64 protein-coding genes and 1 other RNA gene (1 of these 65 only partly in view) are annotated in these 53,793 nt (G+C 61.5%); 35 read left to right on the forward strand and 30 right to left on the reverse strand.

Annotated features, from left to right (window positions below):
- Positions 1-148: 148 nt before the first annotated feature.
- Positions 149-781: a Vat family streptogramin A O-acetyltransferase gene (locus PG883_RS02120; RefSeq protein ID WP_103858775.1), complete on the reverse strand. Its 633-nt coding sequence runs from the start codon at positions 779-781 to the stop codon at positions 149-151.
- Between the two features lie 223 nt (positions 782-1,004).
- On the opposite strand from PG883_RS02120, the gene PG883_RS02125 reads away from it, so the two are divergent.
- Together PG883_RS02125 and PG883_RS02130 are read left to right on the forward strand one after the other, a co-directional pair.
- A complete protein-coding gene (locus PG883_RS02125; protein WP_103858778.1) occupies positions 1,005-1,589 on the forward strand; it encodes a penicillin-binding protein activator LpoB in 585 nt (194 codons plus the stop codon).
- 326 nt (positions 1,590-1,915) lie between these two features.
- Positions 1,916-2,806: a sensor domain-containing diguanylate cyclase gene (locus PG883_RS02130; protein ID WP_103858774.1), complete on the forward strand. Its 891-nt coding sequence runs from the start codon at positions 1,916-1,918 to the stop codon at positions 2,804-2,806.
- A gap of 63 nt (positions 2,807-2,869) precedes the next feature.
- Here PG883_RS02130 and PG883_RS02135 read toward each other — a convergent pair whose 3' ends face one another.
- Positions 2,870-3,508 (reverse strand): exopolysaccharide biosynthesis protein, encoded by a 639-nt coding sequence (locus PG883_RS02135; RefSeq protein ID WP_010672675.1) that lies wholly within the window; start codon positions 3,506-3,508, stop codon positions 2,870-2,872.
- A 201-nt stretch (positions 3,509-3,709) separates the two neighbouring features.
- Here PG883_RS02135 and PG883_RS02140 point away from each other — a divergent pair, with 201 nt between their 5' ends.
- Complete coding sequence (locus tag PG883_RS02140; RefSeq protein ID WP_270806917.1) at positions 3,710-4,324, forward strand: outer membrane beta-barrel protein; 615 nt, start codon at positions 3,710-3,712, stop codon at positions 4,322-4,324.
- Between the two features lie 45 nt (positions 4,325-4,369).
- Positions 4,370-4,900, forward strand: a complete 531-nt coding sequence (locus tag PG883_RS02145) for a GNAT family N-acetyltransferase (RefSeq protein WP_139736943.1) — start codon at positions 4,370-4,372, stop codon at positions 4,898-4,900.
- On the opposite strand, the gene PG883_RS02150 is transcribed toward PG883_RS02145, so the two are convergent.
- The gene (locus PG883_RS02150) at positions 4,881-5,186 is read right to left on the reverse strand and encodes a monooxygenase (RefSeq protein ID WP_039040460.1); all 306 of its coding nucleotides are present in this window, start codon (positions 5,184-5,186) and stop codon (positions 4,881-4,883) included. The genes PG883_RS02145 and PG883_RS02150 overlap by 20 nt on opposite strands.
- Positions 5,187-5,307: 121 nt before the next feature.
- Here PG883_RS02150 and PG883_RS02155 point away from each other — a divergent pair, with 121 nt between their 5' ends.
- Positions 5,308-5,664, forward strand: coding sequence for a winged helix-turn-helix transcriptional regulator (locus PG883_RS02155; protein WP_270806918.1), 357 nt, complete (start codon positions 5,308-5,310; stop codon positions 5,662-5,664).
- Here PG883_RS02155 and PG883_RS02160 read toward each other — a convergent pair.
- The 3 genes from PG883_RS02160 to PG883_RS02170 form a co-directional block, all read right to left on the reverse strand.
- Positions 5,636-6,673, reverse strand: coding sequence for an acyltransferase (locus PG883_RS02160; protein WP_270806919.1), 1,038 nt, complete (start codon positions 6,671-6,673; stop codon positions 5,636-5,638). The two genes, PG883_RS02155 and PG883_RS02160, sit on opposite strands and share 29 nt — an antisense overlap.
- A 176-nt stretch (positions 6,674-6,849) precedes the next feature.
- A complete protein-coding gene (locus tag PG883_RS02165) occupies positions 6,850-7,467 on the reverse strand; it encodes a PepSY-associated TM helix domain-containing protein (protein WP_270806920.1) in 618 nt (205 codons plus the stop codon).
- Positions 7,468-7,532: 65 nt separating this feature from the next.
- Positions 7,533-9,575, reverse strand: coding sequence for a TonB-dependent receptor (locus PG883_RS02170; RefSeq protein WP_270806921.1), 2,043 nt, complete (start codon positions 9,573-9,575; stop codon positions 7,533-7,535).
- A 271-nt stretch (positions 9,576-9,846) separates the two neighbouring features.
- Here PG883_RS02170 and PG883_RS02175 point away from each other — a divergent pair, with 271 nt between their 5' ends.
- Positions 9,847-10,329 carry a GNAT family N-acetyltransferase gene (locus PG883_RS02175; protein ID WP_128273501.1) on the forward strand — a complete coding sequence of 161 codons (483 nt, stop codon included), beginning with the start codon at positions 9,847-9,849 and terminating at the stop codon, positions 10,327-10,329.
- A 470-nt stretch (positions 10,330-10,799) separates the two neighbouring features.
- The gene (locus PG883_RS02180) at positions 10,800-11,531 is read left to right on the forward strand and encodes a class I SAM-dependent methyltransferase (RefSeq protein ID WP_270806922.1); all 732 of its coding nucleotides are present in this window, start codon (positions 10,800-10,802) and stop codon (positions 11,529-11,531) included.
- A 51-nt stretch (positions 11,532-11,582) separates the two neighbouring features.
- Here PG883_RS02180 and PG883_RS02185 read toward each other — a convergent pair whose 3' ends face one another.
- Complete coding sequence (locus PG883_RS02185; RefSeq protein WP_029313567.1) at positions 11,583-12,641, reverse strand: porin; 1,059 nt, start codon at positions 12,639-12,641, stop codon at positions 11,583-11,585.
- Positions 12,642-12,859: 218 nt separating this feature from the next.
- Here PG883_RS02185 and glpX point away from each other — a divergent pair, with 218 nt between their 5' ends.
- Positions 12,860-13,870, forward strand: a complete 1,011-nt coding sequence (gene glpX / locus PG883_RS02190) for a class II fructose-bisphosphatase (RefSeq protein ID WP_039040467.1) — start codon at positions 12,860-12,862, stop codon at positions 13,868-13,870.
- Positions 13,871-14,011: 141 nt separating this feature from the next.
- Positions 14,012-14,263, forward strand: a complete 252-nt coding sequence (locus PG883_RS02195) for a YkgJ family cysteine cluster protein (RefSeq protein ID WP_010675884.1) — start codon at positions 14,012-14,014, stop codon at positions 14,261-14,263.
- Between the two features lie 162 nt (positions 14,264-14,425).
- Here the strand turns inward: PG883_RS02195 and murA are convergent, their stop codons facing one another.
- Genes murA through mlaF form a run of 7 tightly spaced genes read right to left on the reverse strand, consistent with a single transcriptional unit; the run spans position 14,426 to position 18,947 of the window.
- On the reverse strand, positions 14,426-15,682 hold the full coding sequence (gene murA / locus PG883_RS02200; RefSeq protein ID WP_039040468.1) for a UDP-N-acetylglucosamine 1-carboxyvinyltransferase: 1,257 nt from the start codon (positions 15,680-15,682) through the stop codon (positions 14,426-14,428).
- 19 nt (positions 15,683-15,701) lie between these two features.
- Entirely contained in the window at positions 15,702-15,959 is a 258-nt protein-coding gene (gene ibaG, locus PG883_RS02205) for a BolA family iron metabolism protein IbaG (RefSeq protein WP_010675882.1), read from the reverse strand.
- Entirely contained in the window at positions 15,959-16,231 is a 273-nt protein-coding gene (locus PG883_RS02210; RefSeq protein ID WP_010675881.1) for an STAS domain-containing protein, read from the reverse strand. The genes ibaG and PG883_RS02210 overlap by 1 nt, the downstream gene beginning before the upstream one ends.
- Positions 16,228-16,860, reverse strand: a complete 633-nt coding sequence (gene mlaC, locus PG883_RS02215; protein ID WP_039040470.1) for a phospholipid-binding protein MlaC — start codon at positions 16,858-16,860, stop codon at positions 16,228-16,230. The genes PG883_RS02210 and mlaC overlap by 4 nt, the downstream gene beginning before the upstream one ends.
- Before the next feature lie 2 nt (positions 16,861-16,862).
- Complete coding sequence (mlaD, locus tag PG883_RS02220) at positions 16,863-17,360, reverse strand: outer membrane lipid asymmetry maintenance protein MlaD (protein WP_010675879.1); 498 nt, start codon at positions 17,358-17,360, stop codon at positions 16,863-16,865.
- A gap of 7 nt (positions 17,361-17,367) precedes the next feature.
- Complete coding sequence (gene mlaE / locus PG883_RS02225; protein ID WP_010675878.1) at positions 17,368-18,147, reverse strand: lipid asymmetry maintenance ABC transporter permease subunit MlaE; 780 nt, start codon at positions 18,145-18,147, stop codon at positions 17,368-17,370.
- The gene (gene mlaF / locus PG883_RS02230) at positions 18,147-18,947 is read right to left on the reverse strand and encodes a phospholipid ABC transporter ATP-binding protein MlaF (RefSeq protein WP_069785529.1); all 801 of its coding nucleotides are present in this window, start codon (positions 18,945-18,947) and stop codon (positions 18,147-18,149) included. Before mlaF ends, mlaE begins: the two co-directional genes overlap by 1 nt.
- Before the next feature lie 206 nt (positions 18,948-19,153).
- Here mlaF and PG883_RS02235 point away from each other — a divergent pair, with 206 nt between their 5' ends.
- From PG883_RS02235 to npr, 10 genes are all read left to right on the forward strand, one after another.
- Positions 19,154-20,149 carry a KpsF/GutQ family sugar-phosphate isomerase gene (locus tag PG883_RS02235; protein ID WP_029314845.1) on the forward strand — a complete coding sequence of 332 codons (996 nt, stop codon included), beginning with the start codon at positions 19,154-19,156 and terminating at the stop codon, positions 20,147-20,149.
- Positions 20,149-20,703 (forward strand): 3-deoxy-manno-octulosonate-8-phosphatase KdsC, encoded by a 555-nt coding sequence (gene kdsC / locus PG883_RS02240; protein ID WP_103858764.1) that lies wholly within the window; start codon positions 20,149-20,151, stop codon positions 20,701-20,703. The genes PG883_RS02235 and kdsC overlap by 1 nt, the downstream gene beginning before the upstream one ends.
- Positions 20,700-21,260, forward strand: coding sequence for an LPS export ABC transporter periplasmic protein LptC (lptC, locus tag PG883_RS02245; RefSeq protein WP_039040473.1), 561 nt, complete (start codon positions 20,700-20,702; stop codon positions 21,258-21,260). Before kdsC ends, lptC begins: the two co-directional genes overlap by 4 nt.
- On the forward strand, positions 21,247-21,765 hold the full coding sequence (lptA, locus tag PG883_RS02250; protein ID WP_010675873.1) for a lipopolysaccharide transport periplasmic protein LptA: 519 nt from the start codon (positions 21,247-21,249) through the stop codon (positions 21,763-21,765). The genes lptC and lptA overlap by 14 nt, the downstream gene beginning before the upstream one ends.
- Before the next feature lie 12 nt (positions 21,766-21,777).
- Complete coding sequence (gene lptB, locus PG883_RS02255) at positions 21,778-22,503, forward strand: LPS export ABC transporter ATP-binding protein (RefSeq protein ID WP_010675872.1); 726 nt, start codon at positions 21,778-21,780, stop codon at positions 22,501-22,503.
- A gap of 66 nt (positions 22,504-22,569) precedes the next feature.
- A complete protein-coding gene (locus PG883_RS02260) occupies positions 22,570-24,009 on the forward strand; it encodes an RNA polymerase factor sigma-54 (RefSeq protein WP_039040474.1) in 1,440 nt (479 codons plus the stop codon).
- A gap of 20 nt (positions 24,010-24,029) precedes the next feature.
- Positions 24,030-24,317, forward strand: coding sequence for a ribosome hibernation promoting factor (gene hpf / locus PG883_RS02265; protein ID WP_005305957.1), 288 nt, complete (start codon positions 24,030-24,032; stop codon positions 24,315-24,317).
- A gap of 2 nt (positions 24,318-24,319) precedes the next feature.
- A complete protein-coding gene (gene ptsN, locus PG883_RS02270) occupies positions 24,320-24,766 on the forward strand; it encodes a PTS IIA-like nitrogen regulatory protein PtsN (protein WP_103858763.1) in 447 nt (148 codons plus the stop codon).
- A 40-nt stretch (positions 24,767-24,806) separates the two neighbouring features.
- Complete coding sequence (gene rapZ, locus PG883_RS02275) at positions 24,807-25,673, forward strand: RNase adapter RapZ (protein WP_010675869.1); 867 nt, start codon at positions 24,807-24,809, stop codon at positions 25,671-25,673.
- A gap of 20 nt (positions 25,674-25,693) precedes the next feature.
- Positions 25,694-25,966: a PTS phosphocarrier protein NPr gene (gene npr / locus PG883_RS02280; RefSeq protein WP_010675868.1), complete on the forward strand. Its 273-nt coding sequence runs from the start codon at positions 25,694-25,696 to the stop codon at positions 25,964-25,966.
- Between the two features lie 15 nt (positions 25,967-25,981).
- On the opposite strand, the gene PG883_RS02285 is transcribed toward npr, so the two are convergent.
- From PG883_RS02285 to PG883_RS02340, 12 genes are all read right to left on the reverse strand, one after another.
- A complete protein-coding gene (locus tag PG883_RS02285) occupies positions 25,982-27,886 on the reverse strand; it encodes a BglG family transcription antiterminator (protein WP_103858762.1) in 1,905 nt (634 codons plus the stop codon).
- Between the two features lie 103 nt (positions 27,887-27,989).
- Entirely contained in the window at positions 27,990-28,730 is a 741-nt protein-coding gene (dagF, locus tag PG883_RS02290; RefSeq protein ID WP_041211846.1) for a 2-dehydro-3-deoxy-phosphogluconate aldolase, read from the reverse strand.
- Positions 28,730-29,845: a DgaE family pyridoxal phosphate-dependent ammonia lyase gene (locus tag PG883_RS02295; protein WP_103858761.1), complete on the reverse strand. Its 1,116-nt coding sequence runs from the start codon at positions 29,843-29,845 to the stop codon at positions 28,730-28,732. Before PG883_RS02295 ends, dagF begins: the two co-directional genes overlap by 1 nt.
- A complete protein-coding gene (locus PG883_RS02300; RefSeq protein ID WP_270806923.1) occupies positions 29,829-30,968 on the reverse strand; it encodes an amidohydrolase/deacetylase family metallohydrolase in 1,140 nt (379 codons plus the stop codon). The genes PG883_RS02295 and PG883_RS02300 overlap by 17 nt, the downstream gene beginning before the upstream one ends.
- A gap of 142 nt (positions 30,969-31,110) precedes the next feature.
- Positions 31,111-31,761 carry a DUF4310 family protein gene (locus PG883_RS02305; protein ID WP_039040480.1) on the reverse strand — a complete coding sequence of 217 codons (651 nt, stop codon included), beginning with the start codon at positions 31,759-31,761 and terminating at the stop codon, positions 31,111-31,113.
- An 11-nt stretch (positions 31,762-31,772) separates the two neighbouring features.
- Complete coding sequence (locus PG883_RS02310) at positions 31,773-32,549, reverse strand: DUF4311 domain-containing protein (RefSeq protein WP_270806924.1); 777 nt, start codon at positions 32,547-32,549, stop codon at positions 31,773-31,775.
- A gap of 25 nt (positions 32,550-32,574) precedes the next feature.
- Positions 32,575-32,871 carry a DUF4312 family protein gene (locus PG883_RS02315; protein ID WP_041211841.1) on the reverse strand — a complete coding sequence of 99 codons (297 nt, stop codon included), beginning with the start codon at positions 32,869-32,871 and terminating at the stop codon, positions 32,575-32,577.
- Positions 32,871-33,236, reverse strand: coding sequence for an SFCGS family glycine-rich protein (locus PG883_RS02320; protein WP_010675860.1), 366 nt, complete (start codon positions 33,234-33,236; stop codon positions 32,871-32,873). The genes PG883_RS02315 and PG883_RS02320 overlap by 1 nt, the downstream gene beginning before the upstream one ends.
- On the reverse strand, positions 33,237-33,599 hold the full coding sequence (locus PG883_RS02325; protein ID WP_182935715.1) for a transcriptional regulator: 363 nt from the start codon (positions 33,597-33,599) through the stop codon (positions 33,237-33,239).
- 308 nt (positions 33,600-33,907) lie between these two features.
- The gene (degS, locus tag PG883_RS02330; protein ID WP_010675858.1) at positions 33,908-35,035 is read right to left on the reverse strand and encodes an outer membrane-stress sensor serine endopeptidase DegS; all 1,128 of its coding nucleotides are present in this window, start codon (positions 35,033-35,035) and stop codon (positions 33,908-33,910) included.
- An 89-nt stretch (positions 35,036-35,124) separates the two neighbouring features.
- Positions 35,125-36,483, reverse strand: a complete 1,359-nt coding sequence (locus PG883_RS02335; protein ID WP_029314844.1) for a Do family serine endopeptidase — start codon at positions 36,481-36,483, stop codon at positions 35,125-35,127.
- A gap of 81 nt (positions 36,484-36,564) precedes the next feature.
- Positions 36,565-36,945, reverse strand: a complete 381-nt coding sequence (locus tag PG883_RS02340) for a YhcB family protein (protein ID WP_103858101.1) — start codon at positions 36,943-36,945, stop codon at positions 36,565-36,567.
- Positions 36,946-37,084: 139 nt separating this feature from the next.
- Between PG883_RS02340 and zapE the strand changes: the two genes are divergently transcribed.
- The 8 genes from zapE (at position 37,085) to PG883_RS02380 (ending at position 43,267) form a co-directional block, all read left to right on the forward strand.
- Entirely contained in the window at positions 37,085-38,179 is a 1,095-nt protein-coding gene (gene zapE, locus PG883_RS02345; protein ID WP_103858100.1) for a cell division protein ZapE, read from the forward strand.
- Positions 38,180-38,445: 266 nt separating this feature from the next.
- Positions 38,446-38,874 carry a 50S ribosomal protein L13 gene (gene rplM, locus PG883_RS02350; protein WP_005336289.1) on the forward strand — a complete coding sequence of 143 codons (429 nt, stop codon included), beginning with the start codon at positions 38,446-38,448 and terminating at the stop codon, positions 38,872-38,874.
- A 14-nt stretch (positions 38,875-38,888) separates the two neighbouring features.
- Positions 38,889-39,281, forward strand: a complete 393-nt coding sequence (rpsI, locus tag PG883_RS02355) for a 30S ribosomal protein S9 (protein WP_005336286.1) — start codon at positions 38,889-38,891, stop codon at positions 39,279-39,281.
- A 299-nt stretch (positions 39,282-39,580) separates the two neighbouring features.
- Positions 39,581-40,171 (forward strand): ubiquinol-cytochrome c reductase iron-sulfur subunit, encoded by a 591-nt coding sequence (gene petA / locus PG883_RS02360; RefSeq protein ID WP_010675854.1) that lies wholly within the window; start codon positions 39,581-39,583, stop codon positions 40,169-40,171.
- Between the two features lie 2 nt (positions 40,172-40,173).
- The gene (locus PG883_RS02365) at positions 40,174-41,391 is read left to right on the forward strand and encodes a cytochrome b (protein ID WP_010675853.1); all 1,218 of its coding nucleotides are present in this window, start codon (positions 40,174-40,176) and stop codon (positions 41,389-41,391) included.
- Positions 41,388-42,122 (forward strand): cytochrome c1, encoded by a 735-nt coding sequence (locus PG883_RS02370; RefSeq protein WP_039040484.1) that lies wholly within the window; start codon positions 41,388-41,390, stop codon positions 42,120-42,122. The genes PG883_RS02365 and PG883_RS02370 overlap by 4 nt, the downstream gene beginning before the upstream one ends.
- 87 nt (positions 42,123-42,209) lie before the next feature.
- Positions 42,210-42,839, forward strand: coding sequence for a stringent starvation protein SspA (gene sspA / locus PG883_RS02375; RefSeq protein WP_039040485.1), 630 nt, complete (start codon positions 42,210-42,212; stop codon positions 42,837-42,839).
- A complete protein-coding gene (locus PG883_RS02380) occupies positions 42,836-43,267 on the forward strand; it encodes a ClpXP protease specificity-enhancing factor (RefSeq protein WP_162540629.1) in 432 nt (143 codons plus the stop codon). The genes sspA and PG883_RS02380 overlap by 4 nt, the downstream gene beginning before the upstream one ends.
- A gap of 43 nt (positions 43,268-43,310) precedes the next feature.
- Here PG883_RS02380 and dolP read toward each other — a convergent pair whose 3' ends face one another.
- From dolP to PG883_RS02400, 4 genes are read right to left on the reverse strand one after another with little or no spacing between them, the layout of a single operon-like run.
- Positions 43,311-43,889 (reverse strand): division/outer membrane stress-associated lipid-binding lipoprotein, encoded by a 579-nt coding sequence (gene dolP / locus PG883_RS02385; protein ID WP_103858098.1) that lies wholly within the window; start codon positions 43,887-43,889, stop codon positions 43,311-43,313.
- 4 nt (positions 43,890-43,893) lie between these two features.
- On the reverse strand, positions 43,894-44,484 hold the full coding sequence (locus PG883_RS02390) for a D-sedoheptulose-7-phosphate isomerase (RefSeq protein WP_010675848.1): 591 nt from the start codon (positions 44,482-44,484) through the stop codon (positions 43,894-43,896).
- A 9-nt stretch (positions 44,485-44,493) separates the two neighbouring features.
- Entirely contained in the window at positions 44,494-44,889 is a 396-nt protein-coding gene (locus PG883_RS02395; RefSeq protein WP_080770042.1) for a YraN family protein, read from the reverse strand.
- Positions 44,807-46,597: a penicillin-binding protein activator gene (locus PG883_RS02400; RefSeq protein ID WP_270806925.1), complete on the reverse strand. Its 1,791-nt coding sequence runs from the start codon at positions 46,595-46,597 to the stop codon at positions 44,807-44,809. Before PG883_RS02400 ends, PG883_RS02395 begins: the two co-directional genes overlap by 83 nt.
- A 199-nt stretch (positions 46,598-46,796) precedes the next feature.
- Between PG883_RS02400 and rsmI the strand changes: the two genes are divergently transcribed.
- From rsmI to murF, 8 genes are all read left to right on the forward strand, one after another.
- A complete protein-coding gene (gene rsmI, locus PG883_RS02405) occupies positions 46,797-47,630 on the forward strand; it encodes a 16S rRNA (cytidine(1402)-2'-O)-methyltransferase (protein ID WP_042880180.1) in 834 nt (277 codons plus the stop codon).
- 62 nt (positions 47,631-47,692) lie between these two features.
- An RNA gene (gene rnpB / locus PG883_RS02410) (RNase P RNA component class A) lies at positions 47,693-48,079 on the forward strand.
- A gap of 447 nt (positions 48,080-48,526) precedes the next feature.
- Positions 48,527-48,985, forward strand: coding sequence for a division/cell wall cluster transcriptional repressor MraZ (mraZ, locus tag PG883_RS02415; RefSeq protein WP_039040489.1), 459 nt, complete (start codon positions 48,527-48,529; stop codon positions 48,983-48,985).
- A complete protein-coding gene (gene rsmH / locus PG883_RS02420) occupies positions 48,986-49,924 on the forward strand; it encodes a 16S rRNA (cytosine(1402)-N(4))-methyltransferase RsmH (RefSeq protein WP_042015088.1) in 939 nt (312 codons plus the stop codon).
- A 3-nt stretch (positions 49,925-49,927) separates the two neighbouring features.
- Complete coding sequence (gene ftsL, locus PG883_RS02425; protein ID WP_010675842.1) at positions 49,928-50,242, forward strand: cell division protein FtsL; 315 nt, start codon at positions 49,928-49,930, stop codon at positions 50,240-50,242.
- Positions 50,239-52,005 (forward strand): peptidoglycan glycosyltransferase FtsI, encoded by a 1,767-nt coding sequence (locus tag PG883_RS02430; RefSeq protein WP_010675841.1) that lies wholly within the window; start codon positions 50,239-50,241, stop codon positions 52,003-52,005. The genes ftsL and PG883_RS02430 overlap by 4 nt, the downstream gene beginning before the upstream one ends.
- A gap of 95 nt (positions 52,006-52,100) precedes the next feature.
- Positions 52,101-53,585 carry a UDP-N-acetylmuramoyl-L-alanyl-D-glutamate--2,6-diaminopimelate ligase gene (gene murE / locus PG883_RS02435; RefSeq protein ID WP_103858096.1) on the forward strand — a complete coding sequence of 495 codons (1,485 nt, stop codon included), beginning with the start codon at positions 52,101-52,103 and terminating at the stop codon, positions 53,583-53,585.
- On the forward strand, positions 53,582-53,793 hold the start of the coding sequence (murF, locus tag PG883_RS02440; protein WP_103858095.1) for a UDP-N-acetylmuramoyl-tripeptide--D-alanyl-D-alanine ligase. Its footprint extends 1,144 nt past the window's final position; only the first 212 of its 1,356 coding nucleotides appear in the window; the start codon lies at positions 53,582-53,584; its stop codon lies off the right edge, out of view. Before murE ends, murF begins: the two co-directional genes overlap by 4 nt.

The raw sequence follows: 53,793 nt of genomic DNA on the forward strand, positions 1-53,793 counted from the left end.
GAAGGTGCGAATAAGTCATATGGCACGAGAGCATTTACTGGTAACCAATTGATATTAAATGACTAAAATTTTCATTTTTTGTTCGTGGGATACTTGTTCGCACTTTCCCTAATTAGGAGACCATTTCCAGCTCGACTTTAAATATCTATCAACCAGCCCTCTCCAACTGACCAATTTCCCCGCCGCTTATCAGCGGCAGATGGCGGCTAATTTGCTCCACCGGCCAGTTCCACCAAGCGAGGGTGTTGAGGCGGGCTATGGTGTCGTCGTCAAAGCGATAGCGGATCAGCTTGGCTGGGTTGCCGCCGACCACGGCGTAGTCGGGCACGTCCGTGGTGACCACTGAGCGGGCGGCGATGATGGCGCCGTTGCCGACCTTGACGCCCGGCATGATCAGGGCGTCATAGCCTATCCAGACGTCATTGCCGATGAGGGTGTCTCCCTTGTAGGGAAGGGTGCCAGGTTTGGGGGCGGCGCTCTCCCAGCCGTTGCCGAAGATAAAGAAGGGGTAGGTGGAGAGGCCGGAGGTCTGGTGGTTGGCGCCGTTCATGATGAACTTGACCCCGCGGGCGATGGCGCAGAACTTGCCGATGATGAGCTTGTCGCCGATGAAGGGGAAGTGGTAGAGGACGTTGCGCTCGAAGCCCGCCGCATCCTCCGGATCGTCGTAATAGGTGTAATCACCCACCTCGATATTGGGCCCCTTGATGGTGTTCTTGATAAAGCACAGCTGGGGGAAGCCGTTCATGGGGTGGGGATTGGCGGGATCGGGTCCGTGCATGAGGCGCTCCTCTGTGATCTGGGTTCAGGCTACCCTAACGGAACCGGACGGCCCCTTGCCACCCTTTTGTGTCCTCCGCTTCGCCAGCCTTTGTCGCCCCCGGCCCATGTGCGCATCGACCCCGGGCCGGTTTGTCTCTAGCATGGAGGGGAGGCGGAGCCGGGCTCCGTCAAAATGGATGATGGATGAAGTGCGCCTTGCGGACTTCTGGCGGAGAGAAAAGATGAAGCTGCGTTCCTTGTTGATGGTGGGTGCCCTAGTGCTGGGCGGTTGTGCGGTCAATCCCTATGGCGAGCCCCAGCCGCCGGTCGGCGAGCCGGACAAGCCGGTGACCAAACCAGAGAAACCCGTGGCCGAGCCTGACAAGGCCGAGCCGGTGCCTGCTCCCAAACCCGTGGCACCGACGGGGCTGGCGGTCGCCCTGGCCGATGACTTCCTGAAGGCCGCCGATGTGCAGGCACTGGCGGGCAGCAGCCCGGTACTGCTGCTGATGGCGCCCCAGAACGGTACAGGTGAGCCCTTCAGCACCCAGCCCCTGGCGGTGGCCATGATCCAGCGCATTCAGGCCAATAGCGGCTTTCGTTTCGCAGACCCGGGCCAGGTGGCGGCCATCACGGGTCAGCTTGAATACCAGCAGGGGGGCATGAACCCCGCCTCCCTGGTGCGTCTGGGTCGCCAGACCGGGGCGGGTTACATGCTCTACGGGGATCTCCTCTCTGAAGGGGGCCGCTACCGGCTCGCCATGAGCCTGATGGATCTCAAGAGCGGCGAACTGCTCTGGAACGCCAGTCGATCCGCTGCCCGCTGATGTCGGCTCGCCGGATCCCTCTTGACCGGGATCCGGCCTTGTCCCCTTCTCCGGGGGCGGGAATACCCCTGTGGCGTCCCTGACGTCACTGGGTTGGCATGTCGCACTGCCTGAGGGCAAAAAAACCTTCCTGACTGTCTGACAATTCTGGTTCTGACAGCATCCCCAATTGCTACCATTCACTTTGCCGGAGGCTTGTCCGGTGAACACGTCACCGACCGCATCCTTCCCGCCCGGCAGGCAGCTTTCTGCCCCTGTGCGATACTCCATGAGTCTTGTATAACAGGAGTACAGGGACCCACTCCCACGGATAGCAAGGAGCTCGGATGGCGCTCTCAGTGGCACAACTCTACGAAGTGATGGCCCAGTTGCCGGATCCCGTTTTCATCCTCAGCGAAGATGGCTACTACATCGAGTACATCGGCGGGATGGAGCAGCAGTCCTACCAGAACGGCAACCCGCTGATCGGCAGACAACTGCTGGACGTGCTGCCCGAGGACAAGGCGCAGTGGGTGATGGCGCAGGTGGCTCAGGCCCTCGCCAGCGGCCAAGTGCAGGTGGTGGAGTATGACCTCTCCCCCGCCGAGGTGGACGGCATCGACGCCGACGCCGGGCCCCAGGGAATGCAGCGTTTCGAGGGCAAGATAGCGCCCTTGCCCTCTTTATATGAGGGGAAGCGGGCGGTGACCTGGATGACCCGCAGCATCACCCGCCAGCACGAGCTGCAACAGCGGCTCAAGCGGCTCGGGGAGACGGATCAGCTCACCGGCCTCTACAACCGCCACTTCTTCTTCGACCAGTATCACCACAGGGTGCAGGGGCAGCATCTCACCGGCCTCATCATGCTGGATCTCGATCACTTCAAGCAGATCAACGATCGCTTCGGCCACCAGACCGGTGACAAGGTCTTGTGCCGGGTCTGCGACTGCGTGGCCGCCCAGTTGCGGGGGGAGGATCTCTTCGTGCGCAGCGGTGGCGAGGAGTTTCTGATCCTGCTGCCGCAGATAGACGAGGGGATATTGCTGAAGGTGGCGGAGCGGATCCGCGCCGCAGTGGCGGCCATGGCGCCGGATCCCGCCCCGGTGACCGTGAGCCTGGGCACCACCCTGATCCGGCCGGGAGAGGATCTTGGCACCGTGCTGGCCCGGGCGGACGAGTGGCTCTATCGGGCCAAGCGGGGCGGGCGCAACCGGGTGGCCCACGATGGGGCGCCCTGAGGGGCGCAGTGAACAGGAAAGAGGGCGACCCGGGGTCGCCCTCTTTCATTTGGCCGGGCCAGATCAGCCGAACAGGGTCGAGATATTCTGCCCCGCCATCAGCAGGCCGATGGCCAGGGCGCTGAACCAGACCAGGGTAGCGGCGACCAGGGCATAGCCGAGGGCGACGAAGAGCCCGTCCCGCTGCAACATGCCGATGGCCAGCAGCAGGATGGCCCAGGCGGGCATGGCGTTGGTGAAAGGAATGGCGCCCAGTGGCAGCATCAGCAGCAGGGCGGCCAGCATGATGAGCAGGCCGTTGCAGCGGTTGATGGTCACGCTGCCGGTCAGGATGAGCAGGCGCGGGCGGATGAAGCGGTCGATGCGTGCCAGCAGATCCGCCCCCTTGTGCAGGGTCGGCTTGAGGTGCTCGGCGGCGAAGCGGCGCTCCATCAGGAAGGCGGGCAGCCAGGGCACCCGGTTGAGGGTAATGCCGATGCCGATGAAGAGGATCAGCAGGCCAAAGGGGGTGCTGACGCCGGGAATGGAAACCGGCAGCAGGAAGGGAACGGTGAGCAGCACGCAAAACAGCAGCATGCCCTGTTCGCCCACCAGGGCCAGCATCTGGCGCAGGCTGATGTGGCTCTCCTCGATGGCGTGGGCGGTGGCCCTCAGGGTATCGGAGAGCGTGCTTTGGGGGTCGTTGAGTTGCGCGGCAACCATTCCTGAGATCCTCGTTTGTTGATGCCACCGCTGTGGCGCCGCCAGCTTACGGGGGCGAGGTTAATCCCGGATGAATAACCCCGGGGAGCACAGATTTTTCCATCGGAAGCGGGGCAATGGGGCTGGTACAGCCCCCGTCCAGTGTGGGAGACGGGCGCTCTGATATGCTTTGCGCAGGTCTTTTCACCAAAGGATGAGCACATGAGAGGCGCGATGGGGATGGTGCCTGGGCTGCTGCTGCCCCTGGCGGGCTGGGCAGCCGAGCCCCCGGCGACGGGCTGGCAGCTGACTCCCTTTGCGGGATACAGCTCGGCCATCGACTTTCGGGCCATGGACGAGCCGGCGCCCACGCCGCACGGGAGCGACATCGACACCCTGCAAGGGGAGTGCTCCGGCAGCTGGGGGCTCTTCATCAGCAGGGAGGTGGATGACCCCGGCATGGTGGAGCTGCTCTACAGCCACCAGTCGACCCGGGTGTCCCCCGAACTGCCCGACAGGCTGACGGTGGACACCCTGCAGTTTGCCGGGGCCCTGACCCTCTCTGACCACCTGATGGCCCCCTATATCGGTGCCGGGATCGGGGTCACCCGCTTCGATGCCTACGACAGCGAGACGGCCCCTTCCATGTCCCTGGCCCTCGGGGTGCAGCCGCGCCTGACCGAACATCTGGCCGTGCGGGCCGAGGTGCGCGGTTATGGTGCCCTGGTCAACGACGACAGCCAGTTTCTCTGCAACCCCGAGATCTGCGCCTTTCGGGTGAGGGGGGAGCTGATCACCCAGTGGCAGGCCAATATCGGCTTGACCCTGAGGTTCTGAGCCTCATGATGGGACTCCTTTGACCAGACAAGGCGATACAACTCCGTGCCATCCCTGCCCCGTGAACTGCCCGTACTGCTGACCCCAAGGGGGCGACTGCGCCCCTTCGATGGGCGGGATGCTGCCGATCTCTTCGCCATCTACGGGGATCCCCTGGTGATGCGCTTCGTCGGGGAGCCGCCGTTTCCCTCCCTTGCCACCGTGTCGCAGATGCTGGCTAGCGTCGAGCGGTTGCTGGCTGGCGGCGAGTCGCTGGAGTGGGGGCTGGTGTTACGCGGCAGCGGCCGCCTGGTGGGCACCTGCGGCTTGCACAGCTTTGCGGCCGGCGCCAGCCTGCGCCAGGCGGAGGTGGGCTGCATGCTGGCCCGCAGCCACTGGGGACAAGGTCTGATGGGGGAGGCGCTGAGCGCCCTGATCGCCTATGCCCGCCAGCTTGGCATCATCACCCTGCTTGCGGATATCGAACCGGACAATCTGCCCAGCCAGCGGCTATTTGAGCGGCTGGGCTTCATCTGGCAGCAGGATACAAGCTACCGGTTACTGCTGGGCGAGGGGATCACACCAGACCGCGCGTGACGCGACTCAGGGGCTCGTTGACGTCGAACACCTTGTACTGCACCGCGCTGGCGCCCATGGCGAGCACCCGCTGCTCATGCATGGTGGCGTAGGCGAGGGCGCTCCCCTCATCCTCGAACAGATAGATGCCGCCCGCCTCGCCGGTGCGCGGGTTTTCGGTCCAGATCTTGGAGATGAAGCCCGGCTCCCGGGTGATGGAGTCGGCCAGCGGCATGGCCGCAGCAGTGAGGGCTGGTCCCATCATTTCGGCGGGGAAGTTGAAATGGATCTGCAGCAGGCTGGGCATCATAAACCTCTCGTGGGCGTTGATTGACGGAATCCGCATCATAGGAAGCCGGCATCTTAGCTGCAAGAAGGCACATTTTCGTGGCATAGTTACCGCAAAGTAACCACTCGCGAGCCATACCGTGCCCTCACTGCCCTGTCCCGCCTATCAGGTATTGCGCCTGCTGACCGGCAAATGGAAGCCGGCCATTCTGTTTCATCTGCGCGAACAGACCCTGCGCTTTGGCGACTTGCGCCGCTGCCTGCCCGAGGTGAGCCAGAAGGTGCTCACCGCCCAGCTCAAGGAGCTGGAGAGCGACGGTGTCATCATTCGCACCCTCTACCTCGACGTACCGCCCAGGGTGGAGTACTGTCTGAGCCCCCTTGGCGTCGCCCTGATCCCCCTGCTCCAGCAGATGCACGATTTTGCGCTGAACCACGTTGATCTGCTGGCTGGTCAGGGTCCTGTTTCTAGCGAGCCCGCAGCAACCAGCGGCTGAGGGCGGTGGCCGCCAGCAGTCGGTAGCCGAGCAGAGTGAGCGCCAGCAGCGCGGGTACCTTGAGGAGTTCCCACCACACCTGCTTGCCCTGGGGGCCGAAGATCATCAGCCACACCACCAGCATCATGTGCAGACAGTAGAGGCCGAGCACCTTGGGCGCCTGGCGCTCCAGCCAGCTGCCTTTGCCCCATGCCGGGTTGGCCAGCAGCAGGCCGAACAGCCCCAGCGCCCAGGGGAGCGAACCCAGCAGGAAATCGTGACGAGCGAGGGGGACGGCGGCAACGCGCAGCAGCCCTGCGGCCTCCAGGGCGTAGAGCCCCATCCCCGCCATCATCATCAGGGCGCAGCGCCTGGCGTCCGGCTGCCAGGCACGCAGGCGCAGCTCGGCGCCGAGAGCCACGAACAGCAAGGAGAAGAAAGGGCCGTTGCGGGTCAGCAGGGCCCACTCGCCCCCCGGCAGCAGCGGGCCATAGGAGCCGCCGATCAGGGCCAGGGCGTAGAGCAGGGCCCCCAGCAGCAGGGCCAGCCTCGGCAGGCGGACCTGCTGGCAGAGCCCCAGGATCAGCACCGCCACCATCAGGGCGGGCAGGAACCAGAGGTGGATCATGCCGCCCACCCACCAGACGTTGAGCGGATCCCCGAGCTGCATCTGCCACTGGCCCGCCATGGCGGGCAGGTAGCCCTCGCTCACCGCCGCGAGCGGGTTGAAGGGTATCAGCACGTAGAGCAGGCTCCACGCCAGCCAGAGCCCCAGCAGGGGTCGGCAGTAGCGCAGTGCGACCGTCAGCGGGTGGCCCGCGGCGAGGGCGGGTTGCAAGAAGTAACCGGCGCACAGGAAGAAGAGCGGCACCGCGAAGCGGCAGAGCTGGTTGATGACGGCCCCGACCAGAGGGTAGGGCGTGCTGTCCCACAGGGCGGGGTCGAAGGGGTTGCTGAAAGGGGAGAGATGGATGGTCATCACGGCCAGGATGGCCACCACTCGCCCGCATTCGATGCTGGAGATGCGCATGATTCCTCGCGGCGTTCGGGAGTTGGGCGCACCCTATCAGCCGCAGGCGTTCCCTATCCAGCCGCCTGGTCGCCAACTGTGACCCCCATCGGCGGCCGGTTACCCTTTGTTACCCGAGGTGCGGGCAAGGTTACCGCCGCCGGGAGCGGGATCCCGTTTTGGTGTCGGTAAAAGGGCTAGAGCAGGGCCACCAGCACGGTGACCAGGGCGCCCAGCAGCAGCAGGGTGATGCCGCGACCGGCGGGGCCGTGCAGCTTGTTCCACATCAGCAGGCTGGTGAGGGCCAGCAGCATGGCCAGGGCCGCCAGATCTCCCACCAGTTGCCAGGGCAGGCCGGTGCCCATGCCACGGTGCAGCCGGTTGAGGCTGGCAGCGAAGTTGGCTTGCTGCAGCTCGGTGCGCACCAGCAGAGTGCCTTCCACATAGCTGGCGGCCACGCTTTCGCTCAGGGTGACACCGCGCAGCTCCCAGCGGGCCGGCAGGGTGAGAGAGCCGGATGGTGTGGGCAGGGTCTGGGGCGGGGTGATCTGGGGTCGCCCCTCCTCGAACATGTCTGCATAACGCTGTTGCAGCAGGGCTTTCAGTTCATCCGGGCTGGCCAGCGGCGTGCTCAGTACTATCTCTTCGCTCGATTTGGCGGTGTGGGGACCGGGCAGGGGCAGCACGGCCCTGTGTTGCAGCCAGAGGCCGGTGAGGCCGTAGAGCAGCATCAGGGTGAGGGTGGCAAAGCCTGCCCAGGCGTGGATGCGGCGCACCCACTTGTTGTTGTGCAGGGGGAGTTTTCTGCGTGTCATCGTTCGGTGCTTCATAACAATCTGGCCAGCGAACGCTGGCCAGAGGGGACGGTAAACAGGGAGGATCAGAAGCGGTAGGCGGCGGTCAGGCGCAGCTGACGGGGCGTGCCCGGCATGATCTGGGCCGCGCTGGTGGCGCTGACGAAGTAGTCGTGATCGGTCAGGTTCTCCACGCTCAGCTGGGCTTCCCACTGGGGCCAGCGATAGCCGGCACGGGCGTCGAAGCGGGCGTAACCGGGCAAGGTGGTGGTGTTGGCGTTGTCGGCGAAGCGATCCCCCACCGCCGTCATCCCGGTCTCGCCGAACCAGCCCTGCTTGCCGCTCTGGTAGCCGGCGAACAGCTGGCCGTTCTGACGGGAGACGTTCATCGGCCGCTTGCCTTGCAGGTCCGCATCTGCCTTGACCTGCTCGGCATCCTGGATGGCGACGCCGCCGTGCAGATAGATCTCGTCGGTCAGCTGGGCACGGGCGCTCAGCTCGATGCCGTCGGTGCGCTGCAGACCGGTGAGGATCACCCGGGTGGGATCCAGCGGATCCTTGCTGCGCTTGTTGTACATCTCCAGCCGGTAGAGGGAGAGGGTGGTGGCGAGGCGGCCGTTCAGCCAGTCGCTCTTCACGCCCCCTTCATAGAGCCGGGTGTGCTGGGGATCCAGGTTGTTGTTCTTGTCCCCCGGGGTGATGCCGATAAGCTCACCGCCCACCGGGGTGAAGGTCTTGCTGTAGGAGGTGTAGAAGGCATGCTCCTCGATGGGGTTCCACACCAGGCCCAGGCGCGGACTCAGGCTGGTGACCGAGAGGGTCTCTTCCTTGTCGAGGTCGTTGCGGCGGCTGGTGACGGTGAAGTCGTCGCGGCGCAGGCCTGCCAGCAGGTGCCAGTCGCCCAGGCTGAGCTGATCCTGCACATAGAGGCCGACACCGCGCACCCTGTGATGGGCGTCGCTGGAGAGTTTCATGGCGCCGTCGTAGGTGGGCAGGGAGCCCGGATCATAGAGGTTGCCTGCCGGGATCGGGTTGGCGTTCTGGTAGAGCTTGGGGGTGCGATCCTGCCAGCCCTGCTCCAGACCCACCAGCAGACGATGGGCGATGGGGCCGGTTTGCAGCTGGCCTTCCGCCTCGGTGTTGCTGGTGAGGCTGCTGGCCTTGAGATCCTGCTGCCAGCGGGCGCGGGTCACCTTGTCACCCTTGACGCTGGTGACATAGGTATTGTCGAACTGGCTGTCGAGGGTGGTGTAGCCGAGCTGCTGGCGCAGTTGCCACTGATCGTTGATGTCCCAGGTGAAGCGGGAGCGGGTGGACTGGGCCACATCGTCGATGAAGTCGCGGCGGGTGTCGCTGTAGACGCTCTCGATGGGGACATCCGCCGGGCGACCATCGACGCCGGGAATGCCGCGATCCGGGGTGCGATCGTGCTCGTTGCGCTCGTATTGCACCAGCCAGTTCAGGTTGTCGGTGATCTCCCAGTTGACGGAGGGGGCCAGCAGGGTGCGCTTGCTGGTCACGTCGTCGCGAAAGCTGTCTTTGTCTTCCTGGGCCAGGTTCAGGCGCACCTGTACCCGCTCTCCTGCCTCGCCGTTGAGATCGGCGGCGAAGCGTCGGCTGTCGAAGCTGCCGACCTGGGCGCTGACGCTGGAGGCCTGCCCCTTCTGGGGAACCTTGCTGACCCGGTTGACGATGCCGCCCGTGCTGCCACGGCCGTAGAGCACGGCGGCGGGGCCCTTGAGCACTTCGACCCGCTCGATGTTGCCAAGGTCGCGGGTGTATTGCATGTCGTCGCGCAGGCCGTCGAGGTAGAAGTCGTTGCTGGCGCTGAAACCGCGGATGGTGACGCCGTCAAAGCGGGTGTCGCCGCTGGCGTTGACGCCGGGGATGCCGGTCAGGGCTTCACTCAGGGTGGGCTGGCCGAAGGCGGTCAGCTCGCTTGCCTTGACGCTCTCGATGCTCTGGGGCACCAGCTTGGCCGGTGTGGCGGTGCGGGTCGCGGTGGCGACCTCTTCATGTTGGCTGCGTTTGCCGACCACGGTCAGGGTTTCGTCTTCGGCACGGGGGCTGGTGCAAACCGCCAGCAAGGCGACGCCCAGCAAGGCGCGCGGGGAGTTGGAATGGTTCATCTGGGTGTGACTCTTTGTCGACCAATCGGCCTGAACTTGTTGATTTAATTGTAATTATTGATTTCTCTCATCGCGAGAGGTTGCTAATGATATTGATTTTCATTTGCCTTGCAAGGAGAAGATGCAAGAAAAAGAGATCATTGGCGGCAGGCACTGAGGGGGCTGGAACCTCGGGGAAAAGGCCGGGGGAACCTTGGTTCGGTTCGGAGGGGACGCTACCATGGTGGCCTCGCGCCTTGGCGCACCATCCGGCACACACAGGGAGAGAAACATGGTCGAGATCATCAGGGCGGATCTGCACAACCCTCGCCACGGCGAGGCGCTGATCGCGATGCTGGACGAATACGCCAGGGACGAGATGGGGGGCGGCAATGCACTGGCGGACGAGGTGAAGGCGAATCTGGCCGAAGCCCTGGCCGCGCGACCCGGTGCCCATGTGCTGCTGGCCTGGGTCGATGGGGAGCCCGCTGGCGTTGCCACCTGCTTCGAGGGCTTCTCGACCTTCGCCTGTCAGCCGCTGCTCAATATCCACGACATGGCGGTGCACCCTGCCCATCGCGGCCAGGGCATCGGCAAGCGGCTGTTGGCGGAGGCGGAGCGGCTCGCCCGGGAACTCGGTTGCTGCAAGCTGACCCTGGAGGTGCTGGAGGGGAACAAGGTGGCGCAGGCTGCCTATCGCGCCAGCGGCTTTGCGGGTTATGAGCTCGATCCCGAGGTGGGCCGTGCCCTGTTCTGGCAGAAGAAGCTGGGGTGAGAGGGTCGGCAAACATGATCTGCCGGGCTTGCCTCTGAGACTCCTGTCCCCTAGAGTGGCGCCAGATTTTTCAATGTGTTGATGGAACCGGCCCGGCCGGGTGAGTGACATGACCCTTTATGCTTCGGATCAGCGAGTGACCCGAATGAACTCCGTACAGATGCGCACGATGAAGCATTGTCCGGAGCCGGTGGAGGCCCAGACCTCCCATCCATTCATCGTGCAGTGACGACCGGATCTCGCTACCTCGCGGGAGCCGTGACCTTGCCGCACGACTGAACCAAGGCCATAGACGTTGCCTCGTCTATGGCCTTTTTTGTTGTCCCGCAGCCAGGCTGCGGGTGCGAGACAGAGCAGAGGCCCGCCCGGGTCTCTGCTTTTTTTATGGTCTGTCATGACCGACGGGTATGCTTGGCAAGGGCCGGGTCGTCGGCCAGAGAGGCTGACCATCTTCAAGAGGAAACAGTGCAATGTCACAAAATATCTATGACGAACCAGGGTTTTTTGAGGGCTATGCCCAACTGCCACGCTCCCTCCACGGGCTGGCGGGGGCGCCGGAGTGGCCGGCGCTGCACGCCATGCTGCCGGATCTTGCCGGCAAGCGGGTGCTGGATCTGGGCTGCGGTTATGGCTGGTTCTGCCGGGCAGCCAGAGATCTCGGGGCTGCCGATGTGGTCGGTATCGATCTCTCCGCGAAGATGCTGGCCCGTGCCGCCGAGCTGACCCGGGATGAGGCCATCCGCTATCGGCAGGGGGATCTGGACGGTCTTGCGCTGTCCGATGAGCCTTTCGATCTCATTTACAGCTCCTTGGCGCTGCACTACCTGCCCGAGGTGGCGCCGCTGTTTGCGGAGATTCACCGTGCGCTGGTGGCTGGCGGCAGCCTGGTGTTCTCGGTGGAGCACCCCATCTTCACCTGCCCGCAGCCGCAGGGCTGGCTGGTGGATGCAGAGGGACGCCGCTGGCTATCAGGCGGAGGGCAAGCGGGTCAGCAACTGGCTGGCGGAGGGGGTGATCAAGTATCACCGCACCCTGGGCACCTACCTCAATGCCCTTGTCGCCGCCGGGTTCCAGATCCGCCGCGTGGAGGAGTGGGGGCCGACGGCGGCGCAGATTGCGGCCAACCCGGCCCTGGCGGAGGAGGCGGAGCGCCCCATGCTGTTGCTGGTGTCGGCGTACAAACCCCTGGCCTGACGCAATAAAAAACGGCGCGCAGAGTGCTCTGCGCGCCGTGTCGTCAGGTGGTTGCCGACTTAGAAGTCGTAGCGGGCCGCCAGCTGGAAGTCATCCTTGGTGTTGAGCTTGCCGCTGTCATGGCTGTCGAGGTTGTTGATGCGGTACTCGCCGATGACGCGCAGGTTCTTGTTGAACTTGTACTGGGCACCCAGGGTGTAGTAGTCGATGGAGTCGTAGTCAGACTTGCCAGCCTGCTCCACCTTCTGCTTGTTCCACAGGGCCATCAGGCCGAAGCCGCTCTCGAAGTTGTAACCCAGCGCCCCTTCCCAGCCGGTGTGATCCTTGCCGGTGGCCAGGAAGTCGCTGCCGTCGGCATAGCTCAGGGCGGCGTAGAGGGCCTTGTTGTCGTACTTGGCGGAGAGCAGCCACAGCTTGGCATCCTCTTCACCGCTCTTGTCGCGGATGCCCACGTTGTAGGCGGTCCCCAGGGAGAGGTTGAACGGGAAGGTGTAGGCCACGGCGGCACCGTAGGCGGCATCGCTGTCCTTGCTGGAGGTCTCTTCGGTGTCACCGCCATCGAACTTGTAGCTGGTATCTACCTGGAAACCGTTGAACAGGCCGGAGTACTTCAGCACGGAGCCGGCGCGGTTGGTGGCGAAGGTGTCGGTCTTGGCGCCCAGTGCCTCGTTGCCGTAACCATCGGAGAGGGAGACATCAGTCCAGTCCGCCAGGAAGCCAGGAGCCCCCTTCTGGCGACCGAAGGTGACGGTTCCCCAGTTGGCGCCGACACCGGCGAACGCCAGACGGGTACGCAGGTTGTCGGAGTTCTCGCTGACGGTCTTCTCGCTGTCGTTGATGTACATCTGCAGTTCGTACTGGGCCAGCGCCTTGAGACCCGGGTTGATCTCGCTCTCTACCTTGGCGCCCAGACGGACAAACTGGTTGGCCCCCTGCTTGTCGCTGTATTCGTTTTTGATGTCACCGTTGGCGTCCAGCTCTTTCTTCTCGCCGAAGAACTGGCCGGCGTAGATGCGGCCGTAGAGGTCGAGCAGGGTGCTCTCGTTTTTGTACACTTCAACGGCTTGAGCCTGGAAGGCGGCGGTAAGAGCCAATGCTACTACTGTCAGCTTTTTCATCATGATCCCTTGTGTTGCAAGCTTTTGTTTTAAAAGACGGGGCCATGCTAGAAGTGACAGATGACAGTCGGGTGACCGTGCAATGAACAAACCGTGTCGGTTCCATGTCAGCGGGATGAAAACCGGGATTTATGTGGCTGGTCGCCACTTTTACGCGCAAAGGTTTGCCCTTGTGGTAGAATGCCGCCCGTTTTCGAGCTCCTAAGGTTGGATATGCGATGAGACGTGAACTGGCAATCGAATTTTCCCGAGTGACGGAAGCGGCTGCACTGGCTGGCTACAAGTGGCTCGGACGTGGTGACAAGAATATCGCCGATGGCGCGGCCGTGGCGGCCATGCGTCACATCCTCAATCAGATCCAGATCGATGGCGAGATTGTGATCGGCGAAGGGGAGATCGACGAAGCCCCCATGCTCTACATCGGCGAGAAGGTGGGCACGGGTCAGGGTGACGCCGTGGACATCGCGGTCGACCCCATCGAGGGGACCCGCATGACTGCCATGGGTCAGGCCAATGCTCTGGCCGTGCTGGCGGTGGGCGACAAGGGATCCTTCCTCAAGGCCCCCGACATGTACATGGAAAAGCTGATCGTGGGCCCCAAGGCGAGAGGCGCCATCGATCTCGATCAGGCCCTGGAGCTGAACCTCAAGGCCGTGGCCAAGGCGCTCGGCAAGCCCCTCTCCCGTCTGACCGTCATCACCCTGGCCAAGCCGCGTCATGACAAGGCGATCAAGGAGATGCAGGGTCTGGGAGTGCGGGTGTTCGCCATTCCCGACGGCGACGTGGCCGCTTCCATCCTCACCTGTCTGCCGGACAGCGAAGTGGACATGCTCTACGGCATCGGTGGCGCGCCGGAAGGGGTGATCTCCGCCGCGGTGATCCGCGCCCTGGACGGCGACATGCAGGCTCGCCTGATCCCCCGCCACCAGGTCAAGGGTGACAGCCCCGAGGTTCGCGCCCTGGGTGAACAGGAGATCGCGCGCTGCGAGGAGCTGGGCATCGACGTGAGCAAGGTGCTCAAGCTCGAAGATCTGGCCAAGAATGACAACGTCATCTTCTCGGCCACCGGCATTACCAAGGGTGATCTGCTGGAAGGGATCACCAGCGACGGCGTCATGGCGACCACCGAGACCCTGCTGATCCGCGGCAAATCGCGCACCATTCGCCGCATCAAGTCGATCCACTTCCTGGATCGCAAGGACAGCGTGGTACGCGACATCATCCTGTGATGTGCTGACTCCCGCAGCAAAAAGCCCGGCACTGCCGGGCTTTTTGCGCTCTGCAGGGCGCCAGGGTGCCCGGGCAGGGATAAGGCTTAGGAGAAACCGGACTCCTTGCTACACTGCGGTGCCCCACAGAGGAAAAATCAGATGGAATGTCGTCAGGGATGCGGTGCCTGCTGCATCGCCCCCAGCATCAGCAGTGCCATTCCCGGCATGCCGGACGGCAAGCCCGCCGGTGTGCCCTGTGTGCAGCTTGATGCGCACCTGGGGTGCAAGATCTTCGGCCAGCCGGAGCGCCCGGCGGTGTGCGGCGGCTTTCGCCCCATGGCGGACGTGTGCGGCTCCCATCGCCAGGAGGCCATCTGGCTTATCGGCGAGCTGGAGCGGCTGACCGCCTGAGCCCTTGACCCTCTCCCTCGGGGAAAGGGTGTCTGCTTGTCCTCCTCATCCCCGCCCCTTCTCCCGCAAGAGGAGAAGGGGGTGCCGCCATTCGGAGTCATGAAAAAGGCCCCCTCGCTTTGCGAGGGGGCCTTTTTATCGTCGGCTCATGGTGAAGCCAGCTTATTCCTTGATGCGCTCGATGCGACCACCCAGGCCTTGCAGCTTGTGCTCGATGTCTTCGTAGCCACGGTCGATGTGATAGATGCGATCGACGATGGTGGCCCCTTCGGCCACGAAGCCGGCCAGCACCAGGCTGGCGGAGGCGCGCAGATCGGTCGCCATCACCTGGGCACCCTTGAGCTGCTGGGTGTCGCGGCAGATGGCCACATTGCCCTGCAGTTCGATGTCGGCACCCATCCGTACCAGCTCGGGCACGTGCATGAAGCGGTTCTCGAAGATGGTCTCGGTGACCATGCCGGTGCCCTGGGCGACCGCGTTCAGCACGGTGAACTGTGCCTGCATGTCGGTCGGGAACGCCGGGTAGGGGGCGGTCTTGATGGTGACAGGTTTCAGGGTACGACCTGTCATGTCGAGGGTGATCCAGTCGTCACCCTTTTCAATCAGGGCGCCAGCCTCTTCCAGTTTGACCAGTACGGCTTCCAGCAGGCTGGGGTCGGTGTTGCGGCAGGTGATCTTGCCACCGGTCACGGCGGCGCCCACCAGGAAGGTGCCGGTCTCGATGCGATCGGGCTGCACGCTGTAGCTGCCACCGTGCAGACGTTCTACGCCGTCGATGGTCAGGGTATCGGTACCCGCGCCCTGGATCTTGGCGCCCAGCGCGTTGAGGAAGTTGGCCAGATCGACCACCTCGGGCTCACGGGCGGCGTTTTCGATCACGGTGCGACCGTCAGCCAGGGTGGCGGCCATCATCAGGTTCTCGGTACCGGTCACGGAAACCATGTCCATCAGGATGTGGGCACCTTTCAGGCGGCCGTCGACGCGGGCTTTGATGTAGCCCTCTTCGATGACGATCTTCGCGCCCATCAGCTCCAGGCCGTGGACATGCAGGTTGACCGGGCGGGCACCGATGGCACAGCCGCCGGGGAGGGAGACGTCTGCTGCACCGAAGCGGGCTGCCAGCGGGCCCAGGGCCAGGATGGAGGCACGCATGGTCTTCACCAGCTCGTAGGGGGCGACATGATTGTTTACCGCACCGGTCAGCACGGTCACGTTGCCGTTGACCTTGGTGGTGGCGCCCAGCATCTCCAGCAGCTTGAGGGTGGTACCCACGTCTTTCAGGCGCGGTACGTTGGAGAGTTGAACCTCTTCGTCACACAGCAGGGTGGCAAACAGGATGGGCAGGGCGGCATTCTTGGCGCCGGAGATGGTCACTTCACCGGAGAGGGTGCAGGGGCCGGTGATCTTGAATTTGTCCATGGTTTACTTCTTTACCAAATCAGGAGGGCAGCTGGAATTTACGCTCGCGTTTCCACTCGGCGTCGGTATAGGCCTTGATGGAGAGAGCGTGGATCTCGTTGGTGGCGATCTTGTCCATCAGCGGGGCATAGATGGCCTGTTGTTTCTTGACCCGGCTCATGCCGTCAAACATGTCGCCGACGGCGATCACCTGGTAGTGACTGCCGTCCCCTTTGACATGGACTTCGGACAATGGCAAAGCCTCGAGGAGTATCGCTTCAATTTCAGAGACTTGCATTATGAGTCCTCAGTTGTGAGCGGGGTTGAATGAAAGAGGCTGGCCACCCCGTAGAGGTTGGCCAGCGTATGGAAATCGTTGGAGGCACCCACCAGTGTCGGAGTGGCACCCCGTGCCAGTGCCGCCTTGGCCCACTTGACCAGCAGGGCAAGGCCGGCGGAATCCAGGGTAGTGACGGCACCGAGTTCGAGCCGGTCGTCCTGCCACCAGTCGGCGCGGCGTTGCCACAGATCGTTGACCTGCGGGGCCTGCAAGTCACCGCTCAGGATCATGACTTGATCACCAGCGGCTTGGCATTGTGTTCACGCAGCTGGGCGATCACCGCATCGATGCCGTTCTGGCGAATGAGGCCACCCAGTTCGTTCTGCTTGGCGGAGAGCAGGCTGATCCCTTCGGCAACCATGTCGAAGGCTTTCCACTCGCCGGTCTTGTTGTTCTTGCGCAGCTTGAATTCGAGGAAGATGTCCGGCTTGCCGGCCTCTTTCACGCTGACGTTGACGGCGGTGATGTTGCTCTCGGCGGCTTTGCCGGGCTGGACCTTGACGGTCTGCTTGTCAAAGTGTGCCAGGGCGTCGGCGTAGGAGCTCACCATGTACTCGGTGAAGACGTCCACAAAGGCGTCACGCTGGGCAGGGGTCGTCTGTTTGATCTGGTTGCCGAGCACCTTGTAGGCGGCGAAGCGGTTGTCCACGTAGGGCAGCAGCTCCTCGCGGATGATGACGCGCAGGTGATCGGGGTTGCTCTTCACCTGGGCCTGATCGGCTTTCAGGCGGGCAAAGGTCTGCTGGGCGGCCTGATCCACGAGGGCATAGGGGTCCGAAGTGTTGACATCCGCACGGGCGACGAGGGAGAACAGCATGCTGGTCATCAGACCCAGCATCAGGGCGATCTTCTTGAACATGGTTACTCCTTGGTTGCGGGTGTGTTGGCCGGGGAGGACTGGCTGTAGAGGAACTTGCCAATCAGATCTTCCAGCACGATGGCGGACTTGGTGTCTTCGATCATGTCGCCATCCTTGAGCATGCTGGTGCCCATCTCCTCATCGCTGAACCCCGGTGCCAGACCGATGTACTGCTCACCGAGCAGGCCAGAGGTCAGGATGGAGAGGGTGCTGGTCTCGGAGAACTCGCCGGCACTCTTCTGCATCTGCAGGGAAACGATGGGGACCTGGCTCTTGGGATCCAGGGTGATGTCGCTGACACGACCGACGACGACGCCGCCGACCTTGACCGGCGAGCGTACTTTCAGGCCGCCGATATTATCGAAATGGGCGCGCAGGGTATAGGTTTCTCCTTCCGGTTTGAAACTCAATCCCGCCACTTGCAGTGCCAATGCCAGAATGGCCGCGATGCCAGCCAGCATGAAGGCGCCAACCAGAAATTCTACTTTGCTGAACTTCATCTTTCCCTTATCCAAACATGACTGCGGTGAGTATAAAATCCAGACCGAGCACGGCCAGGGATGAGTGAACCACGGTACGGGTGGTCGCCTGACTGATCCCGGCCGAGGTCGGTTTGGCATCATAGCCGTTGAAGAGCGCTATCCAGGTCACCACCAGGGCGAAGATCAGGCTCTTGATGGCGCCCTGCATGATGTCGTCCTGCCAGTCGACGGAGGCCTGCATGGCGGACCAGAAACTGCCTTCGTCCACCCCCAGCCAGTCGACACCAACCAGCTTGCCGCCAAAGATGCCGATCAGACTGAACATGAAGGCCAGCAGCGGCATGCTGATGACCCCGGCCCAGAAGCGGGGCGCCACGACCCGACGCAGCGGATCGACCGCCATCATCTCCAGGCTGGAGAGCTGCTCGGTGGCCTTCATCAGACCGATCTCGGCGGTGAGGGCGGAGCCCGCACGACCGGCGAACAGCAGGGCGGTGACCACAGGGCCCAGCTCACGGAGCAGGGAGAGGGAAACCAGAGGCCCCAGGCTCTGCTCTGCGCCGAAATCCTTCAATACGTTGTAACCCTGCAGGGAGAGCACCATGCCGATGAAGAGGCCGGACACCAGTATGATGGCGACGGATTGCACTCCCACCACATACAGTTGCTGCACCAGCAGCGGGAAGTGCTTGCGTGGCTGGGGTCGTCCTGCCAGTGCATGAAACAGCATGATGGTTGCCCGCCCGACGGCGTTGATGAAACGCACACCGCTGCGGCCCAGCTTGCTTATCTGACTTGTCAACATCACAGATCCTGTAGCAGGTCACCTGCCGGAAAATGAAACGGAACAGGACCGTCGGGCAATCCCTTGAGGAACTGCTCGACTTCGGGATTGTGCTCCTCGCGCAGCTGCTCCGGTGTGCCGTGTGCCACTACCTTGCGGTTGGCGATGATGTAGGCGTAGTCGGCGATGCTCAGCACCTCCTTCACGTCGTGGGTGACGATGACGGAGGTGATGCCGAGGGCATCGTTGAGCTCCTTGATGAGCTTCACCAGCACCGCCATGGTGATGGGGTCCTGCCCCACGAAGGGCTCGTCATACATGATGAGATCCGGATCCAGCGCGATGGATCTCGCCAGGGCCGCGCGACGCGCCATGCCACCGGAGAGCTCGGACGGCATCAGCTTGGCCGCCCCGCGCAGACCGACAGCCTGCAGTTTCATCATGACGATGGTGCGGATCAGCTCTTCCGGCAGGCCGGAGTGCTCCCGCAGCGGGAAGGCCACGTTGTCGAAGACGGTCATGCCGGTGAACAATGCGCCACTCTGGAACAGCATGCTCATCCGTTTACGCACTTCATACAGGCGTGAACGGGAGAGCGTGGGAACGTCTTCCCCGTCAAACAGGATCTGACCGGACTCAGGCTTGAGCTGGCCCCCGATCAGGCGCAGCAAGGTGGTCTTGCCGATCCCGCTCGGACCCATGACGGCGGTGACCTTGCCACGGGGAATGGTCAGGTTGATCCTGTCGTACAGCAGCCGATCCCCGTGACTGAAGGTCAGGTCGGAGATGGTGATCAGGTCATCGTTCAAACAATTGTCCATCCGGTATAAATGAAGAGCGAATTTTATGGGCTAGTCTAGGTCTAAGCAACAGCGAGGAACAACTATTGAGCGGGTTTCCCCCCCAAGTACGCGACAGTTTTATGTAACAACCTGCGTCAATGACCGCCCATTCCGCATCCGATTCGCTTATCTCGGCAGACTTTTTTATAATCCCGCAGCAAATTTCGGCCCGGAGCTGTGCCTTTATGTCTGTAAAGCCTGAAAAAGTGTCTGAATTGTTCGATTTCCGTCGCAGCGCCCGAGCGGTGCTGGACATAGAAAAACAAGCCATTGATGGACTCTACCAGTACCTTGACGAGGCGTTCGAGCGCGCCTGCGAGATGGTGCTGCGCTGTGGCGGCAAGATAGTGGTGACCGGCATGGGCAAGTCGGGTCATATCGGCAACAAGATTGCCGCGACCCTGGCCAGCACGGGAACGCCCGCCTTCTTCCTGCACCCGGGCGAGGCCAGCCACGGGGATCTCGGCATGATCTCAGCCGGGGATCTCATCATCGCCATTTCCAACTCCGGCGAGAGCGACGAGATCCTGGCTCTGCTGCCGGTGCTCAAGCGCCGCGGCATTCCACTCATCTGCATGACAGGCAATCCTGCTTCCACCATGGCGAAAGAGGCCAACGTGCACCTGTGCATCAAGGTGGAGAAAGAGGCCTGCCCCCTCGGTCTGGCCCCGACATCCAGCACTACCGCCACCCTGGTGATGGGGGACGCGCTGGCCGTGGCCCTGCTGGAGGCCCGTGGCTTCACCGCCGATGACTTTGCGCTGTCGCACCCGGGCGGGTCCCTCGGCAAGCGGTTGCTGTTGCGAGTGGGCGATCTGATGCACAGCGGCGAGCTGTTGCCCAAGGTGGGGATAGATGCCACCATCAGCCAGGCGCTGCTGGAAGTGAGCCGCAAGGGGCTCGGCATGACGGCGGTGGTGGACGATCAAGGGCTGCTTGCCGGTCTGTTCACCGATGGTGACCTGCGCCGCATTCTGGACCTGCAGGTGGATATCCATCACACCCCCATCAGCCGCGTCATGACGGTGAACTGTGTTACCGTAGGGCCTGAGATGATGGCGGCCGAGGCCGTCAAGCTGATGGAAACCAGGAAAATCAACGGGTTGTTGGTCGTGGATGGGGAGAGACACCCGCTGGGTGCCTTCAACATGCATGACCTGCTGAAAGCCGGAGTAATTTGATGCAAGACGTACCGACCCTCTATGGTCCGGTGACGCGCAGCCAGTACGAGAAGGCGGCGCAGATCCGCCTGCTGGTGTGCGATGTGGATGGGGTGCTCTCCAACGGCTTCATCTATATGGGCAATAACGGCGAAGAGCTGAAGACCTTCTGCACCCGTGACGGTGCCGGCATGCGTGCCCTGCTCAATGCGGGCATCGAGATTGCCATCATCACGGGGCGAACCTCCCGCATCGTCAGCGATCGCATGCAGAGTCTGGGAGTCCAGCACCTGGTGCAGGGTGCAGACAAAAAGCTGCCCCACTTCGAGGCCTTGCTGACCAAGCTCGGGCTGGATGCATCGCAAGCCGCCTATATGGGAGATGACACCATCGATCTGCCGGTGATGCAGGCTTGCGGCCTGGGTATCGCCGTTGCCGACGCTCATCCGCTTGTGCTGGCGAAGGCGGATCTGGTGACGCGGCTTGGCGGTGGCGTCGGGGCCGTGCGCGAGGTGTGCGACCTGATCTTGCAGGCCCAGGGATTGGCTGACTATCAACCCGAGGCGTCGCGATGAACAAACAGACTGTGCTGTTCGGCCTGCTGTTTCTGGCTGCGCTGGCGGCCTGGCAGCTGGGGGAGATCGAGCTGGTCCCCGAGCCGACCACCAAGACGGAAAATTTTCAACCGGACTTCACCGCCAGAGAGTTGGTGACGACCCGCTTCAACGAGCAGGGCAAGCGCACCGAGCGGCTGGAATCCGAATATGCGGAGTACTACCAGGTACTCGAGCAGGCCACTTTCACCAAGCCGGTGGTCTACATGTTCGATGACAAGGGCGCGGCCGAATGGAAGCTGACGGCCGAAACCGGGGTGCTCAACACCGATGACAATGTGATCCTCCGTGACAAGGTGCATCTGGACGGTCTGCTGCCCGCTTCCTTCATCTCCACGCTGGATACCTCCTATCTGGAGCTGGATCTGGTGACGCAGGGGATGAGAAGCAACCAGCACATCAGCATTGTGGGCCAGGAGTTCCAGACCGAGGGCGTTGGCCTCAAGGGTCACCTGGAACGTAAATATTTCGAGTTACTGGATAAAGGCCATGCCACTTATTTCAATGAAAAACGTTAATCTGGCCCTCACGGCCCTGTTGCTGTGCGGTTCCCTGAATGCCAAAGAGTCCGACTTTGCCGAGAAGGTCTATGTGGATGCGGTCAAGCAGGTGGCCGAGATGCAGGACAACCGCATCACCTTCAGCGAGGATGTCATCATCACCCAGGGCACCATCAAGATTAAGGCCGACAAGGTGGTGGTGATCCGCTCCGGCGACAAGGGCGCCGAGGTGATGACCGCGTATGGCAACCCAGCCACCTTCTTCCAGGTGCTGGACAACGGCAAACCGGTCAATGCCCATGGCAACAGCATCCGCTACGAGCTTAAGAACCGGCTGGTGACCATCACCGGCAACGGCCAGCTCAAGCAGGAAGACAGCCAGGTGACCGGCGATCTCATTCGCTACGACATCGTCAAGCAGAAGATGATTGCCGAGAGCAAGGGGCCCACCCAGCGCGTCAAGACGGTGTTCCTGCCGGATCAGGTGGAGAACTTCGACAAACCCGCCGATCAGAAGAAGTAGGAAACAACAGCCATGGCAGTGTTAAAAGCAACGGGTCTGCAAAAGAGCTACAAGCGCCGCATGGTGGTCAGCGATGTGAGCCTGGAGGTGGGTACGGGCCAGATCGTGGGCCTGCTCGGCCCGAATGGCGCGGGCAAGACGACCTCCTTCTACATGATCGTGGGCCTGGTGCAGCGAGATGCCGGCCTCATCACCATCGACGAGCAGGACATCAGCCTGCAGCCCATGCATATCCGTGCCCGCAATGGCATCGGCTATCTACCTCAGGAGGCCTCCATCTTCCGGCGCCTGTCGGTGTTCGACAACTTGATGGGGGTCATGCAGACCCGCAAGGGGTTGAGCCGCGAAGAGCGGGAGGATAAGGTCGAACAGTTGCTGGAAGAGTTCAATATCACCCATATCCGCGACAGCCTGGGCCAGAGCCTCTCGGGTGGGGAGCGGCGCCGGGTGGAAATCGCCCGGGCGCTGGCGGCAGAGCCGAGATTCATTCTGCTCGATGAGCCTTTCGCAGGTGTTGATCCTATTTCAGTCATCGATATCAAAAAGATCATCCAGCATCTGAAAGAACGCGGGTTGGGTGTGCTGATTACGGACCACAACGTCAGAGAGACGCTGGATGTGTGCGAGAAGGCCTACATCGTCAGCCACGGCAAGATGATTGCCGAGGGCGCGCCGGCCGATATCCTCGCCGATGAGCAGGTCAAGCGCGTCTATTTGGGCGATCAATTCAGTCTATAGTAAGGGGGCACCCCTCATTTTTTGTTAGGTGGCTGCCTCGCTGAACATAAGGATATCCCGACGTAGATGAAGCCGACATTACAGTTGCGTCTCGGTCAGTCCCTGACCATGACGCCACAATTACAACAAGCGATTCGTCTGCTCCAGCTCTCCACCCTGGAACTCCAGCAGGAAATTCAGCAAGCGCTCGACAACAACCCCTTGCTGGAGCAAGAGGAGAACGAGGCGCAGGAAACCAGTCAGACAGAGACACAGGACGCCAGTCAACTCGACTCCAGCGATGCCATGGCCCAGGAGAGCATGCCGGATGAACTGCCGGTGGACACCACCTGGGACGAGGTCTACTCGGCCGGTACGGCCCAGAGCGCAGGCCCCATCCATGACGGGGAAGACAGCGTCTATCAGGGGGAGACCACCGAGAACCTGCAAGACTACCTGCTGTGGCAGATGCGGCTCACCCCGTTCAGTGATGTGGATGCGGCCATCGCCCTTGCCATCATCGATGCCATCGACGAATCCGGGTATCTGACTGCCACCCTCGAGGATATTCAGGCTGCAGTCAGCAGCGAGGAGGTAGAAGTCGAACTGGATGAGATCGAAGCCGTGCTCAAGCGGGTGCAGCATTTCGATCCGGTCGGCATCGCCGCCCGTTCGGTGCAAGAGTGTCTGCTGATCCAGCTCGGCCAGTATTCGCCGGACCTGCCCTGGCTCGACGAAGCCAGAGAGGTGATCCGCGAACACATGGACCTGCTCGGCAATCGCGACTACCGCACTCTGGCTCGCAAGACCCGCCTCAAGGAGAGCGATCTCAAGGAGGTACTGGATCTTATCCAGCAACTGGAGCCCAGACCCGGCAACGGCATCATCCAGAGTGAATCCCAGTACGTGATCCCGGATGTGTCCGTGGTCAAGAAGGGCAGCAAGTGGGTGGTTGAACTCAATCCGGACTCTGCTCCGCGCATCCGTGTCAACGAGGCCTATGCGGCCATGGCGCGCAATGCTCGCAGCAGCACGGATACCCAGTTCATCCGTTCTCATTTGCAGGAGGCCAAGTGGTTCATCAAGAGCCTGGAGAGTCGTAACGACACCCTGCTCAAGGTGGCCAGCTGCATCGTCGAGCAGCAGCAGGGCTTTTTCGAGTACGGCGAAGAGGCCATGAAACCCATGGTACTCAACGACATCGCGGAAGCGGTGGAGATGCATGAGTCGACCATTTCACGGGTCACGACCCAGAAGTACATGCATACGCCCCGCGGCATTTTTGAACTGAAGTTTTTTTTCTCCAGTCACGTCAATACGGAGGGAGGAGGAGAGTGCTCATCGACCGCTATTCGCGCCCTGATCAAGAAGCTGGTGACGGCGGAAAACCCCGCCAAGCCGCTTAGTGATAGCAAGATCGCGGATTTGCTGGCCGAACAGGGTATTATGGTGGCGAGACGCACGATCGCAAAGTACCGTGAATCCTTGTTGATCCCGCCATCCAATCAGCGCAAACGCCTGGTTTAGGCAAACAAAAGGAAGACGTTATGCAAATTAACCTGACCGGACACCATGTCGAGATTACCGAAGCTCTGCGTGATTATGTGAACAACAAATTTGCCAAACTCGAGCGTCACTTTGACCATATCAACAACGTACACGTGGTGTTGAGCGTCGAAAAACTGAACCAGATCGCCGAAGCCAAGCTGCATGTCAGCGGGGGAGAGGTGTTCGCCAATTCGCAGCATGCCGACATGTATGCGGCGATTGATACCCTGCTGGATAAACTGGATCGGCAGATCATCAAGCACAAAGATAAGTTAAATCAAAAATAACTATGCAACTTGAACACATACTGAGTCGGGACTGCACCAAGAGTGCGGTCCCTTGTACCAGCAAGAAACGCGCGCTCGAGATCATCAGTGAACTGGCCGCAGAGCGCCTCGGCGCTTCCCGCCAGGTCCTGTTTGAAAGCCTGCTGGCGCGAGAAAAGATGGGCAGTACCGGGATCGGAGCCGGTATCGCCATCCCCCACGGCCGGATTGACGACGCCTTCGCGCCGACCGCCGTGTTGATGACCTTCTCCGAGCCCATCCCTTTCGATTCTATCGACAATCAACCGGTTGACCTGCTCTTTGCATTGCTGGTGCCGGAAAGCGAGTGCAAGCAGCACCTCAAGACTCTTTCCCTGATGGCATCCAAACTGGCTGACAAGGCCGTCTGCCGCCAGTTGCGCCAGGCGACCAGCGACGAAGAACTCTATCAGATCATGACGTCGGCCTGAGGCCGGGTCTGACACAGCCACGTTGGCGTGAGGGGACAAGATGCAGTTAATAGTAGTAAGCGGTCGTTCGGGCTCCGGCAAGACGGTGGCCCTGAGGGTGCTCGAGGATCTCGGGTACTACTGCGTGGACAACCTGCCGGTCAACCTGCTGCCCCAGTTGATCGTGTCGGTGGAGAGCCAGTATGACAAGCTGGCGGTCAGCATCGATGTGCGCAACCTGCCTGCCCAGGCAGACAGGCTGGAGAACCTGCTGAGCCAGGTGCGCAACGAGGGGCGAGTCAAGTTTTCGAGCTTCTTCTTCGATGCGGACAACGCGACCCTGCTCAAACGCTACGGTGAGAGCCGCCGTCTGCACCCTCTGTCCCGCAACAAGCTTTCGCTGGACGAGGCGATCCGGGAAGAGACCCACCTGCTGGCACCACTCTCCTCGACCGCCGACCTGCGCATCGACACCACCAACCTCAGCATCCACGATCTCAGCGAGCTCATCAAAACCCGGGTGCTCGGCAAGAAAGAGAACGAGCTGGTGCTGGTGTTCGAGTCGTTCGGTTTCAAGTACGGCATTCCCAAGGATGCGGACTTCGTGTTCGACGCCCGTTTCCTGCCCAACCCGCACTGGATCCCGGAGCTCAAGCCCTTCACCGGAAAGGATGAGCCCGTGGCCAACTACCTCTCCAGCCAGCCGGATGTCATGCTGTTCATCCAGCAGATCGAGAATATGCTGGGGACCTGGTTGCCCCACCTGGAGCGCAACAATCGCAGCTATGTGACCGTCGGGATTGGCTGTACCGGCGGACAACACCGCTCGGTGTTCATCGCCGAGCGGCTGGCCAGCGCATTCCGGTTGCTTGGCAAGAACGTGCAGATCCGCCATCGCACGTTGGACAAGCGTTCAAACCCCGCCTGACAGATCCACAGGATGCTCAGATGACCGTTTCCGCCTCGGTAGAAGTCAAAAACAAGTTAGGCATTCACGCCCGACCGGCCATGATGCTGTTCGAGCTGGTGCAGGGGTTCGATGCCCACGTGCTGCTGCGCAACGAAGAGGGAGTCGAGGCCGACGCGGACAGCGTGATCGGCCTGCTGATGTTGGACTCCGCCCAGGGCAAACAGGTGGAGGTGCAGGTGGAGGGCCCCGAAGAGGTGGAGGCCCTGGCCGCCGTGGTGGCGCTGTTCACCTCGGGCTTCAATGAGGAGTAATACGCCTCGGCGTGCTCAAGGTGCGCTGCGAGCCAGCGCCTTGAAAGCGGCAAAATCCCGACAAGCCAGCAGACTTCTGCTGGCTTTTTCGTTCATCAGTGCCAGAAACAGATCATAAAGTCCCATGGCTTCCTCATAATCCGCCTTGGCGATGGCCAGCACGAAGATGAGGGTAGCGCTCTCGCCGTTTCCCCAATCGATCCCCTGGGGGGCCAGCACGGTATAGACCAGGGTGCGGCGCGCCAGCAGGCCGAGGGAGTGGGGCAGAGCGATGCCGTCCCCCAGCAGGGTGGAGACGATCCGCTCCCGCTCCTGCAAGGATCCCCGGAATCCGCTCTGCACCAGATCCTCCGCCTCAAGCTGGCTGCAGATGCGATCAAACAGCATCCCCTGGCTGATGGGTTCATCAAGCACCATGAAGTGGTCGGCATCGAAATACTTGTCGAGCAGATAGGGACGGGTGCGATCGACGAGCACCAGCTTGCCGAGCTGCTCCAGCTGGTATTGGGTCGGGAAGGGGGAGACCTGTACCACGGGAGCATTCTTCTCGCTCACCTTGAGGGTGCTGATGACGAAATCCTGCTCGACTCGCACCAGTCCCTCATAGTCCCGCACCGACTCCAGCGTGGTCAGCTGCAGTTGGGGGTATTCCCGCCGGATGCGTGCTTCCAGCACCCGGAAGGTGGCGTTGCCCGCATCGCACAGCAGCAGCGCCTGGGGGCGCCGGGTGTAACCGATGTCGTAGTGGCGCTCCAGGCCGACTCCGATGTGGATCACCAGGTAGCCGATCTCGTGGTGGGTCAATCGGTAGGGGGTCTGCCTGATCCACTCAGAGATGGCCGCCAGGGTGATGTCGTAGGCGAGGGGGTAATACTGCTTGATGTGGTCCGCCAGGGGATTGTGGCTACCAATCTGGTATTTGACCCGCAGCAGCATGGCGCCGATGTGGGTCTGCAGGTCGGCTCGCAATTGCGGGTCGCCGCGCAGGTCATAGGGGTAGTGCTGGTGGATGTAACCCAGCAGGTGCGCCGTCAGCTGCTCGCTCTCGGCCGCCATGGCCGGGCTGAGCAGGGGCGTCTCTGCAGTGAGGCGAGCCTGGATCTGGATGGCGAGACAGGCGATCTCTTCCTGCCCCGGTGAAGTCAGGGTCGGCAGCTCGGCATAGATGTCGCGGGCCACCACTGCCAGGGGCGGGGTGATGTCGTCGCTGGCAAACTGGCGCAACTCGTGACCAGACGCCTGGCGAAGCAGGGCGACGGCACAGTAGACGGTGACTTGCTGCAGGCTCTCGTCGGCCAGGCGCAGCTGATGGCGACCGAGTTGCTCGTGAATGTGGTTGCCCACTACCTCCAGCGTCTTGCTGGGGCAGAGGGTGGGCAACAGGCTCTGGAGCGGATGCTGGTGCAGCAGCTCCTGGCAGAGCAGTTGGGTGAGGCAGGCGCGGATCGCCATCTCGCTTCCCGCAATGCGCATCCCCACCCTGGGTTTGCTGTCGATGGTGAGCCCGAAGTGGGCGAGCCGCTCCCGCACCTCCGTCATGTCCCCTTGTAAAGCCGCCCGGCTTAGATACCAAGTGTCCGCCAGCTCGTCGAGTTTGATCCCCTGTTCCGCCGTCAGCAGCAAGACCTGGAGGTGCAGCACCCGCTCGCGGCTGGTGCGAGGCAGAGGGCTCTCCTGCCCCTGGGCGGCCAGCAGCGCATCGAACAGTCCCTGATTGTAGATCTTGAGCTGGTAACCGCTGCCCCGCTGATGGATCAGGTGGGCGCCCCGGGTGGCAATGAGCTCGTTCAGGGTCGCCACGTCGGTACGCACCGTGCGGGTGGAAACATTGAGACGGCGGGCCAGCTCCTCCTGTGGCAGAGGCTCGGCGTGAAGCAGGGCGAGCAGTTGCTGGAGTCTGGGGTGGGGCAGCTTGGTCATGAGGGGGTGAGGACTCCTGTCGCGCATGGTGGGTCGATGTTAACAAGGGGGTCATTAACAAGCCAGGCACCGCCCAGTGATCGGACCGGTGCCTGTGGGGTTGCTATGCCAGCAGTGCCTTCACCATGGCGAGGAGGGTACGCACATCCTCCGGCCGGGTCTGGCTGCTCTCGCTGTCGATGATGGAGCTGTAGACATGGGGGATCACCTTCTCGACTCCTGCCTCCAGCGCGATCCGCACTATCTCCTCGAAGTTCTCAAGATCGATGCCGCCGGTGGGCTCCAGCCAGAAGCCGTGTCGGGCACAGGCCTCGGCCACTGCCTGATACTCGGCGCGGCAGGCGAGTCCCCCCATGGGGAAGAATTTGACCGAGCTGCCGCCCATGTCCTTGAGCAGGGCAATGGCGGTATCGATGGGGACGATGCCGTCAGCCTGCTGCGCGCTGAGGGGGCCGGTGGAGATCTTCACCATCCCCGGCGTGCCGGTGGGGGAGACAAGGCCATTGATGAGGGTGTCAGCTTGACCGAGCAGCGCCCGGCTGGCCCCGACCCCGGTGAACACCTGATTGACATGCTGAGGCTGCAACTGGCGGGCCAGCTCGGCCACCATGGCGGACTGGCGCGGATCACCTGCTCCCAGCCCGATGGAGAGGGCGTTGTCGATAAGTTTGGCGTAGGCCTGCATGTCGGCGACGGCAGAGGGGATGTCCGGGTAGTTCTTGGAGAGCACACCGACCAGGACGTGGCCCTCGGCGGCCTCATAAATGTCGACGGCATTCTCTTTGGAACCTGCCAGCACGTTGAGGCAGACCCGATCGCGGTAGTAATTGGGGGTAAGAGACATCAGTTGTTCTCCTGAACGAGGTGGGCAATGGCGGAGTGGATCTGGTCGAGCTGGGGCAGGGTGACGCTGCGCACATCTATCTCGATGTGCCCCTCGTTGGCCTTGTAGCCGCGGCAGTAGATGGCGGGGGTACCCTGTTGCAGACGGGAGACCACCTGGACCGTGGTCATGCCGAGGCGCTCATGGTCGAAGGCGATGTCGGTGCGGGCGATGTCGCGCCCCGCGCTGTCCCACACCACCTTGGCGGTGACGCCGGGCAGCTGGTTGAGGCGCTCGATGAAGGGGGTCATCTTGGCGACCATGGCGGTGCCGCTCTCCTTCTCTTTGGCCAGGTAGCGCTCGATGGCGTGGGTCAGGCCGAGGATCCCCTCCTTGCCCACCTTCATGGCACGGCCGATGCCGCCCGCCTGCTGCTTGACCCACTCAACATACTGACGCCTGCCGAGCACCAGGCCGCTGGTGGGCCCTTCGATGGCCTTGGCGCCGCTGTAGATGACCAGATCTGCACCCTGGTTGTAGTAGAGACGCAGATCCTCTTCGGCCGCTGCATCGACGATGAGCGGGATCCCGTGGGCCTTGGCCACCTCGGCCGCCTCGGCCACCGACAGAATGCTCTTCTGCACGCAGTGGTGGGACTTGATGTAGAGGATGGCGGCGGTATTGGCATTGATGGCGGCGGCCAGCTGAGCGGGTGAGCACTCGTTGGCGTAGCCTGCCTCCACCACCCTGCCGCCCCCCAGGTTGACCATGGTGCCGACGGGGGCACCAAAGTTCACGTTGTGGCCCTTGGGCAGCACGATGTCGCTCGGCACGTCGTGGGCATGAGCATGCAACTGCTCGAGGCGATAGGGGTCGCCGCGCACGATCACGGCGGCCACCGACTGGGCGATGCCGGCGCTGGCGCAGGAGACCACTACCACATCTTCAACACCCAGCAGTTCGGCCAGGTAGGTGCCGGTCTTGTTGACCAGATCCTTCACCTCGAAGTAGTGGCCGAGGCCGAAGTTGACCGCATCGACCACCTCCTGCTCGGGGGTGGAGACGCCGAGGATGGTCATGCGCCCGGAGGCGTTGATCACCGGTTTGAGCCGGTATTTCTCATACACAGAAGGCATGGTGTGATTTCCCGTAGTGAGTCAGAACCAGTTCGCCGCCCACCAGGGCGGCGAGAGGGAGCAGTTGCCGGTCACCGTTGCGGGTGCCGGCCTCGGTATCGGTAAAGAGAGTGGGGCCGCAGCTCACCTCGAACAGGGTGATGTCTGCATCGGCGCCCACCTCGAGTCGCCCCTTGCCGGGCAGGCGCAGGGCATCGGCGGCCTGGTGAGTGACGCAGGCGAGCACCTGCTCCAGGGTCATGCCGATGGCGAAGAACTTCGACATCACGTGGGCAAGGCTGTAGACGGGCCCCTTGATGCGGTTCTTGCAGTAGATGTCTGAACTGATGGTGTGGGGCAGGATGCCCTGGGCAATGGCCAGCTCCGCCACTTCGAAGCTGAAGCTGGCGCCACCGTGGCCGATGTCGAGCAAGAGTCCCCGCCGCATCGCCTCGCGCACCGCCTGGCGCAGTTCACCCGCCGGGGTCAGGATGCGGTTGGGCTTGCCGTTGAAGCAGTGGGTCAGCAGATCGCCCTCCCCCAGCAGGGCGACGATCTCGTCCAGATCCGGCGGCGTGTTGCCCACGTGCACCATCAGTGGCAGGTTGCCATTGGCCTGCTGGATCTGCTTGGCCATGCGCAGGGGGTGCAGACCGTTCTCACCCACCACGCTGCCGCTCATGCGTGCCTTGATGCCGACGATGAAGCCGGGATGGCGCCGGATGGCCGCCTGGGCGAGGGCGGGATCGATGTCTGCCGGATCCGCCAGCTCGTTCTGGCGCAGCAGGCCGATGCGGGAGATGTTGAGCAGGGCGTGCACCCGGGTCTTGCAGCCGGCGGCGAGACGCTGGAAGTCGTCCACGTCGTCGGCCCCGGTACTGCCGGCGTCGATGACGGTGGTGACGCCGGACGCCACCCCCACCTTGTCCGGCTCATCGTGATAGAGGGGGGAGGCGGGGTAGCAGTGGGTGTGGCTGTCAATCCAGCCGGCGCTCACATGGACCTGCCCGTCCAGAGTGAGGGTTTGCTTCGCCTCCGTGCTCTCTGGCAGTGAACCCAGCGCCGCTATCTTGCCATGCTTGATGGCGACGTCGACGAGCTGCCCGTTTCCCAGGCGTCCCGCCCTGATGATCGTGTCGTACATGCTGATATCCCTCTTGTAACCTGCTTGCGCTCTTACTGCGAGGGCGCTTCCAAGGCTCATGTGTTGCTCTTCACCTTGCTGACGACCTCTCGCGACAGAGCGCAAACAGGTTCTTGAATGCCGCCCAAGAGACGGCCTTGGATTAAGCCAGGGCGATGGGGAAGACGGTCCCGAACAGCATGGCCCCCAGAATGGCGCCGCCCGTGATGGGCTTCTCCCAGATGTAAAACAGCAGGGCACCCAGCAGGGAGCCTATCCCGATGGGAATGGAGGCGCCCATGGCGGAGAGGATGATGAGGGGACCGAGGAAGCGGCCCGAGCTGTTGCCAGCCCCCATCATGACGTCCGCCCCGTAGGTGGAGTTGCTCTGGTTGATGGTGAACTTGCGCGCCAGGATGATCACGTAGCCGATGGCCATCCCAATCCCCATGCCGGTGATCAGGGAAGCGGTGAAGTTTTCCACCGGATAGACGATGCCGGCCCCCAGCAGCAGGGCGGGCACCCCGAGGCCGACTCCGGTCTGGATGGCGCCGCCGATGTCGAGGATGCCCACCAGGGAGCCCTCGATGATGCGGGCGAACAGGAAGCTGGCACCGAAGGCGGCGACTGCACCATAGGCCCCCGTGTCCATACCGGCCTTTAGCATGGCAACGAAGGCCACCTCGTTGAAGGCGCCGACCCCGTAGAGGTAGAACATGTGGGTACCGGCGAAGACGCCGGAAGAGAGCAGACCGACAAAGATGGGGAAGGACCAGTCGGCATACCAGAAGTTGTTTCTCAGTTTCTCATCCATGGTGTGCTTCCTTATTTGCCGCTCATGAGGTTATGGACGTTTTCCAGCCACAGGGGAACGCCCAGGTGGAAGGATTCAATGAGTTTCATGTCAAAGCCGCGGAAGAAGCCGCTCAGCACGAACAACAGGACGATGGCACTCATCATCACCTTGGTGACGTGGTTCCAGCCGCTCTCCTCCACCCCCTTGCCGATCAGGATGCCAAGCACCAGGCCCGGTACCGCGTTGCCCATGATGAGCTGGGCCAGACCGCCGAAGATGGTGGCCCAGAAGCCGGACTTCTTGCCTGCCTCAATGGCGGCCAGCCAGAAGATCACCGGCATGACGGTGTTGACCAGCAGGTTGGCGGCGGGCACCAACACCTTGACCGCGGTGACCTGCAGGGCGGCTGGCACGGCGGCGGCCGTGCTGTTGAGGAAGGCGACCACGATGGCACCAATGATGCTGCAGGCGATGGCCATTTTTTTGGGGTCATGGAGGGTGGTGGCGAGATCCCGGTTCTTGATCATGAGGGCTGCCGCGCCCCAGTTCGGCAGGATGCGGTGATCCACGTCCTGAGTGAAGGCGCCAGCCGCGACCGTGGAGGCCCAGGCGTTGAAGAAGAAGCCAAGACCGAACGAGAAGTGGGAGGCGGGGTCCCCTTCGCAGGAGTTGAGTTCGCCCAGGGTGCGGAACGCGCCCATCCCCTGCACGGTCGGGGCGTGGAACATCCGCGCCGCGCCAGCCCCCACCCCGACGCCTACCAGGCCGCCGATGATGAGTGACTTCATCAAAATGATTAGAAACATCCAACTTGTCCTTTTGGTTGTGGGGTCAGGCCCGGGTGAAATCCACCTTGTCGACATCCAGGCTGGTGACCTTGACGGTGATCGCCAGCCGGACCCGGAACTCATGGCGCTGGCGTGGCAGGAAGAAGAACAGGAACTTCTCCACCCGTACCGACTCCTCGGCCTCGAGCACCTCGACCTCGAGGGGTTCGATGCGCAGCATCACCTTGGGGCTCTCCTTGAGCAGGCTGGGTTGCACCTGGCTGAGGGCGGCGGCGAACGCCTGCTGGCGAGTCGCCCCCTTGCCGTTGACCGTGATCCGGGTGGTGAAGTGCTCTTTCATCAGGCGCGTCCGTGTTTCTTGGCGAAGGCTTCGATCAGCTTCTGGCCCAGCTCTTCCTTGTCCATGAAGCCGAAGCCCAGTACCACGCACCCCTCGTTGATGGCGGTGACACCCTCTTCGATGGATCGCATGCCGTAGCGGCACTTGTAGCCGTACTTGGTCTGGGCCGTGATGGCGCCCGCGCCACCGCTGCCGCAGAAGGAGATGCCAAGGTCGGCCTGCTCCTTGTTCATCACATCACCGAGCTTCATGTCGGCGGCCATGCCGGGGATGACGGTCACGGTGGCGCCGGCGGCTTCTGCGCCGGCCCCCACTTTCTGACCCTTGCCGAGACGATCTCCAATCACGAGTTTGATGGCAGTCATTTAGCGTTCTCCTTTTACTGAGCTGAGTTCGTTTTCTTTGGCCACTTCAAAATGGACGGACAAGAGGTGCGCCTCCTCGTAGGCGAGGCGGTCGAGCCAGGCGACGACCTGCTCTGCCAGGCGCAGGGAGAGGGGGGAGATCTCCTCGAACAGGCTGAGGTCGACCTCCGGCAGGGACTCCCCGCTGTAGGAGCGCCACACCATGGCCTTGACGTGGGAGGCCAGCATCTGCTGCTGCACGTCGTTGGGGTGTATACCCTGATCCGCCAGCAGGTTGTGAATGCGGGCCAGGGTCAGGTCGGTCTTGCGCAGCAGTGCCGGGCTGTCCGGGGTCAGGGGGGCGTCATGGGTGTCGGTATTCAAGGTCTGCTCTCCAGGCTGGCAGAAAGGATGGGCTCACCATAAAGCGGAGGAGAGTGCGGGAGGAGGCAGGTTTTTTCCGATTCGAAGTGGAAATCCGGAGGGAAAGGCATCAAAAGAAGCCCTTTTGGCGTTCAGGAAGAGGAAAGGAGCGGACTGGCGGCAAGGGAGTGTGATCGGTGGCGCGTTTTGACGTCGCCTTCGCCCGATCGTTTATTGGCGCAATGTGTGAGCTGTCTCACGCACAGGTGGGAGCCGGAGGAAAGCGGGCACGAAAAAGGGCCCTGTCGGGCCCTGCGAGGATCCGCCTCTCAGGTGGCGGGTGCCGCACTGCTGGTCGGCAGGGTCTGATTCTGGTAGCGCAGGTCCTCTTCGATGATGACATCGACGTCCAGCGGCTTGCCGTTGCGGATCACCGAGATGGTGAGCTTGGTGCCGGGGCGGCTCTCGACGATCTTGTCCATGACGGGACGCACGCCGGTGATGGCCTCTCCGTTGATCTTGAGCAGCACATCCCCACGTTTGAGACCGGCCTTGGTGGCTGGGCCATTGGGATCCAGGCTCTCCACCACCAACCCCTGCAAGTCCCCCAGGTTCAGCATGCGCGCGACGATGGGATTGATCTCGACGCTGGAGATGCCGAGGTAGCCGCGGATGACCCGACCGTTGGCGATCAGCTCGTCCATGATGCGCTTGGCCAGCTTGTAGGGGATGGCAAAACTGATGCCGTAGCTCTCCTGATTGCCGTTGAGGTGGTAGGCGGCGGTATTGATACCCACCAGATCGCCACGGCCATTGACCAGGGCGCCGCCGGAGTTGCCCTCGTTGATGGCGGCATCGGTTTGCAGCAGATCCTGCCGGCCATTGCTGTCCGGCCCCATGCTGGAGAGGCCGATACGCCCGGTGGCGCTGATGATGCCCTGGGTGATGGTCTGGCCGACGTTGTAGGGGTTGCCGATGGCGAGCACCACGTCTCCCACGTCCGGCAGACGATCCGGGTCCTGCGGGATCACCGGCAGGTTGTCCGATTCGATGTAGAGCACCGCCAGATCGGTCAGTTTGTCGGTGCCGACCAGCTCTGCACTGAATACCCGGCCATCTTGCAGGGCGACGATGATCTGGTCCGCATCGGCGATGACGTGATAGTTGGTGAGCACGTGACCGCGCTGGTTCATGATGACGCCGGACCCCAGCCCCTGGGGTCTGAGTTCGGCTTTTTCACCGCGATTGCCGGCGAAGCTGCGGGTGTAGATGTTGACGACGGCAGGGCCGGCGCGATGGGCCGCGTAGGAGAAGCTCAGCTCGCGGGCGTTGGTGATGAGGCCCGGCAGGGGAGCGCCGCCTCGAAAATTGGGGAACACCAGCAACAAAAGCGCAGCCATGGCGAGGCCAAAGCCGACGGACTTGCCCAAGTAGCTGATCAGAGGTGGGATTTTCATGTCTTTCTCGTCCGTACAGGCTGCGGGCAGAGAATAACATTATCGATGGATAAAAATCACCCGCGGCGGTTGCCGCGGGTGTGAGGGGCTTAACGGATCACCAAATAGAGCGAGGAGTCACCGCGCTGGATGTTCAGCGCCAGGACTTCCGGCTTGTTTTTCAACACCTTGGTCAGTTCACCCATGGAGTTGATGCGCTGGCGGTTGACCCCGATGATGATGTCACCCTTCTGCAGGCCGGAGGCGGCTGCCGGTGAGCGGGGATCGATGTCGGAGACGGCCACGCCGGTCACGGGGTCCGTGATGGTGCTCAGCTTGGCCCCTTCCAGGGCCGGATGCAGGGCGCTGGCCAGGATCTCGCTGTCATCCGCCTTCTTCAGGGTGACCTTGACGGTCTGCTCCTTGCCGTCACGAATGAGGCCGAGCGAGACCTGCTTGTCGGCCCCCATGGTGGCGATTTTGGCACGCAGCTCGCCGAAGGAGCGGATGGGCTTGCCATCGATGCTGATGATGATGTCGCCTGCCTTGATGCCTGCCTTGGCGGCAGCGGAGTCAGGCATGACCTGGTTGACGAAGGCACCGTCCTTCTTGTTGTAGCCGAAGGTCTTGGCGATTTCGCTGGTGAGCTCGGTGCCGGTAATCCCCAGCTGGCCACGGCGCACTTCGCCGTATTTCACGATCTGCTCGGAGAGATCGCGCACCATGTTGGACGGGATGGCAAAGCCGATGCCGATGTTGCCGCCGTTGGGGCCCAGGATGGCGGTGTTGATGCCGATCAGCTCCCCGCGCAGGTTGAGCAGGGCGCCGCCCGAGTTGCCGGAGTTGATGGCCGCATCGGTCTGGATGAAGTTCTCCAGATTTTCGATGTTGAGGCCGCTGCGACCCAGGGCGCTGACAATGCCGGAGGTGACGGTCTGGCCCAGGCCGAACGGGTTGCCGATGGCCAGCGCGTAGTCACCGACTCTCAGCTCGTCGGAGTCGGCGAACTTGATCTGCACCAGATCCTCGGCCTTGATTTGCAGCAGGGCGATATCCGACTGTTTGTCTTCCCCTATTTTCTTGGCTGCATACTCACGGCCATCCTTCAGGTTGACCTTGATTTCATCCGCCTCGTGGACCACGTGGGCGTTGGTGATCACGTAGCCTTTCTTGGCATCGATGATGACGCCGGAACCAAGCGCCTGGAAGGGCTGCTCGCTCACCTGCTCGTCAGGCATGTTGGGGCCGAAGAAGAAGCGGAATTGTTCCGGCAGGCGTTGGCGGGTGATCTTCTTGCCAGAGACGGAGATGTTGACCACGGCAGGGGTCACCTGCTCGAGGACGGGGGCCAGGCTCGGCATCTCCTGGTTGTTCGCCATCAGGGGCAGTGCGGCCTGCGCCGGTGCTGAGGACATGGCGATACCGACACTGAGGGCTAAGACACTGAATACAGAAAGAGATTTACGCATATGAGAAACAGCTCCCAGAAAAAGTTGCAGTGCAATCGTCAAGGTCTGACCACGATAAAGCGTAATTAGTTCAACCGACGATCAGCCCGGCTGCTTGAGCAGGCCGGACGCACCGGCGTAATCGCGGGGAGGAAGGCCCGGCTCCACGCTGTTGGCGGCATCGCCTGTTTCTTCCACTTCAGGTTCGCGGAACAGTGGTTCCTGTACCTTGGCCAGGAACTTGCTCTGTTCCGCCATGTGGCGATAAAGGGTCTGGTACTGTTCGGCCAGTTGTTCCATCAGGGCGGCGCTGTCGGCGAAGTGGGTGGTGATCTGCCCCTGGTAGCTTTCCAGCTCCTTGTGGGCTTTTTTCAGCTCCTGTTCCAGGCGTCCGGCATCCCGGCTACGGACAGAGAAGCGGCCGATCAGCACGCCGATGATCAGGGCGGCGATCGCCAGCAGGATCCCGTTAAACAGAGTCATAGAAGCTCCTTGTTACAGCTAACACGATGAATTTGAAGCGGTCGGATGGACCGCAACGCCTCGTTGGCACTATACCGTGCCCCCTGAGAGCGTGATACCATTTTGTCCCTCATTCAGGGACTTGGAGGCGGTTTACAGGATGACCCCGCAGCAAAAATATCAGCAGGATTTGCAGCGCCCCGGCTTTGTGGCCGATCCGGCCCAGGCCATGGCAGTCGCCCGCCTGGAGCGACTCTATCAGGATCTGTGCGCAAGCCCGACTCCGACCAGATCCCGTGGCCTGCTAGGTTGGCTGCAAAAGCCGAAAACCCGTGACCCCGTCCAGGGGTTATATATGTGGGGCGGTGTGGGCAGAGGCAAGACCTGGCTGATGGATACTTTTTTTGAGAGCCTGCCGGGGGAGCGCAAACTGCGCATCCACTTCCACCGTTTCATGCACCGGGTGCACGATGAGCTCAAAGGGCTGACCGGTCAGTCCGATCCGCTCAAGCTGATCGCCCGCAAGCTGGCCGACGAGACCGACGTCATCTGCTTCGACGAGTTTTTCGTCTCGGATATCACTGATGCCATGCTGCTCGGCACTCTGTTCCAGGAACTCTTTGGCCATGGCGTGGTGCTGGTGGCCACATCCAACATCCCCCCTCAGGGTCTCTACCGCAACGGGTTGCAGCGTGCTCGCTTCCTGCCTGCCATCGCGCTTATCGAGCGTCACTGCGAGGTGATCAATGTCGATGGCGGTGTCGATTACCGGCTGCGAACCCTTGAACAGGCAGAGATCTATCACTTCCCGCTGGATGAACAGGCCAGGAGCAACCTGGATCGTTATTTCAGCCAGTTGACCGGGATTGGGCCGGTGACTGCCGCCGCACTGGAAATCAACCATCGCCAACTGAGTGCACTGGGCGTGGGGGAAGGGGTGCTTTATATGGAATTTGAACAGCTGTGCTGTACTCCACGCTCCCAGGGCGACTACATCGAACTGGCCCGTGAGTTCCACACTGTCCTGCTGGCCAATGTGCAACCCATGGGCAGCGGCACGGATGACGCGGCCCGCCGCTTCATCGCCATGGTGGACGAGTTTTATGAGCGGCATGTAAAGCTCATCATATCGGCGGCGGTCCCCATGACCGGGCTCTATGGCGAAGGCCTGCTGAATTTCGAATTCAAGCGTTGCCTTTCACGGCTTCAGGAGATGCAATCGCACGAATACCTTGCCAGAGTGCACCTTCCTTAGTCACAATACCGCGCCTGCCAGTCGGATGGGCATCTGCGGCAGGTAGGGCCGGGCGACATTTGCTAGCTTCATGGCAGTGAAATTAGCAGGTGATATTTAAGGCAACTTCACTTATAATCGCCCGGCCCACGTTACAGCTGTCGATAAGACAGCAACACTTTAAGCTTTACTTGTATTCGAAGGGGTACAGGTAGGCCATCGTTTGTTGTTTGTGGGAGAGCCCCCATAAGCAATTGGGTCTGTAACAGGTAATTGGGTTTAACTTAATGAAAACTTTCGTTGCCAAGCCAGAAACCGTAAAACGTGACTGGTACATTGTGGACGCAGAAGGTAAAACTCTGGGTCGTATCGCAACCGAGATCGCTGCTCGTCTGCGTGGTAAGCACAAAGCCGAGTACACTCCGCACGTTGACACCGGTGACTACATCATCGTTGTAAACGCTGAGAAGGTACACGTAACCGGTAAGAAATTTACCGACAAAATGTACCACGCTCACTCCGGTTTCCCGGGTGGTATCAAGTCCATCAGCTTCGACAAGCTGATTCAGCGTAAGCCGGAAATGGTAATCGAAGCTGCCGTCAAAGGCATGCTGCCGAAGGGTCCGCTGGGCCGTGCCATGTTCCGTAAGCTGAAAGTTTACGCAGGCGCAGAGCACGCTCATGCTGCTCAGCAACCTCAAGTACTGGATATCTAACGGGAACTGGCAACATGGCAGAAAATCAATACTACGGTACCGGCCGTCGCAAAAGCTCCACTGCTCGCGTCTTCATCAAAGCGGGTAGCGGTAAAATCGTAATCAACCAGCGCTCCCTGGAGCAATACTTCGGCCGTCCGACTGCCCGCATGGTAGTTCGTCAGCCGCTGGAACTGGTCGAGATGACCGAGAAACTGGATCTGTACATCACCGTTAACGGTGGTGGCATCTCCGGTCAAGCTGGTGCGATCCGCCACGGTATCACTCGTGCTCTGATGCAGTACGACGAGACCCTGCGTTCCGAACTGCGTAAAGCTGGCTTTGTTACTCGTGATGCCCGTAAGGTTGAGCGTAAGAAAGTCGGTCTGCACAAAGCGCGTAAGCGTCCGCAGTACTCCAAGCGTTAATTCGCTTTTGGTACGCACTCTCAGGAGTGTCAAAAAAGCCTGGCAATTTGCCAGGCTTTTTTTATTGGTAATGTTACATGTGACAATGCTAAGCATACGTCACAAAAGACAAAAAATTGTGTATTTATTGTTTTTGCCCATCGACTCCCTTTCTTGTCAAATTGTTATCTTTTCTTTAAAATTTCCATGGTCTTTCTGTGTCAATTGCCACTCCGCTTCCATTGCAGTTGTCAGAGGGAGAGGAGAAGTAAACAGGGACACTATAAGAATGAGCGGAGTCCACATGGGAGAGTTTTTGGATGAGCAATGCGCCAGTTGATACCGGTCGCCGCAGATTTCTTACCTGGTCAACGGTTGCCGTTGGCGGTGTAGGAGCTGCTTTTACCGCAGTGCCGTTTATTAAGTCATGGAATCCGAGTGCCAAAGCCAAGGCGGCAGGCGCCCCGGTTGAAGTGGATATCAGCAAGCTGGAGCCGGGTCAGCTAATCCGCGTCGAGTGGCGTGGTAAACCGGTCTGGGTGGTGAAGCGTACCAAGCAGACGCTGGATGCTCTGGCTGCACACGATGACAAGCTGCGGGATCCTGCGTCAGACGAGCCACAACAACCGGACTATGCCCACAATGGCTACAGATCCATCAAACCGGAAATCTTCGTGGCCGTTGGCATCTGCACTCATCTGGGATGCTCCCCTTCCTATCTGCCCGACAGCTTCGGCGAGCAGGTTCAAGGGGTAACTTCCGGCTTCTTCTGCCCCTGCCATGGCTCCAAATTCGACATGGCTGGTCGAGTGTTCCAGGGCGTCCCCGCACCGCTGAACCTGGTCATTCCGCCATACCAATTTCTTAGCGACACCACCATTCTGGTCGGTGCCGATGGCAAGGAGGCCTGACCATGTTTGCCAAACTCATGGGCTGGATCGATGATCGTTTCCCGCTCACGGCCATGTACAACGACCATATGGCCAAGTATCCGGCGCCCAAGAACCTGAACTTCTGGTACTTCTTCGGCTCGCTTGCCATGTTGGTGCTGGTCAACCAGATCATCACCGGCATCTGGCTGACCATGAACTACAACCCCTCGGCGGAAGGTGCCTTCGCTTCCGTGGAATACATCATGCGGGATGTGGATTACGGCTGGCTGCTGCGTTACATGCACTCAACCGGGGCATCCGCCTTCTTCATCGTGGTCTACCTGCACATGTTCCGCGGTATGATCTACGGCTCTTACCAGAAGCCAAGGGAACTGCTGTGGATCTTCGGCATGCTGATCTTCCTGGTACTGATGGCCGAGGCCTTCATGGGTTACCTGCTGCCCTGGGGGCAGATGTCGTTCTGGGGGGCCCAAGTCATCATCTCGCTGTTCGGTGCCATCCCCGTTATCGGTGACGATCTGACCCTGTGGATCCGGGGGGACTATGTCATCTCGGGTGCAACCCTGAACCGCTTCTTTGCCCTGCACGTCATCGCTCTGCCGCTGGTGCTGGTGATGCTGGTGGCCATGCATATCCTGGCGCTGCACGAGGTGGGCTCCAACAACCCCGATGGTATCGACATCAAGAAGCACAAGGACGAGAACGGCTGGCCACTGGATGCGGTCGCGTTCCACCCCTATTTCACCGTGAAGGACATGATCGGGGTAGCCGGTTTCCTGTTCTTCTTCTGTGCCATCATCTTCTTCAAGCCGGATATGTGGGGCTATTTCCTCGAGAAACCGAACTTTGAGGTGGCCAATGGCCTGAAGACACCGGCGCATATTGCCCCGGTCTGGTACTTCACTCCCTTCTACGCCATCCTGCGTGCGGTGCCTGACAAGCTGCTGGGGGTCATCATGATGGGCCTCTCCATCGTGGTGCTGTTCCTGTTGCCCTGGCTGGATCGTTGCAAGGTGCGCTCGGTGCGTTACCGCAGCACCCTGCACAAGCTGAACATCGCCCAGTTCGTGGTCTGCTTCATTATCCTGGGGGTGCTGGGCGTGCTGCCATCAACCCCGACCCTGACGCTGATTGCACAACTCTGTACTCTGGGTTATTTCGGATTCTTCGTCCTGTTGTTCTTCTACAGCAAGAATGAGAACACCAAGCCGCTGCCGGAGAGGGTGACATTCAAATGAAAAGAATAATTTTTGCAGTGCTGGCCCTGCTGCCTGGTCTGGTGTTGGCCTCTGGCGGTGGCTTCCCCCTCGACAAGGCGGAGTACGATCTGAGTGACAAGGCATCCCTGCAACGGGGGGCCGCCACCTTCATGAACTACTGTGCCGGCTGTCACTCCACCCAGTACCAGCGTTATAACCGGGTGGCGGCCGACATCGGTATTCCGGACGATCTGATGAAGGAGAACCTGGTCTTCACCGGCGCCAAGATCGGCGATCTGATGAAGAGCGCCATGTCCGAGAAGGATGCTGCTCGCTGGTTCGGTGCGCCGCCCCCCGACCTGACCCTGGTTGCCCGGGTGCGTGGTGCAGACTGGATCTACACCTATCTGCGTTCCTTCTACGTGGACGAAACCCGTCCATTCGGGGTGAACAACGCCGTCTTCCCGTCCGTGGGTATGCCCCATGTGCTGGAGCCGTTGCAGGGGACGCCCCGTGCCGAGTTCGAGACGCACACCCTGGATGGCGTGGAGATGCAGCAAGTCGTCAGCATCAAATCTGACGGCAACGGTGAAATGAACAACGAAGAATATGATCAGACGGTACTGGATCTGGTAAACTTCTTGGTCTACTCGGCTGAGCCGGTGCAGCAGGAGCGCGAACGCATGGGCTTCTGGGTACTCGGATTCATCGCTATCTTCTTCATCTTCACTGTGCTGTTGAAGAAGGAATTCTGGCGCGACGTTCACTAAGCGACCAGATCGGAGTAATATGACGCACGGCAATGAAGACAGACATGCTTCATTGCCGTTTCTGCTTTTTAATGACGGGAGGGTTCAATGGCTGTAGCTGCCAATAAGCGTTCGGTAATGACGCTGTTTTCCGGTGCCAACGATATGTTCAGCCATCAGGTGCGTATTGTCCTGGCGGAGAAGGGTGTTAGCGTGGATATCTGCCAGGTTGATCCTGCCAACCTGCCGGATGAGCTGGCCGAGCTGAACCCGTACAACACTGTACCGACTCTGGTGGATCGCGAGCTGGCGTTGTACACCTCGCGCATCATCATGGAGTATCTGGACGAGCGTTTCCCGCATCCGCCCCTGATGCCGGTTTATCCGGTCGCGCGCGGCAACAGCCGTTTGATGATGCACCGCATCGAGCTGGACTGGTACTCTCTGGCCGACAAGATCATGGCGGGCACCGATACCGAAGCCGCCCGTGCCGAGTTGCGCGACAACCTGCTGGCCATCGCCCCCATCTTCGGCGAGATGCCCTACTTCATGAGCGAAGAGTTCGGTCTGGTCGACTGCTACATGGCGCCGTTGCTGTGGCGTCTGCCGAGCCTGGGCATCGATTTCACCGGCCGTGGCGCCAAAGAGCTGAAGGCTTACATGGTACGCCTGTTCGAGCGTGAATCCTTCCAGGCTTCCCTGACCGAGGCCGAGCGCGAGATCCGTGCCGGCGTATGAGCATGGAACCGACAATGACACCCAGTCGCCCGTATCTGCTGCGGGCGTTTTTTGACTGGTTGCTGGATAACGATCTGACACCCCATCTGGTGGTCAATGCCAACATTCCCCATGTGATGGTACCGATGCAGTTCGTGCAGGATGGCCAGATTGTTCTGAACATAGCCCCCCGGGCCGTGGGCCAGTTCCACATGGACAATGACGCTGTCAGCTTCAGCGCCCGTTTCGGTGGCGTATCGCAGCAGGTCTATATCCCCATGGCGGCCGTACTGGCCATCCATGCCAGGGAGAACGGAGTGGGGACCCTGTTCCCGCCGGAGCCCGGGTATGACCTCTGGCTGGAACAGGCACAGTCACCCACGCCGGTTGACCCCGAGCCGGAACCACCGCGCCCGAGCGGTCGCCCGACCCTGAAAGTCATCAAATAAAAAACGCAGCCTGAAGGCTGCGTTTTTTCATCCTGCCAGATGGTCAATTCTGGGCAAACTCGAAGGCTTTGATCACCTGCTTAACGCCGCTGACGTGGCGGGCGATTTCCACGGCCTGATCCCCTTCCTGGCGAGTGACCAACCCAATGAGGAACACCTCGCCATTCTCGGTGACAACCTTCACCTTGGCGCTATCGAAGTTCTTGGTGCCCAGCATGTCGGCCCGCACCTTGGAGGTGATCCAGGTGTCATTGCTGCGCACGCCGATACTAACTGGTTTGCCAAGGCGCAGCTCGTTGTAGACATGGCGAACCCCTTCAATCCGGCTCACGATTCTGCCCGCTTCCTGTTTGTAAGCGTCAGAGGGTGTCTGACCCACCAGCAGCACACGGCCGTTGTTGCTGTAGACACTGATCTTGCTGGCGGCGCTCAGGGGCTTGTTGTCGGCCAACAGGTTGGCGGCTTTCAGCTCTATGGTCTGATCGTCCCACTGGGCACCCAGGGTGCGGCGATCGCCGCTCGCCTTGGCGGTGCCAGCCGCGCCACCGACCACCACGGCAGCACAGCCTTGCAGCAGCAGGACGCCGGTCAGCAGGACAAGAGCGAGAATAGGCTTCTTCATGGTTTCAGTCTTCCTGTTGCGGGAAAAGTGTCTGGTCGATGAGATCACAGAGACAGTGCAGGGTCAACAGGTTCACTTCCAGAATACGAGGACGGCGAGCGGAAGGAACGCGGATCTCCACGTCATTGGGGCCCAGCAGACCGGCGATCTCTCCCCCGTCTCCGCCACCGAGAACAATGATGGTCATGTCGCGGGAGAGGGCGGCCTCCGCAGCCTTGATGAGGCTGCGGCTGTTGCCTGTCGTGGTGATGACCACCAGGATGTCGCCTGGTTGTCCCAGAGCACGTATCTGTTTGGCATAGACCTCTTCGAAACCGTGATCCGTGGCGATGGCGCTGATGGTCGCCATGTCGGGCGTCAGGGCGAGACCGGGCAGGGACGGGCGAGGCGTTTCATAGCAGTTCACCAGTTCGGAAATGAACAGCTGTGCCAATGCCGAGGAGGGACCATTGCCACATGCCATCACCTTGTGGCCATTGAGCAGGCAGATGGTCAGCATCTGGGCTGCCGTATGGATGGCATCCGGCAGTGCTTCGGCGGCAGCTATCTTGGTCTGGATGCTCTCGGTGTAATTCTCTTTGATGGGATCAGTCATGGGGTCCTCTTAAAACGCGTTCTGGATCCAGTCCGGCTGGTCGCCCTCGAACGCGATCACATCGAATCGACAGGCCTGGTTGGCCTCATTGATGGCATGTTGCTTGAAATAGTGGCGCGCGGCCAGCACGATCTTGTGCTGCTTGCGCCGGGTGACCGAGCTGGCGGCACCGCCATGAGTGGCGTTGGCGCGATATCTCACTTCAACGAACACCAGGGTCTCCCCCTGGCGCATGATGAGATCGATCTCGCCGCCACGGCAGCGGTAGTTGCGGGTCACGGGTTGCAGGCCGCGGGCCTGCAACCAGCGTTCCGCTATTTGCTCAAAGTGTTGTCCCTTGCTCGTCGCTGCCGACGGCAACAGGTTCAACCACTGCTGGTGAAGTTGTGTCAGTAGCCTCTTCATGAGTCGCATCCTCCAGCTGGGGGGCGGCGCTGTCGCTGACCAGCTTGCCATTCTGGTAGGTGGCCCAGTCCAGCATGCGCACTATGTTGCCCTGGGGATCCACGCTCAGCTGGCCGCTCATGCCGGGTTGCTGCATGGCATTGACCTTGCGCATTTGCGGCAGGTTGCCTGCCAGGCTGACGGCATCGTAGCCGAGGGCGAACAGGCGCAGCAGGTCGCCCTGGGTCTGGGGCCAGAGCAGGGCAATCTGTTCACGCTGCGTCTCGAAGCCACCCAGCAGCAGTGGCATGTCGGAGATATGCATGCCGTTGAGCTCGGATGCCACCTCGGTCGTCCCGCCGTCGTATCCCCGCGAGCTGCTGTAGATGGGCAGGCTGCCCATGGGATTGACCGAGATGTCCACATAGGGCTTGATCATCCGGGTCTCCAGGCTGTTGGCCACCACATAGACGGCGTCGATGCTGCGCGGCGCGGCATCAGACAGCTGGACAATCTCCCCGGCTCGTGCGGTGGAACGGCCGCTCAGAGCGTTCTTGACCATGCCCTGCACTTCGTTGCGCGCCCCGAAGGTGGCAACCACGGGCTTCTCCTGGCTGACGCCGGCCCAGGCCTGTTCAAACGCCTTGATACTGCTGTAGCCAATCCGGCCTTGTGCCGCGATCAGCAGCGGCTTGCGGTAGCCCTGACCATAGAGGTACTGGGCCGCCTGGCTCGCATCGGCAGCGGCGGAGAGCGAGAAATAGAAGGTGTTGTCGTTGACGATCGGCTTGTCCAGCTCGTTGAGCGCCAGCACTGGCACGGTCGGACTCGACTTGAGCAGCTCCTCCACCTGATCCTTGAGCAGGGGGCCGATGATCATGTTGGCCCCTTCCTGAATGGCCTGCTTGTAGAGGTCCCCCATCGCCTTGCCCTGGGTATCATAGAAGTTCAGGGTGAACTGGCTCTGATTTTCTTTGTAGGACATCAACATGCCGTTGCGGATGGCGGCGCCCTGGGCTTCCAGGTTGCCGGAGAGCGGCAGGAAGACGGCGATCTGCTGCAGCGAACCGTTGTCCGTGATAGCGAGATCCCCAAGGCCGGCCGGCATGTCGCTCTGGGCAGGGTGGTTCGGGAAGCTCTGCTTCCAGCCAGCAAGCTGGCGGGCCAGCTGGCTCGGCTGTGCCCCGAATTCGTTCACCAGCGCAGCAAGACGCAGCCAGCCGGTGGTCACATCGGGAGCTGGCTCCTCTTCGAGCGCCTGCAGGGTGGAGGGGGTCATGCTTTTCAGCAGGGACCAGATCTGCTGGTGGTTGGTGGCCAGCTCATTCTTGGCCAGGTAAGGCTCCAGCAGGATCAGCGACTTGGCCGCGCCAAACTTGTTGTTGATGTCCAGTTGCAGCACCACCCGCTGGCGATACCAATCCTTCTGGGTATCGGCATCGAGGGCCACATCCGGCTTGCCTTCCAGCAGGATCAGGGCCTGGTTGGCGTTGCCCTGGGCCAGCAAGAGGTGCGCCTGCAGCAGTTGCAGTTGTGCCTGCTGCACCGGGTTGCCAGCCTGCTTCTGCAACTGTTGATACAGGGCGGCTGCCGGTTTGGCCTGACCGAGCGCCAGATAACTGCGCGCCGCCATCACCTGCCAGGTGAAGGCCTCGGCCGGTTTGGCGGGATCCACCTGCTCCAGATACCACTGGGTATTCTTGGTCAGATCCGAGAAGGCTGACGGCATGCCGGGTTGTCCGGAAGATTGATTGGGCTCCGACGCACAGGCGGCGAGCAGGACTGCCGCGAGTAGGATGCCGAAGAGTCGTGATACACTTAGCTGCTTTATAACCCGGTTCAAGTTCATTCCCCGACCAGTGTTGAAATTCTCCATAGTGTAAACGGGCCAATATGGCGACACAATTGTCGGGACACTCGGAGCTCCCATGAGTGACATCCCAACCCTGTATATAGTCCCCACTCCGATCGGCAATCTGGCCGACATCACCCAGCGAGCACTGGACGTGCTGCGCAGCGTCGATCTGGTGGCCGCCGAGGATACCCGGCATAGCGGGATCCTGCTCAGCCACTACCAGATCTCGGTACCGACCTTTGCCCTGCACGATCACAACGAGCAGCAAAAGGCGGATGTGCTGATCGCCCGCATCAAGGAGGGCAAGAGCGTGGCCCTGGTCTCCGATGCGGGGACGCCGCTCATCAGCGACCCCGGTTATCACCTGGTCACCCGTTGTCGCGAAGCCGGGGTCAAGGTGGTGCCGCTGCCCGGTCCCTGCGCTGCCATCACGGCGCTGTCCGCCGCCGGGCTGCCCACCGACCGCTTCGCCTTCGAGGGTTTCCTGCCGGCCAAGGCCAAGGGGCGGGATGATCGCCTGCAAGCCGTCATCGAAGACACCCGCTCTCTGGTGTTCTACGAATCGCCGCGCCGGGTGCAGGAGACGGTGGAAGCGATTGCTCGCATCCTTGGCGAGCGCCAGGTGGTGGTGTGCCGCGAGCTGACCAAGACCTTCGAGTCCATCCACGGTCTGCCCGCCTCCGAGATGCTGGCCTGGCTCGGAGAGGACGATAACCGTTGCCGCGGGGAGATCGTGCTGGTGGTCGCCGGAGCCAGCAAGGTGGATGACGAGTTGCCTGCGGAGGCGATCCGCACCCTGGGCCTGCTGGTCAGCGAGCTGCCCCTCAAGAAGGCTGCGGCCCTCACCGCCGAGATCCACGGGGTGAAGAAGAACGCCCTCTACAAATACGGTCTCGAGCACTATTAATTGCCGTAAACCGGAATTGACGGTTTACCCCGTCCGTCTCGCGAGGCTATAATCCGCGCCTCGGAGTTGGCTGGGCAATCGCTGCTTCGTCGTTGTGTCCCTCGGGACAGACGGGCGGAGGGGAGGAAAGTCCGGGCTTCACAGGGCAGGGTGCCAGGTAACGCCTGGGGGGCGCGAGCCTACGACCAGTGCAACAGAGAGCAGACCGCCGATGGCCCGCAAGGGATCAGGTAAGGGTGAAAGGGTGCGGTAAGAGCGCACCGCGCGACTGGCAACAGTTCGTGGCACGGTAAACTCCACCCGAAGCAAGACCAAATAGGCCCCTATTGGCGCGGCCCGCGTTGGGGGCGGGTAGGTTGCTTGAGCCAGCGAGCGATTGCTGGCCTAGAGGAATGATTGCTACCCGGGGCAACCCGGTACAGAACCCGGCTTACAGGCCGACTCCGACCTCTTTCCTGAAGAGCCTTGCGATTTATCGCAAGGCTCTTTTTATTAACCATAAAGTACTGCCTCGGTTGACTCGTGATATTTACTGTTGGGCTAGCTATGTTTAACAAATGTATTTTATATCAATCTGTTATGTGGAATTTTTCCATGTTCTGAATATCGTGATGGCGCTGGAGAAGCGCGGCCTGTATGGCTGATGTTTATTCGTGCAATTTGTCAGTTTTTTAATTGCTGAAAATTAATCGAGTTGCGGGTAACACAAATAACTTGTGGAAAATCAATTCATTTAATCGGTAGTTCCATCACGCTGCGTCAATATGTTCCCCATGCCCGAGATCCTTGCTTGAAAAGCCCCCTGCTCGTCCTTAAACTTCATGGTGGAGAAAAGTGGATCAAAGTGGTTTTATTGGGCATCTAGCCCCCATAACTCACCTTTCGGGGACTGCAATTTGTTGCGTGGCGCTCACGCCATCAGCCTGGACAGCAAGGGGCGGTTGGCGATTCCGACCAAATTTCGTGATTGGCTGCGCGACGAGTGCGACGGCCAGCTGGTCTGCACCATCGACATCGCCCATCCCTGTCTGCTGCTTTATCCCCTGAATGAATGGGAAGAGGTGGAGCGCAAGCTGAAGACCCTTTCCAGCACCAACCCGGCAGAACGCCGCCTGCAGCGTCTGCTGCTCGGCCACGCGGCCGAATGCGAACTGGATGGCAATGGCCGTCTGCTGCTCAGCCAGCCGCTGCGCAGCCATGCCGGGCTAGACAAGAAAGTCATGCTGGTGGGCCAGCTCAACAAATTCGAGCTGTGGGATGAAGCCCGCTGGCAACAACAGATCAACGACGACATCCTGGGCCTGCCCGAGGACGACTGGGCAAGTTCACCACGACTACAGGATTTTTCTTTATAAATGACCCAAGCCGCTGAACACATCACAGTGCTGTTGCACGAAGCCGTCGAAGGGCTGGCCATCAAGCCGGACGGTATCTACGTCGACGGCACCTTTGGCCGGGGTGGTCACTCTCGTCTCATTCTCCAGCATCTGGGCCCCAATGGCCGTCTGATCGCCATCGACCGGGATCCCCAGGCCATTGCCGAGGCGGCCAAGATCCAGGATCCCCGTTTCGAGATCGTGCACGGTCCCTTCTCCGGCATCACCCGCTATCTGACCGAGCGCGGCCTGCTGGGCAAGGTCGATGGCTTCCTGCTGGATCTCGGTGTCTCCTCCCCCCAGCTTGACGATGCCGAGCGTGGCTTCAGCTTCATGAAGGACGGCCCGCTCGACATGAGAATGGATCCCACCTCCGGTCAGAGTGCCGCCGAGTGGCTGGCCCGTGCCGATGTGGACGACATCGCCTGGGTGCTGAAAACCTTCGGTGAGGAGCGCTTCGCCAAGAAGATTGCTCGCGCCATCGTGCACGATCGGGTGACCGAGCCCTATGTGCGCACCCGCCAGCTGGCGGAGATGATTGCCCGGGTCAACCCGAGTAAGGAGAAGGGAAAGCACGCGGCGACCCGCAGCTTCCAGGCCATCCGCATCTATATCAACAGCGAGCTGGACGAGATCGAAACCGCCCTCAACGGCGCGCTGGACGTGCTGGCTCCTCACGGTCGTCTCTCCGTCATCAGCTTCCACTCTCTGGAAGATCGGCTGGTGAAGCATTTTATTCGCAAGCATGAGAAAGGTCCGGAAGTACCCCACGGGATCCCCCTGACCGAAGCCCAGCTTGCCGGTGGTCGCAAGCTGAAGTCGATCGGCAAGGCGCTCAAGCCTTCCGACCACGAGGTCAATGAAAACACCCGGTCCCGCAGCTCGGTGCTGCGGGTCGCAGAGCGTCTTGCGGAGTAAGCGATGAGCGATGTGCGCGTTCACCTCGCCAGGGAGATCGTTGCGGATCTCTGGCGCCACAAGTTGCAGGTCCTGTTGACCGTCGCCGTGCTGGTCACCGCCTTTGCGGTGATCCTGGTGACCAACATGACCCGGGGTCTGACGGCCAAGCAGAACGATCTGATGGCGGAGGAGGACAGGCTCAACATCGAGTGGCGCCACCTCTTGCTGGAACAGGGCACACTGGCTGAGCACTCCCGGGTGGCGAGTCTGGCCATGGACAAGTTGCAGATGGCTCGTCCCCTGGTGACCACTGAAAAGGTAATTACACAACCATGACACGCAAGGCCGCCACCAAGGCTCCGGCAAAGGACAAAGCCAAGGCGAAAGCACCCTCACTCTACCCGTGGCGCTTTCGTACCCTGGTTTTCTTCATCGGCATCGCGTTTGCGGGGCTGATCCTGCGGCTGGCCTGGATCCAGGTGATCGATCCGGACAGACTGCGCCAGGAGGGGGACATGCGCTCCCTGCGCACCACCTCCACCCAGGCGGTGCGCGGCATGATCACGGACCGCAATGGCGAACAGTTGGCGGTATCCGTGCCGGTCGAAGCGGTCTGGGCCGATCCCAAGACGGTGCATGAGTCCGGTGCCATCCACAACGAGCGTGCCTGGCTGGCACTCTCCGCCGTGCTCAAGCTCGACATCAACACCCTCAAGCATCGCATCGCCAACCCGAGCAAGCGCTTCGTCTATCTGCAGCGGCAGGTGACGCCTGCTGTGGCCGAGTACATCAAGGGGTTGAAGCTGGGGGGCATCTATCTGCGCCCCGAGGCGCGCCGTTTCTACCCGACCGGCGAGATAAGCTCCCACCTGGTGGGGGTGACCAACATCGATGGCAGCGGCATCGAGGGGATTGAGCGCAGCTACAACGAGTGGCTGACCGCAACCCCTGGCGAGATGAGGGTGCGCAAGGACAGGCAGGGCCGCGTCATCGAGCGCCTGGGCCTGGTGAAAGAGGGCAAACACGCCAACGATCTGCAACTGAGCATCGATCAGCGGGTGCAGGCGCTGGCCTATCGCGCCCTCAAACGGGCTACCGACGAGAACAAGGCCACCTCCGGCTCCATGGTGATGCTGGATGTGAAGACCGGCGAGGTGCTCGCCATGGTCAACACCCCCTCCTACAACCCGAACAACCGTGGCCAATACCAGAGTTTCCGGGTGCGAAACCGGGTGGTGACCGATACCTATGAGCCGGGCTCCACGGTCAAGCCATTGATTCTGCTTAGTGCCTTGCAAGCCGGTGTCACCAGCTGGAAGGACTTCATCCCGGGCGGCCCCCTCTTCATCGGGGCCAAGCAGATCCGTGACGTGAGTATCCACAAGGCGACCAACCTTTACGACATCCTGCGCTACTCCTCCAACATCGGCATGTCGCGCATCGCGCTGCGGATGCCGGCCCAGGAGATGATCAACACCCTGAGCATGGTGGGCTTCGGCATGGACACCGGCAGCGGCCTGATGGGGGAGAGCAGCGGCATGCTGCCCCAGCGTCGCCGCTGGTCCGACATCGAGCGAGCTACCCTGTCGTTTGGTTATGGTCTGCGAGTGACCCCGCTGCAGCTGGCCTCCGCCTACGCCACCCTGGCCAACAAGGGCAAGCGGGTACCGCTCTCCATTATCAAGGTGACCAAGCCGCCCAAGGGTGAGCAGGTCATCGATCACAACAACGCCGCTGCCATGTTGCAGGCGCTGGAGTACGTGGTCAGCAATGCCATTCCCAAGGCCCAGATCCCCGGTTATCGGGTCGGTGGCAAGAGTGGTACCGCCAAGGTGGCCGTGGCTGGGGGCTATGGCAAGGACTACATGGCCTGGTTTGCCGGTTTCGCACCGGCCAGCAATCCCCGTTTCGTCATGGTGGTGGTGATCAACGAACCCAAGGGGGATGCCTACTACGGCGGTGCCGTGGCGACCCCGCCCTTTGCGGAGGCCATGGGAGGCGTGTTGCAGCTCTTCAACATCCGTCCCGATGCGATCCCGCCCGAGGTACCCGCCAAGCTTGCCCGCACGGAGGCCAACAATGGCGCACCGCGTACTTGACGGGCATCCGGTTTTTTCCATCGGCCCCGCTGCTGTCGGGGCGTTTTCCATGGCGTGTACGAGCGCCCGCATTCCCGCATTTTCGGAGGCTTCCCATGCCGCCCCGCACACTTGATCAACTGATGAGCCACTTCGGCATCGATGCCCCGGCGCTTTCCCTCACCGATCTCCAGCTCGACAGCCGGCGGGTCGGTCCCGGCTCGCTCTTCGTGGCGATTCGTGGCCATCAGGTGGATGGCAGGCGCTTCATCGAACAGGCGGTGGCTCAGGGAGCGACCGCCGTGCTGTTTGAGGAGGACGGAGAATTCGTCCCTCCGGCGACCCAGATCCCCTGCATCGGCATGAGGGATCTTCCCGCTCGTCTCTCCGAGCTGGCCGGTCATTTCTACGGTCACCCTGCGCAAAAGTTGCAACTGGTGGGCATCACGGGCACCAACGGCAAGAGCACCACGGCCCTGCTGGTGGCCAACTGGCGGACCTTGCTGGGGGGCAAGGCCGGGGTCATGGGCACCATAGGCAACGGTCTGTTTGGCGAGCTCATCGAAGCAGAGAACACCACGGGCAGCGCGGTCCAGGTGCAGGCCAATCTGGCCGCCTTGCAGCAGCAGGGGGCTGATCTGGTGGCGATGGAGGTCTCCAGCCACGGTCTGGTGCAGCATCGCGTGGCGGCCCTGCCTTTTGCCGCGGCAGTCTTCACCAACCTGAGCCGGGATCATCTGGACTATCACGGCACCATGGAGGCCTATGCCGCCGCCAAGGAGGAGCTGCTGAAGCTGGTGGATGAGCCTTGCGCCGTCATCAACGCCGATGACCATCTGGGACGGCAATGGCTGGCGACCTATCCCGGTGCAGTGGCCTTCGGGGTTCATGGTCCGATTGAAAACCATGCCGGACGACAACTGACGGCGCAGGATCCCCATTTCCACCAACAAGGTTTTGATACGCGCATTAACTCCAGCTGGGGGAATGGTGTATTATCCGCCCCCTTGCTCGGCCGCTTCAACGTCAGCAACGTGCTGGGCGCCATGGGCGCCATGCTGGTGCTCGGCTACGACTTCGATGACCTGCTGGCGACGGCCCCCAGACTGCAACCGGTGACCGGTCGCATGGAGTGCTTCGGCGGTAGCGATGCGCCGCTCGCCGTGGTCGATTACGCCCACACCCCGGATGCGCTGGAGAAGGCCTTGCAGGCCCTGCGGGTGCACTGTGAAGGGCGGCTCTGGTGCCTGGTGGGTTGTGGTGGCGACAGGGATCGCGGCAAGCGTCCCATGATGGCTGCCATGGCGGAGCAGCATGCGGACTGCGTGATCCTGACCGACGACAATCCCCGTACCGAGGAGCCGGCCCGGATCATGGCCGACATGGTGGCGGGTCTTCGTGATCCCGGCGCCGTGCAGATTGAGCACGACAGGACCAAGGCAATCCAGTTGGCACTGAGCCAAGCGAGCAAAGAGGACATCATCCTGGTGGCCGGCAAAGGCCACGAGGATTATCAGATCATTGGAACCGACAAGCGGCACTACAGCGATCGGGAAACCGTCGCAGCCGCCTTGCACACATTAATGGAGTCATTCAAATGATGACCCTCAGGCTTGCCGACCTGGCGCAGGTGCTCGATGCCCGTCTGATCGGGGGCGACCATGAGATCACGGCGGTCAGCACCGACACCCGTACCCTGGGCGCGGGGGCGCTGTTCGTGGCCCTGCGCGGCGAGCGTTTCGACGCCCACGATTTCTGCGACCAAGCGGTTGCCGCCGGCGCCAGTGCCCTGCTGGTGGAGCGCGAATT

It is taken from the genome of Aeromonas sp. QDB25, assembly GCF_027707725.1.
GTDB lineage: Bacteria > Pseudomonadota > Gammaproteobacteria > Enterobacterales > Aeromonadaceae > Aeromonas > Aeromonas caviae.

Excerpts from the sequence above, each read along its gene's own strand:
- murA (WP_039040468.1), bottom strand. The coding sequence starts at position 15,682 with ATGGACAAATTCAAGATCACCGGCCCCTGCACCCTCTCCGGTGAAGTG.
- ptsN (WP_103858763.1), top strand. The coding sequence starts at position 24,320 with ATGCAACTTGAACACATACTGAGTCGGGACTGCACCAAGAGTGCGGTC.
- PG883_RS02370 (WP_039040484.1), top strand. The coding sequence starts at position 41,388 with ATGAAAAGAATAATTTTTGCAGTGCTGGCCCTGCTGCCTGGTCTGGTG.
- murE (WP_103858096.1), top strand. The coding sequence starts at position 52,101 with ATGCCGCCCCGCACACTTGATCAACTGATGAGCCACTTCGGCATCGAT.
- PG883_RS02210 (WP_010675881.1), bottom strand. The coding sequence starts at position 16,231 with ATGATCCTGAGCGGTGACTTGCAGGCCCCGCAGGTCAACGATCTGTGG.
- PG883_RS02160 (WP_270806919.1), bottom strand. The coding sequence starts at position 6,673 with ATGCGCATCTCCAGCATCGAATGCGGGCGAGTGGTGGCCATCCTGGCC.
- npr (WP_010675868.1), top strand. The coding sequence starts at position 25,694 with ATGACCGTTTCCGCCTCGGTAGAAGTCAAAAACAAGTTAGGCATTCAC.
- kdsC (WP_103858764.1), top strand. The coding sequence starts at position 20,149 with ATGCAAGACGTACCGACCCTCTATGGTCCGGTGACGCGCAGCCAGTAC.
- PG883_RS02180 (WP_270806922.1), top strand. The coding sequence starts at position 10,800 with ATGTCACAAAATATCTATGACGAACCAGGGTTTTTTGAGGGCTATGCC.
- PG883_RS02150 (WP_039040460.1), bottom strand. The coding sequence starts at position 5,186 with ATGCCCAGCCTGCTGCAGATCCATTTCAACTTCCCCGCCGAAATGATG.
- mlaC (WP_039040470.1), bottom strand. The coding sequence starts at position 16,860 with ATGTTCAAGAAGATCGCCCTGATGCTGGGTCTGATGACCAGCATGCTG.
- PG883_RS02320 (WP_010675860.1), bottom strand. The coding sequence starts at position 33,236 with ATGACTGCCATCAAACTCGTGATTGGAGATCGTCTCGGCAAGGGTCAG.
- PG883_RS02300 (WP_270806923.1), bottom strand. The coding sequence starts at position 30,968 with ATGTACGACACGATCATCAGGGCGGGACGCCTGGGAAACGGGCAGCTC.
- PG883_RS02400 (WP_270806925.1), bottom strand. The coding sequence starts at position 46,597 with ATGCCGTCAGCCTTCTCGGATCTGACCAAGAATACCCAGTGGTATCTG.
- PG883_RS02235 (WP_029314845.1), top strand. The coding sequence starts at position 19,154 with ATGTCTGTAAAGCCTGAAAAAGTGTCTGAATTGTTCGATTTCCGTCGC.
- lptB (WP_010675872.1), top strand. The coding sequence starts at position 21,778 with ATGGCAGTGTTAAAAGCAACGGGTCTGCAAAAGAGCTACAAGCGCCGC.
- PG883_RS02195 (WP_010675884.1), top strand. The coding sequence starts at position 14,012 with ATGGAATGTCGTCAGGGATGCGGTGCCTGCTGCATCGCCCCCAGCATC.
- PG883_RS02430 (WP_010675841.1), top strand. The coding sequence starts at position 50,239 with ATGACACGCAAGGCCGCCACCAAGGCTCCGGCAAAGGACAAAGCCAAG.
- PG883_RS02305 (WP_039040480.1), bottom strand. The coding sequence starts at position 31,761 with ATGGATGAGAAACTGAGAAACAACTTCTGGTATGCCGACTGGTCCTTC.
- hpf (WP_005305957.1), top strand. The coding sequence starts at position 24,030 with ATGCAAATTAACCTGACCGGACACCATGTCGAGATTACCGAAGCTCTG.
- PG883_RS02135 (WP_010672675.1), bottom strand. The coding sequence starts at position 3,508 with ATGGTTGCCGCGCAACTCAACGACCCCCAAAGCACGCTCTCCGATACC.
- PG883_RS02175 (WP_128273501.1), top strand. The coding sequence starts at position 9,847 with ATGGTCGAGATCATCAGGGCGGATCTGCACAACCCTCGCCACGGCGAG.
- PG883_RS02395 (WP_080770042.1), bottom strand. The coding sequence starts at position 44,889 with ATGAAGAGGCTACTGACACAACTTCACCAGCAGTGGTTGAACCTGTTG.
- PG883_RS02125 (WP_103858778.1), top strand. The coding sequence starts at position 1,005 with ATGAAGCTGCGTTCCTTGTTGATGGTGGGTGCCCTAGTGCTGGGCGGT.
- PG883_RS02140 (WP_270806917.1), top strand. The coding sequence starts at position 3,710 with ATGAGAGGCGCGATGGGGATGGTGCCTGGGCTGCTGCTGCCCCTGGCG.
- PG883_RS02390 (WP_010675848.1), bottom strand. The coding sequence starts at position 44,484 with ATGACTGATCCCATCAAAGAGAATTACACCGAGAGCATCCAGACCAAG.
- lptA (WP_010675873.1), top strand. The coding sequence starts at position 21,247 with ATGAAAAACGTTAATCTGGCCCTCACGGCCCTGTTGCTGTGCGGTTCC.
- PG883_RS02120 (WP_103858775.1), bottom strand. The coding sequence starts at position 781 with ATGCACGGACCCGATCCCGCCAATCCCCACCCCATGAACGGCTTCCCC.
- petA (WP_010675854.1), top strand. The coding sequence starts at position 39,581 with ATGAGCAATGCGCCAGTTGATACCGGTCGCCGCAGATTTCTTACCTGG.
- dolP (WP_103858098.1), bottom strand. The coding sequence starts at position 43,889 with ATGAAGAAGCCTATTCTCGCTCTTGTCCTGCTGACCGGCGTCCTGCTG.
- rsmI (WP_042880180.1), top strand. The coding sequence starts at position 46,797 with ATGAGTGACATCCCAACCCTGTATATAGTCCCCACTCCGATCGGCAAT.
- ftsL (WP_010675842.1), top strand. The coding sequence starts at position 49,928 with ATGAGCGATGTGCGCGTTCACCTCGCCAGGGAGATCGTTGCGGATCTC.
- zapE (WP_103858100.1), top strand. The coding sequence starts at position 37,085 with ATGACCCCGCAGCAAAAATATCAGCAGGATTTGCAGCGCCCCGGCTTT.
- PG883_RS02185 (WP_029313567.1), bottom strand. The coding sequence starts at position 12,641 with ATGAAAAAGCTGACAGTAGTAGCATTGGCTCTTACCGCCGCCTTCCAG.
- PG883_RS02165 (WP_270806920.1), bottom strand. The coding sequence starts at position 7,467 with ATGACACGCAGAAAACTCCCCCTGCACAACAACAAGTGGGTGCGCCGC.
- PG883_RS02130 (WP_103858774.1), top strand. The coding sequence starts at position 1,916 with ATGGCGCTCTCAGTGGCACAACTCTACGAAGTGATGGCCCAGTTGCCG.
- PG883_RS02340 (WP_103858101.1), bottom strand. The coding sequence starts at position 36,945 with ATGACTCTGTTTAACGGGATCCTGCTGGCGATCGCCGCCCTGATCATC.
- mlaE (WP_010675878.1), bottom strand. The coding sequence starts at position 18,147 with ATGTTGACAAGTCAGATAAGCAAGCTGGGCCGCAGCGGTGTGCGTTTC.
- PG883_RS02315 (WP_041211841.1), bottom strand. The coding sequence starts at position 32,871 with ATGAAAGAGCACTTCACCACCCGGATCACGGTCAACGGCAAGGGGGCG.
- PG883_RS02295 (WP_103858761.1), bottom strand. The coding sequence starts at position 29,845 with ATGCCTTCTGTGTATGAGAAATACCGGCTCAAACCGGTGATCAACGCC.
- rsmH (WP_042015088.1), top strand. The coding sequence starts at position 48,986 with ATGACCCAAGCCGCTGAACACATCACAGTGCTGTTGCACGAAGCCGTC.
- mlaD (WP_010675879.1), bottom strand. The coding sequence starts at position 17,360 with ATGAAGTTCAGCAAAGTAGAATTTCTGGTTGGCGCCTTCATGCTGGCT.
- dagF (WP_041211846.1), bottom strand. The coding sequence starts at position 28,730 with ATGTCTCTTACCCCCAATTACTACCGCGATCGGGTCTGCCTCAACGTG.
- PG883_RS02365 (WP_010675853.1), top strand. The coding sequence starts at position 40,174 with ATGTTTGCCAAACTCATGGGCTGGATCGATGATCGTTTCCCGCTCACG.
- rplM (WP_005336289.1), top strand. The coding sequence starts at position 38,446 with ATGAAAACTTTCGTTGCCAAGCCAGAAACCGTAAAACGTGACTGGTAC.
- rpsI (WP_005336286.1), top strand. The coding sequence starts at position 38,889 with ATGGCAGAAAATCAATACTACGGTACCGGCCGTCGCAAAAGCTCCACT.
- glpX (WP_039040467.1), top strand. The coding sequence starts at position 12,860 with ATGAGACGTGAACTGGCAATCGAATTTTCCCGAGTGACGGAAGCGGCT.
- degS (WP_010675858.1), bottom strand. The coding sequence starts at position 35,035 with ATGAAAATCCCACCTCTGATCAGCTACTTGGGCAAGTCCGTCGGCTTT.
- PG883_RS02285 (WP_103858762.1), bottom strand. The coding sequence starts at position 27,886 with ATGACCAAGCTGCCCCACCCCAGACTCCAGCAACTGCTCGCCCTGCTT.
- sspA (WP_039040485.1), top strand. The coding sequence starts at position 42,210 with ATGGCTGTAGCTGCCAATAAGCGTTCGGTAATGACGCTGTTTTCCGGT.
- PG883_RS02380 (WP_162540629.1), top strand. The coding sequence starts at position 42,836 with ATGAGCATGGAACCGACAATGACACCCAGTCGCCCGTATCTGCTGCGG.
- ibaG (WP_010675882.1), bottom strand. The coding sequence starts at position 15,959 with ATGCAAGTCTCTGAAATTGAAGCGATACTCCTCGAGGCTTTGCCATTG.
- PG883_RS02335 (WP_029314844.1), bottom strand. The coding sequence starts at position 36,483 with ATGCGTAAATCTCTTTCTGTATTCAGTGTCTTAGCCCTCAGTGTCGGT.
- PG883_RS02170 (WP_270806921.1), bottom strand. The coding sequence starts at position 9,575 with ATGAACCATTCCAACTCCCCGCGCGCCTTGCTGGGCGTCGCCTTGCTG.
- rapZ (WP_010675869.1), top strand. The coding sequence starts at position 24,807 with ATGCAGTTAATAGTAGTAAGCGGTCGTTCGGGCTCCGGCAAGACGGTG.
- mlaF (WP_069785529.1), bottom strand. The coding sequence starts at position 18,947 with ATGGACAATTGTTTGAACGATGACCTGATCACCATCTCCGACCTGACC.
- lptC (WP_039040473.1), top strand. The coding sequence starts at position 20,700 with ATGAACAAACAGACTGTGCTGTTCGGCCTGCTGTTTCTGGCTGCGCTG.
- PG883_RS02310 (WP_270806924.1), bottom strand. The coding sequence starts at position 32,549 with ATGTTTCTAATCATTTTGATGAAGTCACTCATCATCGGCGGCCTGGTA.
- PG883_RS02260 (WP_039040474.1), top strand. The coding sequence starts at position 22,570 with ATGAAGCCGACATTACAGTTGCGTCTCGGTCAGTCCCTGACCATGACG.